This window comes from Streptomyces rugosispiralis, from assembly GCF_024505145.1.
Taxonomy (GTDB): Bacteria; Actinomycetota; Actinomycetes; order Streptomycetales; family Streptomycetaceae; genus Streptomyces; species Streptomyces rugosispiralis.
Genome location: NZ_JANIAA010000007.1, coordinates 1 through 57,671 on the forward strand (window position 1 = coordinate 1; position 57,671 = coordinate 57,671).

43 protein-coding genes and 1 riboswitch (1 of these 44 running past the window's edge) are annotated in these 57,671 nt (G+C 71.6%); of the genes, 14 read left to right on the plus strand and 29 right to left on the minus strand.

Annotated elements, in window-relative coordinates:
- Nucleotides 1-208: 208 nt before the first annotated feature.
- From NP777_RS13890 to NP777_RS13900, 3 genes are all read right to left on the minus strand, one after another.
- Nucleotides 209-1,510, minus strand: coding sequence for a M50 family metallopeptidase (locus NP777_RS13890; protein WP_256650459.1), 1,302 nt, complete (start codon nt 1,508-1,510; stop codon nt 209-211).
- Entirely contained in the window at nt 1,507-2,769 is a 1,263-nt protein-coding gene (gene dxr / locus NP777_RS13895; RefSeq protein ID WP_256650460.1) for a 1-deoxy-D-xylulose-5-phosphate reductoisomerase, read from the minus strand. Before dxr ends, NP777_RS13890 begins: the two co-directional genes overlap by 4 nt.
- Nucleotides 2,770-2,880: 111 nt before the next feature.
- Complete coding sequence (locus tag NP777_RS13900) at nt 2,881-4,815, minus strand: acyl-CoA dehydrogenase family protein (RefSeq protein ID WP_256650461.1); 1,935 nt, start codon at nt 4,813-4,815, stop codon at nt 2,881-2,883.
- Nucleotides 4,816-5,118: 303 nt separating this feature from the next.
- Between NP777_RS13900 and NP777_RS13905 the strand changes: the two genes are divergently transcribed.
- On the plus strand, nt 5,119-6,135 hold the full coding sequence (locus NP777_RS13905) for a LacI family DNA-binding transcriptional regulator (protein WP_256650462.1): 1,017 nt from the start codon (nt 5,119-5,121) through the stop codon (nt 6,133-6,135).
- Nucleotides 6,136-6,198: 63 nt separating this feature from the next.
- Here NP777_RS13905 and NP777_RS13910 read toward each other — a convergent pair whose 3' ends face one another.
- The 5 genes from NP777_RS13910 to NP777_RS13930 are packed head-to-tail and all read right to left on the minus strand — an operon-like array spanning nt 6,199 to nt 12,636.
- On the minus strand, nt 6,199-6,900 hold the full coding sequence (locus tag NP777_RS13910; RefSeq protein WP_256650463.1) for a glycoside hydrolase family 12 protein: 702 nt from the start codon (nt 6,898-6,900) through the stop codon (nt 6,199-6,201).
- A gap of 36 nt (nt 6,901-6,936) precedes the next feature.
- Nucleotides 6,937-8,940 (minus strand): beta-galactosidase, encoded by a 2,004-nt coding sequence (locus NP777_RS13915; RefSeq protein ID WP_256650464.1) that lies wholly within the window; start codon nt 8,938-8,940, stop codon nt 6,937-6,939.
- 44 nt (nt 8,941-8,984) lie between these two features.
- Nucleotides 8,985-9,941 (minus strand): carbohydrate ABC transporter permease, encoded by a 957-nt coding sequence (locus tag NP777_RS13920; protein ID WP_256650465.1) that lies wholly within the window; start codon nt 9,939-9,941, stop codon nt 8,985-8,987.
- Nucleotides 9,938-10,954 (minus strand): ABC transporter permease, encoded by a 1,017-nt coding sequence (locus NP777_RS13925; RefSeq protein ID WP_256650466.1) that lies wholly within the window; start codon nt 10,952-10,954, stop codon nt 9,938-9,940. The genes NP777_RS13920 and NP777_RS13925 overlap by 4 nt, the downstream gene beginning before the upstream one ends.
- Nucleotides 10,954-12,636, minus strand: coding sequence for an extracellular solute-binding protein (locus NP777_RS13930; protein ID WP_256650467.1), 1,683 nt, complete (start codon nt 12,634-12,636; stop codon nt 10,954-10,956). The genes NP777_RS13925 and NP777_RS13930 overlap by 1 nt, the downstream gene beginning before the upstream one ends.
- Nucleotides 12,637-12,894: 258 nt before the next feature.
- On the opposite strand from NP777_RS13930, the gene NP777_RS13935 reads away from it, so the two are divergent.
- Complete coding sequence (locus tag NP777_RS13935) at nt 12,895-16,008, plus strand: glycoside hydrolase family 3 C-terminal domain-containing protein (RefSeq protein WP_391858507.1); 3,114 nt, start codon at nt 12,895-12,897, stop codon at nt 16,006-16,008.
- 91 nt (nt 16,009-16,099) lie between these two features.
- On the opposite strand, the gene NP777_RS13940 is transcribed toward NP777_RS13935, so the two are convergent.
- The 3 genes from NP777_RS13940 to NP777_RS13950 form a co-directional block, all read right to left on the minus strand.
- Nucleotides 16,100-17,560, minus strand: a complete 1,461-nt coding sequence (locus tag NP777_RS13940) for an aldehyde dehydrogenase family protein (RefSeq protein WP_256650468.1) — start codon at nt 17,558-17,560, stop codon at nt 16,100-16,102.
- Between the two features lie 450 nt (nt 17,561-18,010).
- Nucleotides 18,011-19,786 (minus strand): PucR family transcriptional regulator, encoded by a 1,776-nt coding sequence (locus tag NP777_RS13945; RefSeq protein ID WP_256650469.1) that lies wholly within the window; start codon nt 19,784-19,786, stop codon nt 18,011-18,013.
- A gap of 230 nt (nt 19,787-20,016) precedes the next feature.
- A complete protein-coding gene (locus tag NP777_RS13950) occupies nt 20,017-22,176 on the minus strand; it encodes an ATP-binding protein (RefSeq protein WP_256650470.1) in 2,160 nt (719 codons plus the stop codon).
- A gap of 249 nt (nt 22,177-22,425) precedes the next feature.
- Between NP777_RS13950 and gabT the strand changes: the two genes are divergently transcribed.
- Both gabT and NP777_RS13960 read left to right on the plus strand, forming a co-directional pair.
- Nucleotides 22,426-23,775: a 4-aminobutyrate--2-oxoglutarate transaminase gene (gabT, locus tag NP777_RS13955; RefSeq protein WP_256650471.1), complete on the plus strand. Its 1,350-nt coding sequence runs from the start codon at nt 22,426-22,428 to the stop codon at nt 23,773-23,775.
- A gap of 102 nt (nt 23,776-23,877) precedes the next feature.
- Nucleotides 23,878-24,765: a phosphatase PAP2 family protein gene (locus NP777_RS13960; RefSeq protein WP_256650472.1), complete on the plus strand. Its 888-nt coding sequence runs from the start codon at nt 23,878-23,880 to the stop codon at nt 24,763-24,765.
- A 98-nt stretch (nt 24,766-24,863) separates the two neighbouring features.
- Here NP777_RS13960 and NP777_RS13965 read toward each other — a convergent pair whose 3' ends face one another.
- The 7 genes from NP777_RS13965 to NP777_RS13995 all read right to left on the minus strand — a co-directional run bounded on the left by NP777_RS13965 (nt 24,864) and on the right by NP777_RS13995 (nt 32,856).
- Entirely contained in the window at nt 24,864-26,312 is a 1,449-nt protein-coding gene (locus NP777_RS13965) for an NAD(P)/FAD-dependent oxidoreductase (RefSeq protein ID WP_256650473.1), read from the minus strand.
- Between the two features lie 5 nt (nt 26,313-26,317).
- Nucleotides 26,318-27,115, minus strand: coding sequence for an ABC transporter permease (locus tag NP777_RS13970; protein ID WP_256650474.1), 798 nt, complete (start codon nt 27,113-27,115; stop codon nt 26,318-26,320).
- Nucleotides 27,112-28,050: an ABC transporter permease gene (locus tag NP777_RS13975; RefSeq protein ID WP_256650475.1), complete on the minus strand. Its 939-nt coding sequence runs from the start codon at nt 28,048-28,050 to the stop codon at nt 27,112-27,114. Before NP777_RS13975 ends, NP777_RS13970 begins: the two co-directional genes overlap by 4 nt.
- A complete protein-coding gene (locus NP777_RS13980) occupies nt 28,047-29,198 on the minus strand; it encodes an ABC transporter ATP-binding protein (RefSeq protein ID WP_256650476.1) in 1,152 nt (383 codons plus the stop codon). The genes NP777_RS13975 and NP777_RS13980 overlap by 4 nt, the downstream gene beginning before the upstream one ends.
- Before the next feature lie 21 nt (nt 29,199-29,219).
- Nucleotides 29,220-30,467: a polyamine ABC transporter substrate-binding protein gene (locus NP777_RS13985; protein ID WP_256650477.1), complete on the minus strand. Its 1,248-nt coding sequence runs from the start codon at nt 30,465-30,467 to the stop codon at nt 29,220-29,222.
- A gap of 67 nt (nt 30,468-30,534) precedes the next feature.
- Nucleotides 30,535-32,055, minus strand: coding sequence for a gamma-aminobutyraldehyde dehydrogenase (locus NP777_RS13990; protein ID WP_256650478.1), 1,521 nt, complete (start codon nt 32,053-32,055; stop codon nt 30,535-30,537).
- A 363-nt stretch (nt 32,056-32,418) separates the two neighbouring features.
- The gene (locus tag NP777_RS13995) at nt 32,419-32,856 is read right to left on the minus strand and encodes a DUF4190 domain-containing protein (protein WP_256650479.1); all 438 of its coding nucleotides are present in this window, start codon (nt 32,854-32,856) and stop codon (nt 32,419-32,421) included.
- Nucleotides 32,857-32,971: 115 nt separating this feature from the next.
- Here NP777_RS13995 and NP777_RS14000 point away from each other — a divergent pair, with 115 nt between their 5' ends.
- Nucleotides 32,972-33,628 carry an NADAR family protein gene (locus tag NP777_RS14000; RefSeq protein ID WP_256650480.1) on the plus strand — a complete coding sequence of 219 codons (657 nt, stop codon included), beginning with the start codon at nt 32,972-32,974 and terminating at the stop codon, nt 33,626-33,628.
- On the opposite strand, the gene NP777_RS14005 is transcribed toward NP777_RS14000, so the two are convergent.
- Nucleotides 33,568-34,755, minus strand: coding sequence for a DUF4190 domain-containing protein (locus NP777_RS14005; RefSeq protein WP_256650685.1), 1,188 nt, complete (start codon nt 34,753-34,755; stop codon nt 33,568-33,570). The two genes, NP777_RS14000 and NP777_RS14005, sit on opposite strands and share 61 nt — an antisense overlap.
- A 111-nt stretch (nt 34,756-34,866) precedes the next feature.
- Between NP777_RS14005 and NP777_RS14010 the strand changes: the two genes are divergently transcribed.
- Together NP777_RS14010 and NP777_RS14015 are read left to right on the plus strand one after the other, a co-directional pair.
- Nucleotides 34,867-35,889 (plus strand): adenosine deaminase, encoded by a 1,023-nt coding sequence (locus tag NP777_RS14010; protein WP_256650481.1) that lies wholly within the window; start codon nt 34,867-34,869, stop codon nt 35,887-35,889.
- Nucleotides 35,886-36,593 (plus strand): glycerophosphodiester phosphodiesterase, encoded by a 708-nt coding sequence (locus tag NP777_RS14015; RefSeq protein ID WP_256650482.1) that lies wholly within the window; start codon nt 35,886-35,888, stop codon nt 36,591-36,593. The genes NP777_RS14010 and NP777_RS14015 overlap by 4 nt, the downstream gene beginning before the upstream one ends.
- Before the next feature lie 222 nt (nt 36,594-36,815).
- On the opposite strand, the gene NP777_RS14020 is transcribed toward NP777_RS14015, so the two are convergent.
- Entirely contained in the window at nt 36,816-38,267 is a 1,452-nt protein-coding gene (locus tag NP777_RS14020; RefSeq protein WP_256650483.1) for a gamma-aminobutyraldehyde dehydrogenase, read from the minus strand.
- A 178-nt stretch (nt 38,268-38,445) separates the two neighbouring features.
- Here NP777_RS14020 and NP777_RS14025 point away from each other — a divergent pair, with 178 nt between their 5' ends.
- Together NP777_RS14025 and NP777_RS14030 are read left to right on the plus strand one after the other, a co-directional pair.
- Nucleotides 38,446-38,919 (plus strand): Lrp/AsnC family transcriptional regulator, encoded by a 474-nt coding sequence (locus tag NP777_RS14025; RefSeq protein WP_020868121.1) that lies wholly within the window; start codon nt 38,446-38,448, stop codon nt 38,917-38,919.
- A 2-nt stretch (nt 38,920-38,921) separates the two neighbouring features.
- On the plus strand, nt 38,922-40,283 hold the full coding sequence (locus tag NP777_RS14030) for an aspartate aminotransferase family protein (RefSeq protein ID WP_256650484.1): 1,362 nt from the start codon (nt 38,922-38,924) through the stop codon (nt 40,281-40,283).
- Nucleotides 40,284-40,368: 85 nt separating this feature from the next.
- Here NP777_RS14030 and NP777_RS14035 read toward each other — a convergent pair whose 3' ends face one another.
- On the minus strand, nt 40,369-42,396 hold the full coding sequence (locus NP777_RS14035) for a PucR family transcriptional regulator ligand-binding domain-containing protein (RefSeq protein WP_256650485.1): 2,028 nt from the start codon (nt 42,394-42,396) through the stop codon (nt 40,369-40,371).
- Nucleotides 42,397-42,630: 234 nt separating this feature from the next.
- Between NP777_RS14035 and NP777_RS14040 the strand changes: the two genes are divergently transcribed.
- The 5 genes from NP777_RS14040 to NP777_RS14060 all read left to right on the plus strand — a co-directional run bounded on the left by NP777_RS14040 (nt 42,631) and on the right by NP777_RS14060 (nt 49,171).
- Entirely contained in the window at nt 42,631-44,106 is a 1,476-nt protein-coding gene (locus tag NP777_RS14040; RefSeq protein ID WP_256650486.1) for a sodium:solute symporter, read from the plus strand.
- Between the two features lie 53 nt (nt 44,107-44,159).
- Nucleotides 44,160-45,863 (plus strand): thiamine pyrophosphate-binding protein, encoded by a 1,704-nt coding sequence (locus NP777_RS14045; protein ID WP_256650487.1) that lies wholly within the window; start codon nt 44,160-44,162, stop codon nt 45,861-45,863.
- Nucleotides 45,864-46,004: 141 nt separating this feature from the next.
- Entirely contained in the window at nt 46,005-46,730 is a 726-nt protein-coding gene (locus tag NP777_RS14050; protein ID WP_256650488.1) for an ABC transporter ATP-binding protein, read from the plus strand.
- Nucleotides 46,712-47,968, plus strand: a complete 1,257-nt coding sequence (locus NP777_RS14055; protein WP_256650489.1) for a hypothetical protein — start codon at nt 46,712-46,714, stop codon at nt 47,966-47,968. Before NP777_RS14050 ends, NP777_RS14055 begins: the two co-directional genes overlap by 19 nt.
- Before the next feature lie 105 nt (nt 47,969-48,073).
- A complete protein-coding gene (locus NP777_RS14060) occupies nt 48,074-49,171 on the plus strand; it encodes an LOG family protein (RefSeq protein ID WP_256650490.1) in 1,098 nt (365 codons plus the stop codon).
- 89 nt (nt 49,172-49,260) lie between these two features.
- On the opposite strand, the gene NP777_RS14065 is transcribed toward NP777_RS14060, so the two are convergent.
- The 8 genes from NP777_RS14065 to tsf form a co-directional block, all read right to left on the minus strand.
- A complete protein-coding gene (locus NP777_RS14065) occupies nt 49,261-50,298 on the minus strand; it encodes an ABC transporter ATP-binding protein (protein ID WP_256650491.1) in 1,038 nt (345 codons plus the stop codon).
- Nucleotides 50,299-51,912 (minus strand): ABC transporter permease, encoded by a 1,614-nt coding sequence (locus NP777_RS14070; RefSeq protein ID WP_256650672.1) that lies wholly within the window; start codon nt 51,910-51,912, stop codon nt 50,299-50,301.
- 95 nt (nt 51,913-52,007) lie between these two features.
- Nucleotides 52,008-53,081 (minus strand): thiamine ABC transporter substrate-binding protein, encoded by a 1,074-nt coding sequence (locus NP777_RS14075; protein ID WP_256650492.1) that lies wholly within the window; start codon nt 53,079-53,081, stop codon nt 52,008-52,010.
- Nucleotides 53,077-53,181, minus strand: a riboswitch (TPP riboswitch). Its footprint overlaps the gene before it by 5 nt.
- A gap of 73 nt (nt 53,182-53,254) precedes the next feature.
- Nucleotides 53,255-54,361: a 23S rRNA (adenine(2503)-C(2))-methyltransferase RlmN gene (rlmN, locus tag NP777_RS14080; protein WP_256650493.1), complete on the minus strand. Its 1,107-nt coding sequence runs from the start codon at nt 54,359-54,361 to the stop codon at nt 53,255-53,257.
- 72 nt (nt 54,362-54,433) lie between these two features.
- Nucleotides 54,434-55,594, minus strand: a complete 1,161-nt coding sequence (locus NP777_RS14085; protein ID WP_256650494.1) for a phosphatidate cytidylyltransferase — start codon at nt 55,592-55,594, stop codon at nt 54,434-54,436.
- The gene (gene frr / locus NP777_RS14090) at nt 55,594-56,151 is read right to left on the minus strand and encodes a ribosome recycling factor (protein WP_030834259.1); all 558 of its coding nucleotides are present in this window, start codon (nt 56,149-56,151) and stop codon (nt 55,594-55,596) included. The genes NP777_RS14085 and frr overlap by 1 nt, the downstream gene beginning before the upstream one ends.
- Nucleotides 56,152-56,255: 104 nt before the next feature.
- Nucleotides 56,256-57,038 (minus strand): UMP kinase, encoded by a 783-nt coding sequence (pyrH, locus tag NP777_RS14095; protein ID WP_201850831.1) that lies wholly within the window; start codon nt 57,036-57,038, stop codon nt 56,256-56,258.
- Nucleotides 57,039-57,193: 155 nt separating this feature from the next.
- Nucleotides 57,194-57,671, minus strand: the 3' portion of a protein-coding gene (tsf, locus tag NP777_RS14100) for a translation elongation factor Ts (RefSeq protein WP_256650495.1). The gene runs 359 nt beyond the window's last position; only the last 478 of its 837 coding nucleotides appear in the window; its start codon lies off the right edge, out of view; its stop codon occupies nt 57,194-57,196.

Below are 57,671 nucleotides of genomic sequence, written 5' to 3' on the forward strand. Positions count from 1 at the left end.
TCTTCCGGCTGACCCTGCGCTCGGCGAGCTTGGCCGGTACGGACGGCATTCCTAGCGAAATCGCAGTCATCTGGTTCGTAACCCCAAGGTGTGTGCGTGGCCGGAGATCAGCGGACTCCAATCTCCGAGATTACGGCACCGGCCATGGCCTCAGCACACCGCGCTCCTGAAGTCCACCCAAAGGTGAACTTCAGGACATCTCGCGTCATCAGGAGATTTTCACGGGGTTCACGACGTCCGCCACCAGGACGAGCAGCGTGAAGCAGATGAAGACTCCGGCGATCACATAGGCGACCGGCATCATCTTCGCCACGTCGAACGGCCCGGGGTCGGGCCGCCGGACCAGCCGGGCGGTGTGGCGCCGGATGGCCTCCCACACCGCGCCCGCGATGTGGCCGCCGTCCAGCGGCAGCAGCGGCAGCATGTTGAACAGGAACAGCGAGAGGTTGAACCCCGCGACCAGGAAGAGCATGGTCGCGATCCGCTGGGAGGGCGGGATGTCGAGGTTGGCGACCTCGCCGCCGACCCGGGCCGCGCCCACGACGCCCATCGGGGAGTCCGCCTTGCGCTCGCCGTCGCCGAAGGCCGCGTTCCACAGGTCCGGGATCTTGGAGGGCAGGGCGATCATCGAGTCGATGCCGTCCTCGACCATGTTGCCCATGCGGTCCACGGACTGCCCGAAGGACTGCTGGACCACGCCGTTGGCCGGGGTGAAGCCGAGGAAGCCGGCGGTGACGAACTCGCCCTCGACATAGCCGCCGTTCCCGTCCGACTTGGCGACCTGGTTCTCTATGAGGTTGGCGTGCAGGGTCTTGCGGACGCCGTCCCGCTCGACGGTGATGGTGGCGGGTCCTGTGGTCTCGCGGATGTCCTGCTGGAGGGTGCCCCAGTCCGGGGTGCGGTGCCCGTTGAACGCGACGATCTTGTCCCGGGGCTGCAGACCGGCGGCCTTGGCCGGGGAGTCCTTGGCACCCTTGGGGCACTTGTCGGTGGAGGACGAGGCCGCGACCACGCACTGGGAGACCGTGCCCACATTGGTGGTCTGGGTGTTGACGCCGAAGCTCATCATCACCCCGAGGAAGATGGCCACCGCGAGGATCAGGTTCATGAAGGGTCCGGCGAACATGACGATCACGCGCTTCCACGGCTTGCGCGTGTAGAACAGGCGCTTGTCGTCGCCGGGCTGGAGCTCCTCGAAGGCGGCCGACCGGGCGTCCTCGATCATGCCGCGCCACGGTGAGGTGGAGCGGGCGGTGATCTTTCCGTCGTCGCCCGGCGGGAACATCCCGATCATGCGGATGTAGCCGCCGAGCGGGACCGCCTTGATGCCGTACTCGGTCTCGCCCTTCTTCCGGGAGAAGATCGTCGGCCCGAAGCCGACCATGTACTGGGGCACCCGGATGCCGAAGAGCTTGGCCGTGGAGAGGTGGCCCAGCTCATGCCAGGCGATGGAGATCAGCAGGCCGACGGCGAACACCACTATGCCGAGGACCGTCATCAGTGTCGTCATGCGCGAGCCTCCGGGGTCGCCTTCGCCGCTCTGGCGGCCAGTTCCGTTGCGCGGGCGCGGGCCCATGTCTCGGCCTCGAGGACGTCCGCGACCGTGAGCCGGGTTCCCTTGGCGGGGGTGCCGTGTTCGGCCACCACCTCGGCGACCGTATCGACGATTCCGTTGAACGGCAGCTTTCCGTCGAGGAAGGCGTCCACGCACTCCTCGTTCGCCGCGTTGAAGACGGCCGGGGCGGTGCCGCCGAGGTCGCCGACGTGGCGGGCGAGGCCGACCGAGGGGAACGCCTCGGTGTCCAGGGGGAAGAACTCCCAGGTGTGGGCCTTGGTCCAGTCGCAGCCGGGCGCGGCGTCCGGCACCCGCTCGGGCCAGCCGAGGCCGAGCGCGATGGGCATCCGCATATCGGGCGGGCTCGCCTGGGCGAGCGTCGAGCCATCGGTGAATTCAACCATCGAGTGGATATACGACTGAGGGTGGACCACCACCTCAATCCGCTCGAAGGGAATGTCGTAGAGCAGATGCGCCTCGATGACCTCGAGGCCCTTGTTGACGAGGGTCGCGGAGTTGATCGTGACCACCGGGCCCATGTCCCAGGTGGGGTGGGCCAGCGCCTGCTCCGGGGTGACCGAGGCCAGCTCCCGCTTGGTCCGGCCGCGGAACGGACCGCCGGAGGCGGTGACGACCAGCTTGCGGACCTCCTCGCGGGCGCCACCGAGCAGCGCCTGGAAGAGCGCGGAGTGCTCGGAGTCGACGGGGACGATCTGCCCGGGCTTGGCCACGGCCTTGACCAGGGGGCCCCCGACGATGAGCGATTCCTTGTTGGCCAGCGCCAGCACCCGGCCCGCCTCCAGGGCGGCCAGGGTGGGCGCCAGGCCGATGGAGCCGGTGATGCCGTTGAGCACGGTGTGGCACTGGGAGCGGGCGAGCTCGGTGGCCGCGTCGGGCCCCGCCAGGATCTCGGGGAGCGGCTCGCCGGCGCCGTAGTGCGCGCTCAGCGCCTGGCGCACCTCGGCCACCGCCTCGGGCCGGGCGACCGCGACCCTGTCCACCCGCAGCCGGTGGGCCTGCTCGGCGAGGAGCCCGGCCCGTCCCCCGGCGGCGGACAGGCCGGTCACGCGGAAGCGGTCGGGATTGCGCAGCACCACGTCGATGGCCTGGGTGCCGATCGAACCGGTGGAGCCCAGGATCACGATGTCGCGCACGCTCGCCGCGGCGGTGGCCGCCGGAACGCGCAGATGCGGGTCAGCCAGGGAATCCGTCATCCCCCCATTGTGGGGGCAAGGGGTGACGGCTCGGTGACACGCCCCGGGATCCGGTGATCGCGGACCCCGGGGGCCTGTCGGCACGTGCTCCGGCGGCCTTCCGGCGGCTCCTCAGTGGATGGGGCGGTGGACGTTCTGCTTGGCGGTCGGGCCGGGGGTGGCGTCGGCGATCCAGGGACCGTCGCCGCTGGGGTCGATGACGCCGTGCTCGAGCCACTCGTACGCTCCGGAGAGCACCCCGGAGACCACCTTGCGGTCGAGGTCGTCGGTGTTGCTCCACAGCCGCCCGAAGAGCTCCTCGGCGCGGATCCTGGCCTGCCGGCAGAACGCGTCCGCCAACTGGTAGGCCGCGACCCCGTGGTCGCCGCGGGAGCGCAGCATCTCGGCCCGTACGCAGGCCGCGCTCATCGCGAACAGCTCCGCCCCGATGTCGACGATCCGGCTGAGGAAGCCCTGTTTGGTCTCCATCCGGCCCTGCCAGCGGGACATGGCGTAGAACGTGGAGCGGGCCAGCTTGCGCGCCGAGCGCTCCACATAGCGCAGATGCGGGGACAGGTCCGGGTGGCCGTCCGGGTTGAACTCCGGGTAGGCGCGGGGCAGTTGGCCGGGTCCGGTGAGCAGGCCGGGCAGCCAGCGGGCGTAGAAGCCACCGGCCTTGGCGGCCGCCTTGCCCTTGTCCTGGAGGGACTTGTCGGGGTCGATGAGATCGCCCGCCACCGACAGATGGGCGTCCACCGCCTCGCGGGCGATGAGGAGGTGCATGATCTCGGTCGAGCCCTCGAAGATCCGGTTGATCCGCAGATCGCGCAGCATCTGCTCGGCGGGGACGGCCCGCTCCCCGCGGGCGGCCAGCGAGGCCGCGGTCTCATAGCCCCGGCCGCCGCGGATCTGGACCAGTTCGTCGGCCATCAGCCAGGCCATCTCGCTGCCGTAGAGCTTGGCGAGCGCCGCCTCGATGCGGATGTCGTTGCGGTCCTCGTCGGCCATCTGGGAGGCGAGGTCGATGACGGCCTCCAGGGCGAAGGTGGTCGCCGCGATGAAGGAGATCTTGGCGCCGACGGCCTCGTGCTCGGCGATGGGCTTGCCCCACTGCTCACGGGCGGCCGACCATTCGCGGGCGATCTTCAGACACCACTTCCCGGCGCCCGCGCACATCGCGGGCAGCGACAGCCGTCCGGTGTTGAGCGTGGTCAGCGCGATCTTGAGACCGGCGCCCTCGGGGCCGATCCGGTTGGCGGCCGGGACCCGGACCCGGTGGAGGCGGGTGACGCCGTTCTCCAGGCCGCGCAGCCCCATGAAGGCGTTGCGGTTCTCGACGGTGACGCCCTCGGAGGCGGTCTCGACGACGAAGGCGGTGATGCCGCCCTTGTGGCCCTCGGAGCGCGGCACCCTGGCCATCACCACCAGCAGGTCGGCGACCACGCCGTTGGTGGTCCACAGCTTGACGCCGTCGAGCAGGTAGTCGTCGCCGTCGGGCACGGCGGTGGTGGCGAGGCGGGCCGGGTCGGAGCCCACGTCCGGCTCGGTGAGCAGGAAGGCCGAGACGTCGGTGCGGGCGCAGCGCGGCAGGAAGAGGTCCTTCTGCTCCTGGGTGCCGAAGAGCTTCAGCGGCTGCGGTACGCCGATCGACTGGTGGGCGGAGAGCAGGGCGCCGATCGCCGGGCTGACGGAGCCGGCCAGGGCGAGGGCCTTGTTGTAGTAGACCTGGGTGAGGCCGAGGCCCCCGTACTTGGTGTCGATCTTCATGCCGAGCGCGCCGAGCTCCTTGAGCCCCTTGATGGTCTCGTCGGGGATCTGCGCCTCGCGCTCGATACGTGCGGCGTCGACCCGCGTCTCGCAGAACTCCTGGAGCTTGGCGAGGAAGCTCTCGCCGCGGCGGACGTCGTCCGGGGCGGGGGCGGGGTGGGGATGGATCAGATCGAGTCGGAAGCGGCCGAGGAAGAGCTCCTTGGCGAAGCTGGGCTTGTGCCATACCTGTTCGCGTGCGGCCTCGGCGACCTGGCGCGCTTCACGCTCGGACACCGGCCTGACGGAGGATGCGGTCATCGGTGCTCCCTTTGCCGCGACGATCTCGTGACATTACCGGCACGTACCGCTGCCAGTGTGCCTCCGGTCCGACGGGACGGCAAAGCGGGAGGACGCCGGGATCTGGAGGTTCGGGAGGGTTTGCCGGGGCGGTCGGCCCGGCAGGGGTGGCGCGGGGCAGGGCCCTGGCGTTGAAGCGCTTCGACACCCTCTGGACAGCACTTGCGCTGCGGGTTTAGGGTCAATCCGCATGGCGCCGCATAAAGATGTCCGGCCATGCGTCGAAGCGCTTCACTCACAATCCCATCGGATGGAGTCCCCCGCATGGTCACCCTCGCCGAGGTCGCCCGCCACGCCGGAGTCTCCGCCAGCACGGTGAGCTATGTCCTCAGCGGCAAGCGGTCGATCTCCGCTCCCACGCGCGAGCGCGTCGAGCACAGCATCAAGGAGCTCGGCTACCACCCCAACGCCGGAGCCCGCGCCCTGGCCAGCAGCCGCTCCAACATCCTCGCGCTCATGGTGCCACTGCGGACGGACATGTACGTGCCGGTGATGATGGAGATCGCCATCGCGGTCGCCACCACCGCCCGCTCCCACGGCTATGACGTCCTGCTGCTCACCGGCGAGGAGGGCCCGGCGGCGGTGCGCCGGGTGACCGGCAGCGGGCTCGCCGACGCCATGATCGTGATGGATGTGGAGCTGGAGGACGAGCGGCTGCCGCTGCTGCACGCGGCCCGCCAGCCCACCGTACTGATCGGGCTGCCCGCCGACACCGTCGGCCTGACCTGCGTCGATCTGGACTTCACCGCCACCGGCGCGCTGTGCGCCGAGCATCTGGCGGACCTCGGCCACCGGGAGATCGCCGTCGTGGGCGAGGCCCCGGCCGTCTATGAGCGCCACACCGGTTTCGCCGAGCGGACCCTGGAGGGGCTGCGCCGCCGCGCCGCCGACCTGGGGGTGCGGCTGCTGCACCGGCCGTGCGAGGGCAGCTACGAGTCCATGGACGGCACCCTCTCCCGGATCTTCGACGAGCGGCCCGGCACCACCGGCTTCGTGGTGCAGAACGAGGCGGCCATCGAACCGCTGCTCAGCCTGTTGCGCCGGCAGGGCCGCGCGGTGCCCGAGGACGTCTCAGTGGTCGCCATATGCCCCGAGCAGGTGGCCACCCAGGCGTCGGTGCGGCTCACCTCGGTGGCCATCCCCGCGCAGGAGATGGGGCGGCGGGCCGTGGAGCTGGCGGTGGCGAAGCTGGCGGGCGGCGCCCCGGAGGAGCAGGTGACCCTGCTCGCCCCGGAGCTGGCCGTGCGGGCGAGCTCGGGCCCGGCGCCCGGCACGCCCTGACGCGATCTCGCCGGCCGGTGGCGTACCGCCGCCGCATGGCCGGCCGGCGGCGGTACGCGGGGGTCAGCTCGCGCTCACCCCGAAGCTGTTGGTGCGGAAGTCCAGACCGCCGGCCGAGGAGGTGATCTCATAGCCGAACTGGACGTCGCCGATGGTCACATCGCCGAACCAGCCCTTGGTGTTCTTGATCCAGTTCACGATGGACTTGATGTCCACGGAGCCGGAGCTGGAGTTGGAGCCGCGGATGAAGGAGAAGACCTGGTTGGAGCCGTTGCTGCCCTTGTAGACGGTCCAGGTGTGACCGCCGAGGGTGACGGTGCCCTGGGAGGTGCCGAGGGGGCCGACCGGGCCGGTCTTGTTGACCCAGAGCATGATCTCGTACGCGTAGTTGCTGTCCCAGATGTCGTACGAGGTGTTGTAGGCGCCCGAGGACGGGACCGTCACGCTGTAGTTGCTGGTGAGGCTGTTGATGGCGCTGATCTTCTTGCCGACGACCTTCTTGGCGTTGGGGTAGGACTTGATGCCGCCGGTGTTCGGGTGATTGGCCCACACTCCCCAGTCGCTGTAGGAGTTGGCCCAGATGGTCTGCGATCCGGCGCCGGAGCCCCAGATGTTGTTGTAGAGGGTGTAGCCCCCGTTGGACCAGGTGCCCCACTGGTCCGAGGAGGACCAGGTGGCGGCCTGGGCGGGGGCGGCGGCGAAGCCGATCAGCGCGAGTAACGCGATCAGCGGGGTGAGGAAGAGCGTTCGAGCGGCTCGTTGCACGGGACCTTCCCTTTCGGACGAGGGATGCGGGGAGCTTCAGCCGAGGGATTCGGGCGGAGCCAGGACCATGACCGCGAAGCGGTCCAGCCGGACGCCGGTGTGGTGTGCGCGCCCGGTGAGCAGATCCGTCCGCGCGGACGGGAGGGGGACGACCGCCGGGGTGCGGCCGTGGTTGAGCAGAAAGAGATACGGGCCGCGCCGCACGGCCTCGACGCCCTCGGGGAGGCCGGGCAGCACGGGCGCCAGCCCCGCCTCCTCGGCGGCACGGCCGAGCAGGGCGCGCAGGGCGGCGGGTTCGGGGAGGGTGGAGACGTACCAGGCAGTGCCGGTGCCGTAGGCGTTACGGGTGACGGCGGGGCGGCCGTCGAGCTCACCGCCCTTGATCCGGGCGACCGGTTCGGCGGTGGACGGCTCCAGGTCCTCGGACCAGAGGGTGCCGTGGAACGCGCCCAGCCAGGCGCCCTCGGCGGTGAGCGCCTCGCCCTCGTCCAGCGGCCACCACTCGTGGACCGTACGGATGCCGAGGAGCGCACGGAGGCGGCGGTCCACCCCGCCGGGGCGCACCCGGTCGTCCTCGTCGGCGACCCCGGTGAAGAAGCCGCAGACAAGGGTGCCGCCGCCGCGTACGTACGCCGCGAGGTTGTCCAGCGCCTCGTCGGTCAGCAGATACAGCTGGGGGACGGCGACGAGGGCGTAGTCGGTGAGGTCGGCGTGCGGATGGGCGAAGTCGGTGGTGAGGTTCCGCTCCCACAGGGCCTGGTGCCAGGCGCGCAGCAGCCGTTCGCAGGAGACCAGCGAGGAGGGGCGGCCGTCCTGGGCGGTGGCCCACCAGGAGTGCCAGTCGTGCAGGATCGCGGCCCGCGCGGGGACGTCCGTGCCCGCGACCGGGGCCAGTTCGCGCAGCTCGGCGCCGAGTTCGCGCACCCGCGCGAAGGTGCGGCTGTGCTCACCGGCGTGCGGGACCATCCCGGAGTGGAACTTCTCGCTGCCCTGCCGGGACTGCCGCCACTGGAAGAAGCAGACCGCGTCGGCGCCGCGCGCCACGGCCTGGAGGGACCACAGCCGCATCAGCCCGTCCGGCTTGGGGTGGTTGACGCCGCGCCAGTTGACCGGGCCCGCGGCCTGCTCCATGAGGACCCAGGGGCCGCCCGCCTGGGAGCGGGTCAGGTCCTGGACCAGCGCCCCGTAGGCGGCCGCGTGCGGGTCCTTGGGGTCGGGGTAGAGGTCGACGGAGACCACGTCCTCCTCCGCCGCCCAGGCCCAGCCGTCCTGGCCGATGAACAGGGGCATGAAGTTGGTGGTCACGGGGGTGTGCGGGGTGCGGGCGGCCAGCGCGTCGCGTTCGGCGGTGAAGCACTCCAGCAGGGCGTCGCTGGTGAACCGGCGGAAGTCCAGCGCCTGACCGGGGTTGATCAGGTACTGGGCGCGGCGCGGCGGGATGATCTCCTCCCAGGAGTCGTAGCGCTGGCTCCAGAAGGCCGTCCCCCACGCCTCGTTGAGGGCGTCCAAGCCGCCGTACCGGGTGCGCAGCCAGCGGCGGAAGTGCCGGGCGGTCTCGTCGCACCAGCAGTGGGTGCCGTACTCGTTGCCGACGTGCCACATCCGCAGGGCGGGATGGCCGCCGTAGCGGTCCGCCAGGTCCTCGGTGATGCGCAGGGCGTGCTCGCGGTAGACGGGCGACGAGGCGCAGAACTGGTTCCGTGAGCCGTACCAGACGACCGTGCCGCTCTCGTCGCGCGGCAGGGTCTCGGGGTGGCGGGAGCCCATCCAGGGCGGCGGGGAGGCGGTCGGGGTGGCCAGGCACACCTCGATCCCGCCCTCGTGGAGCAGGTCCAGGATCCGGTCCAGCCAGCCGAAGTCCCGGGCGCCGGGGCGGGGTTCGAGCCGGGCCCAGGAGAAGACGCCGACGGTGACGGTGGTGACGCCCGCCCGGCGCATCAGCCGGATGTCGTCGTGCCACACCCTCTCCGGCCACTGCTCGGGGTTGTAGTCGCCGCCGTAGAGGACGCGGCCGCGGGTGGCGTCGTTCAGGTCGGGCATACCGGCTCCCGTCTCGGGTCGGCTGGGTACGGGGGCGACCGGCGTCAGCCCTTGACGGCGCCGGTGAGCATGCCCTTGGTGAAGTGCTTCTGGACGAAGGGGTAGAGCACCGCGACGGGGATCAGCGCGAGCACCATGACAGCCATCTGCACGGCCAGCCCTGGGATCTGCTGGGTGGAGATCATCTGGGACATGCCCTGGGGCGCCTGCTGCTTGATCACCAGCTGGCGCAGGATCATCTGGAGCGGCCATTTGTCCTGGTCGTTGAGGTAGAGCATGGCGTTGAACCACTGGCTCCAGTAGCCGACCGCGTAGAAGAGCGAGACCACCGCGATCACGGCCTTCGACAGCGGCAGCACGATGCGGAACAGGATCCGCCAGTCCCCCGCGCCGTCGATCCGGGCGCTGTCGATCAGCTCGGGCGCGATGTTCTGGAAGAACGCCCGCAGCACCAGGACGTTGAAGACCGAGACGGCCCCGGGCAGGATCATCGACCAGTAGCTGCCCTCCAGGCCGACGCCGGTGACCAGCAGATACGTGGGGATGAGACCGGCGTTGAAGAACATGGTGACCAGCAGCACCAGCAGGATCGGCCGGTGCAGGAAGGACCCCGGGCGGGACAGGCCGTAGGCGCACAGGACCGAGACCACGGTACTGATCACGGTGCCCACGGCGGTGAGCGCGAGGCTGACGAGCGTCGCCCGGGTCACCGTGCCGCCGCTCAGCAGCTCGGTGTAGGCGCGGAAGGTGATCGTCTTGGGGACGATCACCAGTCCCCCGGCGTCGGTGATGGTCCGCTGGTCGGAGAGGCTGGTGACGATCACCACCCACAGCGGGCCGAGGATCGCCAGACACACCCCGGTCAGGGTGGCCCCCTTGAGCCCCTGGCCGACCCTGCCGGGCTCCTCCTCCCACACCGGGCGCCTTTCGTCGCGGCGCCGCCGCGGGGGCGGGGCAGCGGGTCCGGTCGGGGTCGCCGTAGTCCGCTCGGTCACGGTCATTTCCGGTAAACCCCCTGCTCGCCGAGCATATGGGCGACTTTGTTGGCGATCAGCACCAGCACCAGGCTGAAGGCGCCCTTGATCAGACCGCCGGCGGCGGCGATCCCGTAGTCGGTGTTGGCGATGCCGACCCACCACACATAGGTGTCGAAGACCTCCGAGGCGCCGGGCCCGACCGCGTCGCGCTGGAGCAGGATCTGCTCGAAGCCGACGGTCAGCGAGTCGCCGACGCGCAGCACCAGCAGCAGGGCGACCACGGGGCGCAGCGCGGGCAGCGTGACGTGCCACATCCGGCGCCGGCGGTTCGCGCCGTCCACCGCCGCGGCCTCGTACAGGTCCTGGTTGACGGCGGAGAGCGCGGCCAGGAAGACGATCACGCCCCAGCCCGCGTCCTTCCACACCAGCTGGGCGGTGATCAGGAACTTGAAGACGCCCGGGTCGGTCATCAGGTCGAAGCCCTCGTGCCCGTGGGCGCGCAGCTGCTGGGCGAGCAGTCCGGCACCTCCGAGCATCTGCTGGAAGATCGTGATCACCAGCACCCAGGAGAAGAAGTGCGGCAGGTACAGGATCGACTGCACCAGGCCGCGGACCTTGTCGCTGAGCACGCTGTTGAGCAGCAGCGCCAGCGCGATGGGCACCGGGAAGAACAGCACCAGCTGGATGAAGGTGATGGAGAGGGTGTTGGCGAAGGCGTCCCAGAAGCGGCTGTCCTCGAAGAGGAGGGTGAAGTTGTCCAGGCCCACCCAGGGGCTGGACCACAGCCCCTGGGTGAACGGGTCGTAATCCAGATAGGCGACCGTGGTCCAGAGCAGCGGGACGTAAGTGAAGAGCAGGAGGAGACCGACGGCGGGGGCGACCATCAGCAGGAGGGTGCGGTCGCGGCGGAGCCGGTGCCACCGTCCGGTGCGGGCGGTCGGGGTGCCGGGGCCCGGCGGAGTGCCGGGAGCCGGCGGGGCATCGCGCCCCGGCGTGGCGCCACGGTCCGCCAGGGCGCCCCGGGCCGGCTCGGCCATCAGGCGCCGCTGCCGTTCTCGTCGAGGAGCCCCGCGTACCAGTCGCGGAGCCGGTCGCCGCCACCGCTGCGCCAGTCGCCGATGGCCCGCTGGGCGTCCTTGATCGACTTACGGCCGCGGGTGACGTCCTTGGCGAGGTCCTCGAACGGCGTGTAGAGCGAGGCGTACCGATTGGGCTCCTGGATCTGCATTCCGTAGAAGAGCGGTTTTCTGGCGAACTTGCCCATCCGCCGCATCCAGCCGCAGTAGTCCTCGACCATCCGCGGGAAGTCCGGATAGGCGACGCTCGCCTGCGGGGAGGCGATGAAGCGATAGGTGTCCTGGACGTCCCGGACTCCCGTGGCGTTCTTGACCGGTACGCCCTTCTTCATCTCGTGGTGCACGCCTTCGACGCCGTAGTCGATGAGGCGCTGCTCCTTGGTGCCGAAGGGCGCGGCGATGAAGTTCGCGAGGGCGAGGATTTCCTCGATCTGAACCTTGGCGAGGTTCTTGTTGAGGAACGACCAGATCTGGGCGGGCGGGTCGAGATAGATGACCGGGGCGCCGCCGTCGGGGCCGAACCAGTCCATTCCCTGAATCTTGAAGTCCGGGTTGACACCGGCCTGTTCGAAGGTGGCGCCGTACCACTTGGCTTCGCCGTCGTTGTAGAGGAGGGTCTGCCCGGAGGTGAAACGGGTCAGCGCGTCATTGGCCTTGCCCGCGACCGCGTCGGGGTGGACATGGCCCCCGGCGAAGAGCTTGCGGCACCATTCCAGGGCCTCGAGGTAGTTCTCGGTCTCGACCTTGTGGACCAGTTTGCCGTTCTTCTCGATCCAGTAGTACGGCTTCTCCCCCGGGCAGCCGAAGAACCGCTGCGCCGACCACCACATGTCGTCGCAGGCCCACACCTTGCTCTTGGGCCGGGTGATCTCCTTGGCCAGGGCGAGGAATTCCGCCGGGCTCTTGGGGACGTGATAGCCCTCCTTGGTGAAGATGTCCTCGCGGTAGTACGGAATGACGCTGCCGAGCGGACGGGAGGGCATCGGCAGCCCGCGGAGCTTGCCGCCGAAGACGGACATCTGCCAGGCGGCGGTGGGAATGGCCGCGAGGTTCGGATATTTCTTGACCTTGTCACCGGAGAGATACGGGCCCAGATCGGCGAATTTGGCGCTGACCGCGCCATGGATCCGCCCGCCCATCTCCCAGAGCGGGATCATCACGATATCGGCGATGTCGCCGGAGGCGAGGACGGCGCCGAGCTTCTCGCCATAGGTGTTGCCGTCCTGCGGCTGGAACTTGACCGTGGCGCCGAGCGCGTCGTCGACCGCCTTGTAATAGGCGTTGTTCTTGGGCGGCGGGGTGCCCCAGAGCGGTTCGAACATCGTGTAGCTGCCGCCGTGGCCGGGCTTGCCCTTCACGGAGGCGACCAGTTCGGCGGCGGGTGGGGCCTTGGTGTAACCGGGGCTGGAGCCGTTGACGCTGGGGATGTCCGGGTCGGCCACCTTCGAGGCCGCATAGGCCGGTAGCAGGTTCTTCAGTTCCTTGCCGGAGGTGGTGCCGCCCTTTCCGGAGCCCTCCTCGGTGGAGCAGCCGGTGAGCAGCGGAACCCCTCCCGCGACGGCCGCCGCGGCAACCGCCGTGGAGGCCAGGAAGGTTCTCCGGCTGGGAGGGGAAGTGGAGGCCGAAGCCTGGGAGTTCGGCATTGCGTCAACCCTTCGTGGCGTGCCCGCCGTACGACCGATGGTCGAGTTGGCCGAGAATGATCGAAGATTGGTCGAAGCGCTTCGATATCGCGCTGAGATTAAGGCGGTGGGTGGCGTCGCGCAAGAGTGGTGGCGCAAGGTGCCGATGGGTTGCGCTTCCTTGGAGCCTTGACAGAGTGGGCACGGTGCGCCCAGCATCGAAGCGCTTCGAATCGACGTCGATTCGACATCGGGAGCCGAGGAAGAGGGGCCGTATCCGTGAGCGATGACGGTGATCTGATCACGCATCCGCCCTTTCACGATCCGCCCTTTCACGATCTTCCCTTTCGCGATCTGCCCTTTCGGGATCCACGGCTGCCGGTGCGTACGCGCGTCGAGGATCTGCTGGCCCGGCTCACGCTCGATGAGCGGATCGCGATGCTCCACCAGTACGCGCCCGGAGTGGAGCGGCTCGGCCTCGCGCCCTTCCGTACCGGGCAGGAGGCGCTGCACGGCGTCGCCTGGATGGGCCCGGCCACCGTCTTCCCCCAGGCCGTCGGGCTCGGCGCGACCTGGAACCCGGAGCTGGTGCGGCGCGTCGGCGAGGCGGTCGGCCGCGAGGCACAGGCGATGCGCGCACGCGATCCGCGGGTGGGCCTCAATGTGTGGTCGCCGACGGTGAACCTGCTGCGCGATCCGCGCTGGGGCCGCAACGAGGAGGGGTACGCCGAGGATCCGTACCTCACCTCGGCCCTGGCCACGGCCTACACCCGCGGGCTGCGCGGCGACCACCCGGATCGTTGGCGCACCGCACCCGTCCTCAAGCACTGGCTGGCGCACAACAACGAGAGCGACCGGGACACCACCTCCTCCTCGGTGCGGCCGCGGGTCCTGCACGAGTACGATCTGGCGGCCTTCCGCGGGGCGGTGCGGGCGGGCGCGGTGGCCGGGGTGATGCCCGCGTACAACCTGGTCAACGGGCGGCCCAACCATGTCTCGCCCTATCTGCGCGAGCACTTGCGCACCTGGACCGACCAGGAGCTGGTGGTCTGCTCCGACGCGGGCGCGCCGTCCAATCTGGTCGACTCCGAGCACTACTTCGACACCCATGAGGAGGCCGTAGCGGCGGCCCTGCGGGCGGGGGTGGACAGCTTCACCGACCACGACCAGGACGCGTCGAAGACGATCGCGCGGGTGCGGGGCGCGCTGGCGCGCGGGCTGATCGACGCCTCCACGGTGGACACGGCGGTACGGCGGCTGCTGGGGATGCGGTGTGCGCTGGGCGAGTTCGACGAGCCCGGTTGGCAGCCAGCGGAATGTGACGGCGCCTTCGACACCCCCGCCCATCGGGCGCTCGCCCTGGAGGCCGCCGAACAGGCCGTCGTCCTCCTCACCAACGACGGTCTGCTGCCGCTCTCCGAGCGCGCCGTCCGCACCCTCGCGGTCGTCGGTCCGCTCGCCGACGAGTGCAAGCTGGACTGGTACAGCGGCAGCCTGATCCGCCGCAGCTCGCCGCGCGAGGCGCTGGCCGAGCGGCTCGGCGCGGACCGGGTGGTGTTCGCGGACGGCCTGGACACCGTGTGGCTGCGCACCGCGGCCGGTTGGGTGCGGGTGCCGGACGCGGCGGCGGAGGACGAGGGTCCGGCGGGGGCACCGGGCTCGCTCAACCCGGCGCATACGGCGGGCCGTACCGACCTGCCGCCGCTGACCGTCGGCGACACCCCCACCGATCTGTCCCTGGCCGACTGGGGCGGCGGTGTGTTCACCCTCCGGGCGCCCTCCGGCCGCTACCTGACCGTGGCCAAGGACGGCTTCGTCCGCGCGGCGGCCGAGCAGCCCGGGGGCTGGGTGGTCCAGGAGACGTTCACGCTCGAAGCGCACCCCGACGGACACCTCCTCCGGCACCAGGGGACGGGTGGTTACGTCTGTGTCGCCGCGGGCGCGCTGAAGGTTGCCGAACGTGACGGCGGCGAGCGGGGGACCGGGACCGTCTTCCGGCTGGAGGTCGTCGAGCGCGGCGAGGACGCGGTGGCCCGCGCCGCCGCGCGGGCGGACGCCGTGGTCGTCGTGGCGGGCAACGACCCGCATATCGGCGGCCGGGAGACCGAGGACCGCACCACCCTCGCCCTGCCCATCCAGCAGGAGCGGCTGTGGCGCGCGGCCCACGCCGCCAATCCGCGGACCGCGCTGGTGCTGACCTCGAGCTATCCGTACGCGGTCGCGGAGGCGGCCGATGCGCTGCCCGCACTGCTGTGGACGGCGCACGGCGGCCAGGCGGCGGGCACGGCGCTGGCCCGGGTGCTGTTCGGGGACGTCTCACCGGCGGGACGGCTGCCGCAGACCTGGTACGCCTCCGACCACGAGCTGCCCGATCCGCTCGACTACGACATCATCGCCTCGCGCGCCACCTATCTGTACTTCGACGGCGCCCCGCTCTTCCCCTTCGGGCACGGCCTGTCGTACACCGCCTTCACCTACGGCGAGCTGTCGGTGCGGCGGGAGGCGGGGCTGATCGTGGAGTGCGAGGTCGCCAACTCCGGCCCGTGCGACGGCGACGAGGTCGTACAGATCTACGCGAGCGCGCCGGGGTCGCGGGTCCCGCTGCCGCACCGCCGGCTCATCGCCCACCGCAGGGTGCGGCTGCGCCGGGGCGAGAGGGTGCGGCTGTTCTTCACCGTGCCGGTCGAGGACGCGCTGGGCTTCTGGGACGTGGCGCACGGCCGCTGGACCGTCGACCCGGGGACGTACGAGATCCACGCGGGCGCGTCCAGCGCGGACCCGCGCGCCACCGCCACCGTGACCGTCGAGGGCCCGCCGCCCGCGCCGCGCCCGGTGCTGCGGCGCGGTCTGGAGGCCGCGGACTACGACGCGGCGGACGGGATCGTGCTGGTGGACCGCGCCAAGGCCCACGGGGACGCGGTGGCCTGCCGTGACGACGCGGTCGGCCGACTGCTCTTCCGCGCCTGCGACTTCGGCGCGGGGGCGATGTCGATGACGGTCGAGGCGGCGTACGAGGCCGCTGCGGCGGGGGACGACACGAGGGGTGCGGACGGCGGCGCGAGGGTTGTGGGCGACGGCGCGACGGTTACGGACGGCGACGCGAGGGGTGCGGGCGACGGCGCGACGGCTACGGACGGCGACGCGAGGGGTTCGGGGGACGGCGCGAGGGTTGCGGGCGACGGCGCGAGGGGTGCGGGGGACGGCGCGACGGTCGAGGTGCATCTCGCCGACGGCACCACCCTGGCCGCCGTCGCCGTCCCGCCCACCGGCGGCCGCTACGTCTACACCACGGTCCGCACCGCCCTGCCCACGCCGCCGACCGGCGTCCAGAACCTGCACATCACGCTGCGCGGCGGCGGCCTGAGACTGGCCCGTCTCGGCTTCTCCGGTTGAGGGTCCGGAGTGGCCGGGACGGGTCAACCCCCTGCCTTCCCCATACGCCGGGCCCCGCCGCGAAGCGGAGCGGGGCCCGGCGGTGGGTGGATCAGAGGTCGAGGCCGGTGAGGACCATGACCCGCTCGTAGGTGTAGTCCTCCATCGCGTACCGCACGCCCTCGCGGCCGACGCCGGACCTCTTGGCACCGCCGTACGGCATCTGGTCGGCGCGGTACGAGGGCACATCGCCGATGATCACGCCGCCGACCTCCAGCGCGCGGTGGGCGCGGAAGGCGGTCCGCACCTCGCGGGTGAAGACGCCCGCCTGCAGGCCGTACTTGGAGTCGTTGACGGCCGCGAACGCCTCGTCCTCGTCCGCCACCTTGTGCAGGGTGAGCACCGGTCCGAAGATCTCCTCGCAGGAGAGGGTGACATCGGCGGGGACGTCCGCGAGCACGGTCGGGGCGTAGCTCGACCCCTCGCGCTTGCCGCCGGTGAGCAGCTTCGCACCGGCCCGGACGGCCTCGTCGACCCAGGACTCGACGCGCTTGGCGGCGTCCTCGCTGATCAGCGGGCCGACGTCGGTGGCGTCCTCGGTCGGGTCGCCGGTGGCCTGCGCCTCGACGGCCGCGACGATCTTCGGCACCAGCTCCTCGTAGACGGAAGCGTCCGCGATCACCCGCTGCACGGAGATGCAGGACTGTCCGCCCTGGTAGTTGGAGAAGGTGCCGATGCGGGTGGCCGCCCAGTCGAGGTCGGCGTCGGCGGCGTAGTCCGACAGGACGACCGCGGCGCCGTTGCCGCCGAGTTCCAGGGTGCAGTGCTTGAGCGGCACCGATTCCTTGATCGCGTAGCCGACCTTCTCCGAACCGGTGAAGGAGATGACCGGCAGCCGCTCGTCCTGGACCAGCGCGGGCATCCGGTCGTTGGGCACCGTAAGGACGCTCCAGGAGCCCGCGGGGAGCTCGGTCTCGGCCAGCAGCTCGCCGAGGATCAGCGCGGACAGCGGGGTCGCCGGCGCCGGCTTGAGGATGATCGGCGTGCCGACGGCGATCGCGGGGGCGACCTTGTGCGCGCTGAGGTTCAGCGGGAAGTTGAACGGCGCGATGCCGAGGACGGTGCCGCGCGGGAAGCGGCGGGTCAGCGCGAGCCGCCCGGTGCCACCGGCGTCGGTGTCCAGCCGCTGGGCGTCCCCGCTGTTGAACCGGCGGGCCTCCTCGGCCGCGAACCGGAAGACGGATACGGCGCGGCCCACCTCGCCGCGCGCCCACTTGATCGGCTTGCCGTTCTCGTCCGAGATCAGCCGGGCGATCTCCTCGGCGCGCTCGGCGAGCCGGCGCGACACATGGTCCAGCGCGGCGGCCCGGACGTGCGCGGGGGTCGCGGCGAACTCCTCACGCACCGCGTCGGCCGCGGCGACGGCCTCCTCGATCTGCGCATCGGTGGGAACGCTCACCACGCCGACGCGGCGGCCGTCCCAGGGCGAGGTGACCTCGAGCGTGCTCTCGCCCGTCGCCTTACGGCCGGCGAGCCAGAACGCGTGGGTGACAGCTTCGTGTGTGTCTGGCACAGCGGATCCCGACCCTTCTGAAGTGGTGTCTCTCCTCCCACCGTAGGCGCGCCCGGCCTGCTCGGCGTTTGTCCGAGGCGTAGCACTCGGACGCGCGGGCGCTCCGCAATGGCGTGCCGGATTGAGGGGCGGGGTGGTTGGGGTGGTGGCCGGGAGGGGTGGCCGGAGGGGTGGCCGGGGCGGGGCGGCCAGGGAACGCCGGACGCGGCGAGGCGACCCGGGAAGCGGCGGCCGGAAGCGATAGCTGCGGCGATGAGGCGATCGGGAGGCGGCGCCACGACGAGACGGCCGGGAAGCAGCGGCCGCGGAGCAGCAGCCGGGAAGCAGCGGCCGCGGAGCGGCGGCCGGGAGCGGCGATCGCCACCGGCAGCCACGACGTGGCGGCCGGGCAGACGGCCACCACGGGGCGGCCGGGAGGAACCGGCGGCTCCGGGGGCGGAGGTGGGTGCTTCAGGCCGAGGTGCCGGGGGCCGTGGCCTTGAGGGCCAGCCATAGCTCCATGCGGGCGTCCGGGTCGTCCAGGGAGCGGCCCAGGATCTCCTCGACACGGCGCATCCGATAGCGCAGGGTGTGCCGGTGGACGCCGAGGTCGGCGGCGGCCGCGTCCCACTGGCCGTGCCGGGAGAGCCAGGCGCGCAGCGAGGCGACCAGGTCGCCCCGGCCGGTGGCGTCGTGCTCGTGCAGGGCGCGCAGCATGCCGTCGGCGAACGCCCTGACGGCGTCGTCGGCGAGCAGGGGCAGTACGGAACCCGCCGCGACCTGCTCGTGCTCGACCAGCATCCGGCCGCGGCGGCGCGCCACGGACAGCGCCTGCTCCGCCTGGCGGTAGGCGGCCCCGGCGGCGATGGGGCCCGCGGGGGCGGACAGCCCGATGACGAGCTCGTCGCCGCGGGGCGCGGCGACCGCGGCGCGGTCGCGGGGGCGGGCCTTCGTACCCCGGCGGGCCTCGACGGCCTGGGCGTGCTCGGCGCAGGCCGCGACCGCCGCACCGCCGTCGGGGGCCAGCACGATGAGCCGTTCGCCGTCGGGCACGACCAGCACCGACTCACCGATGCGGGCCGCGGCCGCCTCCATGGTGTCGATGAGGATGCCGAGGGGGTCGGCCGCCTCGGCCTCACCCGTGGCCGCTCCCGCTCCCGCTCCCGTGCCCGTGCCCGTGATTTCCGTGGAGGCCTCCGCGGGGGCCTCGTCCGCGGCGGCGGGCGCCACGGTCGCCTGCTGGGCCGCGGCGCCGGACGGCACCTCAGCGACCAGCATCCGGAACGGCGCGTCGAGCAGCCCGCCGTACAGCCGCCCGGCGACCGCCCGCGCGTGGTCGGGCTCGCCCGCGAGCAGCATCCGCAGCACGGCGGCGCCGAGACGCTGCTCGGCCTCCTGGAGGGCGCGGGAACGCTCGGTGGTCAGGGTGAGCAGCGCGACCGCGGAGTGCACCGCGTAGCGCTCGGCGGTGCCCAGCGGCGCGCCCGTGCCGACCGCGAGCACCCCACGCGTACGGCGCCCCGTGCCCAGCGACTGGAGCTCCACCCGGTCGGCGACGGCCGTGTCCTCGGCCGGTTCCGCGCCCGTGGCCCCGGCCGGCCCGCAGCCCCCGCCGACCACGATGCTCGCGGGGCCGGGGCGGGAGCGCAGCCGCTCGACGTCGGCGGTGAGCCGGGCGGCGCGGCGGGCGGCCCAGTCGGGGGCGGCGGCGACCACGGCGCCGGAGACGTCGTAGAGCGCGGCCCAGCCGTCGACGTGGGCGGCGAGCCGGGCCAGCAGCGCGGCGGGCCCCTCGGCGCCGATGGCGGCGCGGGTCAGCTCGCGCTGTGCCTCGAACCCGGCCGTCACGGCCCGGTACTGGTCGGCGGCTATCGCCGCGGAGACGGCCTTGCTGATCGCGATGAAGGGGGTGCGGCGGGGGACGCCGAGCAGCGGCAGCCCCTCCTCCTTGGCCGCCGTGGCGAGCGCGGGCGGCACCTCGGCGTAGTTGACGCCGAGTGCGAAGCCGAGCCCGACCACGCCCGCGCCCACCAGCCGCCGCACATAGCGGCCCATCTCCTCCGGGTCGTCGGCCTCGATCTGCATCGCGGTGATCAGGAGCAGTTCGCCGCCCTCCATATAGGGCACGGGGTCGGCCAGCTCGCTGACATGCGCCCAGCGCACGGGCGTCTCCAGCCGCTCCTCGCCCGCGAGGACGGACAGCTTGAGACCGGGGTGGCGGACGAGTGAGGCGAGCGTGGGAGGCATGGCACCTTCGAAGCGAATGCGACGACTTGCGATGACTTCACCGCCCCGTATGAACGGCTACTGCCGATTCTGCCTCAATGGAGGAAAACGCGGAATTGACGGTCTGATTTCGCCATGGGTCTGGCCGTGACGCTGCGGTTCCGGTTGCCCCGGCCACCCTGAACGGGGCAACCGGGGCATATGCGTCAATGACAGCAATAGGGACTGACCGGAACGGCGGCCGCGGCCGATCAACCGCGCAGATCCACCAGCACCGGCGGCCCGCCCTCGCCCCTTACGGAGGTCACCGACAGCACCGCATGCCCGGGGGGCACCGCATGGGCCAGCTCCGAGGCGGACCAGCGCTCACGCTCCACGGTCCGTACGGTCACCGACTGCGTGGTCACCGCCTTGCCGGTGGCGACCTTACGGATGAAGTGCAGCACCTTGGTGAGCGGTTCCTCGGCGATGATCTGCCGGTCGGTGACGTCCCGGGTCTCGACCCACTCCGTCCCCCACACTTCGGCGAACCGCGCCCCGTCCCAGGTCGTCACCCCGGCACAGGCCATCCGGCAGCCGACCGCGCCGAGCAGCGCGCTGCGCAGCGATTCGGGCACGTCGTCGAGGGTGCGGAGGGTGAGCACGGCGCCCGCGTGGGCGGAGCGAAGCCGCTGGATACCGCGCAGCGCCTCGGGGGTGACGGTGTGCGAGGCGTCGTCGAGGACGAGGCAGGCGAACAGCGAACGGTCCGCGCGGCCCACGGCGCACTCGGTGAACTGCGCCAGGACCAGCCGCGCGAGCATCCGCGACGCCTCCGCGTGGCCGCGCTCGGGCAGGTCGATACGGACCCGGAGGGGGTGTTCGAGTGCGCGGAGGGAGAACGGGCGGCGGTCGCCCGTGGTGTCGAAGAAATCGGCGAACGCGGGCCGGTCCAGCAGCGCGATCCGGTCCGCGAGCAACGCGCCCACGTCCCCGGGCGCACCCGACTGCCGCACCCGCGCCTCCAGCTCACGGGCCTGCGCCCGCTCCCCGGCCTCGTCCAGCGCCTCGCGCAGCGCGTTGACGGCCGTCTTGGAACCGTCCAGCAGCTCCCGCAGATCCGGGACGGACGGGAAGCGGCCGTGGGCGGCGCGGTAGGGGCCCAGCAGCTGGGCCAGCGCGGTGGCGGCGCGCCGGCTGTCCCCGCCGGGCAGCGAGGCCGCCATGTCGCCGATCAGGGCCTCGGCGAGGATGCCCGCGGCCTCGTCGGGGTCGGTGGTGCCGCCGTAGAGGTCGAGGTCGTAACCGGAGTCGGGCCTGCCGATCTTCACGACGACGTCGAACGCCTCATCCGCCCCGAGCCCGGCCCCCGCCGCCCCGACCGCCACGACGGCGACCTGCCCGGCGAGCGCCTGCAGACACAGCGACTCCACGACGGGCCGCACCACCCGCCCCGTCTTCCCCGAACCGGGCGGCCCGACGGCCAGCAGCGAGGTGCCGAGCACCTCGGGATCGAGCGCGAGCCCGACGCCGCGGTGCTGGTAAGGGTTGCGGGAATCCTCGACGGCGGTGCCGAGGCGGACCTGATGGGCGAGGAGATCATGCCGCGCCGTCCGCACGGGCAGATCCCGCGCCCCGGACGGATGGCCGTACGAGGCCGCGCCGTGGCGCAGCACGGTGTCGGTGAACGAGGCGAGCGAGTTCCGCCCCGCCCGCACGGACTGCCAGGCGCGCTCGATCCGGGCGTGGTCGACGTCGCTCATCGCCCCCGCCCGCGCGTCCGCCGCCAACCGATCAGCCGCACTGTGCGCCCCCGCAGCCCGCAAATGCGGCCACTCCGCCGGATCCCCCTCCGGCCGCCCCGCGGCTGCCACCTCGGGCGCGGGCTCATCCCAGGCCCGCCGGAAGAGGGGCGCGACGTACCGGCGCCAGACCTCGGGCCAGTGGCCGACGCGACCGAAGATCACGGCGATGGCACAAAGAAAGATGCCGTAGTAGGTGTACGTCGCCACGACATAGGCGAAGTCTCCGTCCTGGGACCAGGAGTCCGGAGTAAGCAGGTCCAGCGGCCAGAGCCAATAGCCACCCAGGTACCCGTTCCAGAGCAGTGACCAGACCAGCCACCCGCACAAGGCCGAGATCAGAGCCCCGCTGAGCAGCCGCCGCCCTGGAATCCGATCCGGCTCCTCCGGCGCCTTCGGCTTGTGCTCGTACGTCCACACCCCCGGCGCCGCCTCGGACCGCGGAGCGCGCAGCCAGGCCACGAAGGACGGGCGGGCCGCGGCGGCGGGGACCGGAGGCGCACCGGGGGCCGCCGGGGGCGCGGTCGGCGGCATCGGCGGCGGGGCGGCGGGAAAGGAAGGCGGGGATTGCGGGGGTGGGGGCGGGTTGTGGCGTGTGCTGGGTGAGTCGAACGTGCCCTCGGTGTCCATGTGCTGCCCCTTGCCCCCTGACCGGGTATCCCTCGGCTTTCGCGCCATCGCTCAATCTAGTGTTCCCGCGCGGGGAGTTCAGCGACCCGGGCGGGCCCGTCTCACTCAGGCGATCCGTAAGGCCGCCATCGGGCTATGGCCGTCGCGGACAAGGAAACACGCACAGTGCTCCCGAACGGAACATGCCTCATCCCTCGCCACGCCCATAGCCTGCGACTAAAACCCCTGTCCTTTCCCCTGGAGCCCGTCATGACCGAACTGTCCGGAGGCCCGGCCCTCCCCCAGGAGCGTCGCGTCGTCACCGCCATTCCCGGCCCGAAGTCGCAGGAGCTGCTCGCCCGTAAGAACGCGGTGGTCGCCGGTGGGGTGGGGAGTGTGCTGCCGGTCTTCACCGTGCGCGCGGGCGGCGGTGTGATCGAGGACGTGGACGGCAACTCGCTGATCGACTTCGGTTCCGGTATCGCCGTGACCTCCGTCGGCTCCTCCGCCGAGGCCGTCGTGCGCCGGGCGTCCGCGCAGCTCGCGGACTTCACGCACACCTGTTTCATGGTCACGCCGTACGAGGGCTATGTGGAGGTCTGCGAGGAGCTGGCCCGGCTCACGCCCGGCGACCACGCCAAGAAGTCGGCGCTGTTCAACTCGGGCGCCGAGGCGGTGGAGAACGCGGTGAAGATCGCACGTTCGTACACCAAGCGCCAGGCGGTCGTCGTCTTCGACCACGGCTACCACGGCCGGACCAACCTCACCATGGCGCTCACCGCCAAGAACATGCCGTACAAGCACGGCTTCGGCCCCTTCGCGCCGGAGGTCTACCGCGTTCCGCTCGCCTACCCCTACCGATGGCTGACCGGTCCGGAGAACTGCGCCGAGGAGGCCGCGGCCCAGGCCATCGACATGATCAGCAAGCAGATCGGGGCCGAGAACGTGGCCGCGATCATCATCGAGCCGGTCCTCGGCGAGGGCGGTTTCATCGAGCCCGCCAAGGGCTTCCTGCCCAGGATCGCGGAGTTCGCCAAGTCCAACGGCATCGTCTTCGTCGCGGACGAGATCCAGTCCGGCTTCTGCCGCACCGGCCAGTGGTTCGCCTGTGAGGACGAGGGCATCGTCCCGGACCTGATCACCACCGCCAAGGGCATCGCGGGCGGTCTGCCGCTGGCCGCCGTCACCGGCCGCGCCGAGATCATGGACGCGGCGCACTCCGGCGGCCTGGGCGGCACCTACGGCGGAAACCCGGTGGCGTGCGCGGCGGCGCTCGGCGCGATCGAGACGATGCGCGAGCTGGACCTCAACGCCAAGGCCAAGCGCATCGAGGAGGTCATGAAGGGCCGCCTCGCCGCGATGCGGGAGAAGTACGACATCATCGGCGACCTCCGCGGCCGCGGCGCCATGATCGCCATCGAACTCGTGAAGTCCGGCACCAAGGACCCCAACCCCGAGGCCACGGCCGCCGTCGCCAAGGCCTGCCACTCGGCCGGCCTGCTGGTACTGACCTGCGGAACCTACGGCAATGTGCTGCGTTTCCTGCCGCCGCTGGTGATCGGCGAGGACCTTCTGAACGAGGGTCTCGACCTCCTCGAGAACGCCTTCGCCGAGCTGTGACTGTGAGTGCTCGATGGGCGGAGTGAAGAAGATGTGCGGGGCCGATGACAGGTGGGTGATCGGCCTGTCCGACAGGGCTTCGCTGCCGTACGGTCATTGCAGATGAGAGAAACACCCCGCTCGCAGGGGACTGCGGGCGATGCCGAGCCGGTGCTTCCCCAGCCCCGACCCGGCTGTGCCCTCGCGCACACCACTGGAGCCTCCGGCTCCGGATCTCCTCACCGATCGGACGGCCGCCCGCCCCAAACCCCCCGGGGCGCGCGGCACACCGATCGCCACGGCGGCCCCGGAACCACCCCCCCTGTTCCGGGGCCGCCGACTGTTCACTCCCCTTCCGCGCCACGGGCGCCCTTTTCCGCGCCCCTCGCGCCCGTCGCACTGATCACGCCCCTCGCACTGATCGCGCTGCTCGCGCTGTGCACCTGGCAAGTCGCCGCCCACGGCCCGCTGCGCACCTACGACGAACGGCTCGGCCGCGCGATCGCCGGCTCGGCGCTCCCCTCCCCCGTCGCCGGGTTCCTCGCCGACCTCGGCAATACGGCGGTGGCGGTCCCCGTCCTCGCCGTCGCCCTCGGCTGGGCGGCCTGGTGCGCCCGGCGCGCGGAAGAGCCGCGCTGGTGGCTGCCGCCGCTGGCCGCCGCGGTGGCGATGGCGGCGGTTCCGGCGCTGGTGGTTCCGTACAAGGCGCTGATCGACCGCCCCGGCCCGCCGGGACCGCTCGCGGGCGAGACCGGATTCTTTCCCTCCGGCCATGCCGCGACGGCCGCCGTCGCCTACGGCGCGGCGGCGCTGCTCCTCCACCCTCTTCTGCGCCCGCGGCTGCGGCGGCCCCTCCTGGCGGCCGTCGCCGTGCTGAACCTCGCCGTGGCCGCCGGGCTGGTCCGGCGCGGCTACCACTGGCCGCTGGACACCGTCGCGAGCTGGTGTCTGTCCGGCCTCCTGCTGTGGACGGTGCTCAGGGTCAGCCGTTCGAGCCACAACGGCCCGTAGAACCCCAGCTCCTGCAAGTAGCACCCCAGCCCCCACAAGCCGTGGTCACCCGGGCCGCGCCGGGCGAACCGGGGTGACCACGGCACGGGGCTCCGCCCTCAGCTGTCGAACCCCAGCCCCACCTTGTCCATGGCCTTCAGCCACAGATTGCGGCGCCCACCGTTCTCATCGGCCCGGGTCATCGCCCACTGCGTGATCCCGATCCCCGCCCACCGCACCGGCTCCGGCGGGAAGGGCAGCGGCTTGCTGCGGACCATCTCCAGGCGGGTGCGCTCGGTGCGCTCACCGGCGAGCAGGTCGAGCATCACCTCGGCGCCGAACCGGGTCGCCCCGACGCCCAGGCCCGTATAGCCGAGCGCGTACGCCACCCTCCCCCCGTGCGCGCTGCCGAAGAACGCGGAGAAGCGTGAGCAGGTGTCGATGGCGCCGCCCCACGCATGGCTGAAACGCACGCCCTCCAGCCGCGGGAAGCAGCGGAAGAAGTGCTGGGCGAGAGTGCGGTAGGTGGCGGGGTTGTGGTCGTATTCGGCGCGCACCCGCCCCCCGTAGCGGTAGATGGCGTCGTAGCCGCCCCACAGGACGCGCTGGTCGGCGGTGAGCCGGAAGTAGTGGAAGTGGTTGGCGGTGTCGCTGAGTCCCTGCCTGCCCCGCCAGCCGATCGCGTCGATCTGCTCCTCGGTGAGCGGTTCGGTCATCAGCGCGTGGTCGTAGACGGGGGCGATGTACGGGCGGATGCGGCGCACCAGCGCGGGGAAGGCGTTGGTGGCGAGCGCCACCTGGCGGGCGCGCACCCGGCCGTACGGGGTGCTGACGGCCATCCCCGCCCCGGCGCTCGCCAGCCGCTCGGCCGGGGTGTGTTCGTAGATCCGTACGCCCAGCTCGGCGCAGGCCCGCGCCAGCCCCCAGGCGAGCTTCGCGGGGTGCAGCATGGCCACACCGCGGCGGTCCCACAGTCCGGCCAGGAAGGTGGGCGAGTCGACTTCGGCGCGCATCGCGTCGCGGTCCAGGAACTCCTGCTCGCCGACGCCGAGTTCGGCCGCCATCCGGGCGGCCTCGCGCAACTCGTCCACCTGGTACGGCTCGGTGGCCACATCGATCTCGCCGGTGCGCTCGAAGTCGCAGTCGATGCCGTAGCGCTCGACGGCGGACTCGATGGCGTCGAGGTTGCGCAGGCCGAGCCGCTCGAGTTCGGCCAGCTCATCGGGCCAGCGGGCGGCGCCGTTGCCGAGGCCGTGGGTGAGGGAGGCGGCGCAGAAGCCGCCGTTGCGCCCGGAGGCGGCCCAGCCGATCTCCTTGCCCTCGACCAGCACCACCTCGCGGTCGGGGTCGCGCTCCTTGGCGATCAGGGCGGTCCACAGTCCGCTGTAGCCGCCGCCGACGACGAGCAGATCGCACCGCTCCTCCCCGACGAGGGCCGGGCGGGGGCCGGGCCTGCCGGGGTCGTCCAGCCAGTACGGCCGGTACGCGGCCCCGGCCAGGGCCTTCCAAGCGGACGGGGCGGGGGCGTCGTCGCCCCCGGACGAGCGGGTCATGGCGTCCGTAGCCATGGTTTTCAGCTCCTCTTGCGGCGGGCGCCGGCCAGTTGGCCGACGAGAACACACAGCACCGCGACGGCGAACATCGCTGTTCCGATCACATTGATCTGCACGGGTGTGCCGCGCTGTGCGGATCCCCAGACGAACATGGGGAAGGTCACGGTCGAGCCTGCGTTGAAGTTGGTGATGATGAAGTCGTCGAAGGAGAGCGCGAAGGACAGCAGCGCCCCCGCGGCGATACCCGGCGCGGCGATCGGCAGGGTGACGCGCAGGAAGGTCTGCGCCGGGGAGGCGTAGAGGTCCTGGGCGGCCTGCTCCAGCCGGGGGTCCATGGACATCACCCGCGCCTTGACGGCCGTCACCACGAAGCTCAGGCAGAACATGATGTGGGCGATGAGGATCGTCCAGAAGCCGAAGTCCACGCCCATATTGAGGAAGAGGGTGGCCAGCGAGGCGGCCATGACGACCTCGGGCATGGCCATCGGCAGGAAGATCAGGCTGTTGACCGCCGGGCGGGCCCGGAAGCGGTAGCGGGCCAGCGCGAAGGCGATCATCGTGCCGAGGACGGTCGCGCCGATCGTCGCCCATACCGCGATCTTCAGGCTGAGCGAGAGCGAGCCGCACAGGTCGGAGACGCCGCACGGATCGGTCCAGGCGTCGGTGGAGAACCGCTGCCATTCGTAGTTGAACCGGCCGTTGGGCTTGTTGAAGGAGAAGATCAGGACGACGACGTTGGGCAGGATCAGATACGCGAGGGTGCCGAGCCCCGCGATGACCACCAGGTTCCGCCGTATCCAGCGCGTCAGGGCCGTCACACCAGGTCCTCCGTCCCGGACTTGCGGATGTAGACGGTGACCATCGTGAGGATGGCCGCCATGAGGATGAAGGACAGCGCCGCCGCCGTCGGATAGTCCAGCACCCGCAGGAACTGCGACTGGATGACGTTGCCGATCATCTTCTGGTCGGTGGAGCCGAGCAGTTCGGCGTTGATGTAGTCGCCCGCGGCGGGGATGAAGGTGAGCAGCGTGCCCGCGACGACGCCCGGCATGGAGAGCGGGAAGGTCACCCTCCGGAAGGTGGTGATGGGACGGGCGTAGAGATCTCCGGCGGCCTCGTGCAGCCGGGGGTCGATGCGCTCCAGGGAGGTGTAGAGCGGAAGGATCATGAAGGGCAGGAAGTTGTACGTCAGCCCGCAGACCACCGCGAGCGGGGTGGCCAGCACCCGCTGCCCCTCGGTGATCCCCAGATAACTGGTGACGTCCAGGAGGTGCAGCGAGTTGAGCGCGCCCACCACCGGGCCGCTGTCGGCCAGGATCGTCTTCCAGGCGAGGGTGCGGATCAGGAAGCTGGTGAAGAACGGCGCGATGACCAGGATCATCACCAGATTGCGCCAGCGGCCCGCCCGGAAGGCGATGAGGTACGCGAGCGGATAGCCGAGCAGCAGGCACAGCACGGTGGCGGTGGCGGCGTAGAGCACCGAGCGCAGGAAGTGCGGGTAGTACTCGGTGAGCGCGTCCCAGTAGGTCTGGAAGTGCCAGGTGACCTTGAAGCCCTCTTCGAGGGAGCCGGTCTGGACGGAGGTCGACGCCTGGTAGATCAGCGGCGCGGCGAAGAAGATCAGCAGCCAGAGGATGCCGGGGAGCAGCAGCCAGTAGGGCACCAGCCGCTTGCGGACGGCGGGCTTGCGGAGGGGTGGCTTCCGTACGGGCTCGGCCGCCGGAGGCGCGTCGGGAGTCGCCGTGGCCGTCATGGCGCCTCCTCGTCCAGCTCCGTACCGGCGTCGATGTCCTGTGCCGCGTCGAGACCGAAGGTGTGGGCGGGGTTCCAGTGCAGGACGACCTCGGCGCCGGGGACGAGCCGGGCGTCGCGCTCGATGTTCTGCTCGTAGACGGTGATCTCGGGGCAGTCCGGGGTGGTGATGAGGTACTGGGTGGAGACGCCGATGAAGCTGGAGTCGACGATCCGGCCGGTGATCCGGTTGCGCCCCTCGGGTACGGTCCCGGCGTCCTCGGCATGGGCCAGGGTGATCTTCTCGGGACGCACCCCCACCAGCAGTTTCCCGCCCGTGCGCACGGGCGCGCTACATCGCTCGGCGGGCAGGGCGAGCTTGCCGCCGGCGGCGGTGAGCACGAGGTCGCCGCCGCTCTTGTCGGTGATCTCGGCCTCGATGAGGTTGGAGGTGCCGAGGAAGTTGGCGACGAAGGTGGTGCCGGGGTTCTCGTAGAGCTCGGCGGGGGCGCCGCGCTGCTCGACCCGGCCGCCGTTCATCACCGCGACCGTGTCGGCCATGGTCATGGCCTCCTCCTGGTCGTGGGTGACATGGATGAAGGTGATGCCGACCTCGGTCTGGATGCGCTTGAGCTCCAGCTGCATCTGGCGGCGCAGCTTGAGATCCAGCGCGCCCAGCGGCTCGTCGAGCAGCAGCACCCGGGGGTGGTTGATCAGCGCGCGGGCGACGGCGACGCGCTGCTGCTGGCCGCCGGAGAGCTGCTGCGGTTTACGGCGCGCGAAGTCACCGAGCTGGACCAGCTCCAGCATCTCCTCGACCTGCTTCTTCACCGACTTGACGCCGCGTCGGCGCAGCCCGAAGGCGACGTTCTCGAAGATGTCCAGGTGCGGGAAGAGGGCGTAGCTCTGGAAGACCGTGTTGACGGGCCGCTTGTGGGGCGGGAGGGCGGTGATGTCCTCACCGGCCAGCTGGACGGTCCCGGTGGTGGGGTCCTCCAGGCCCGCGATCATGCGCAGGGTGGTGGTCTTGCCGCAGCCGGAGGCGCCGAGCAGGGCGAAGAAGGAGCCGGCGGGTATGTGCAGATCGAGCGGGTGGACGGCGGCGAAGGACCCGTAGGTCTTGCTGATCCGGTCGAGCCGGACGTCGCCGCCGGAGGTGGGCTGGGTCATGGCGGTGCGCTTCCTCGCTTGTCAGGCGCCGGTGAGCTTGGCGAACTTGTCCTCGAATGCCGCCTCTTCCGTGCTGGAGAGCGAGCGGAAGGAGTGGGACTTGGCGGCCATCTCCTCGTCCGGGAGGATCAGCGGATTGTCCGCCAGCGCCTTGTCGATCTTCGCGAGCTCGTCGCGCACCCCGTCGACCGGGCAGACGTAGTTGATGTAGGCGGCGATCTTCGCGGCGACCTTGGGCTCGTAGAAGTAGTCGATGAGCCGTTCGGCGTTCTTTTTGTGGCGCGCCTTGTTGGGGACAAGAAGGTTGTCCGTGGCCGTCATATAGCCGGCGTCGGGGATGGCGAACTCGATCTCGGGGTTGTCCGCCTGGAGCTGGATCAGGTCCCCGGCCCAGGCCATACAGGCGGCGATGTCGCCCTTGGTGAGGTCGCCGGTGTAGTCGTTGCCGGTGAAGCGGCGGACCTGGCCCCGGTCGGACGCCTTCTGGAGGCGGGCGATCGCGGCGTCGTAGTCGTCCGCGGTGACCTTCTCGGGGTTCTTGCCCATGTCCAGGAGGGTCAGCCCGACGGTGTCGCGCATCTCGGTCAGCAGCCCGACCCGGCCCTTGAGCTTGGGGTCGTCCAGCAGCTGGGAGACCGAGGTGACCTTACGGCCGCCGGTGGCCTTCTTGTTGTACGCGATGACGGCGGGGATACCGGTCCACGGATAGGAGTGGGCGCGGCCCGGGTCCCAGTCCGGGGTGCGAAAAGGTTTCGCCAGATTGGTGTAGGCATGGGGCAGTTGGCCGGGGTCCAGCGGCTGCATCCAGCCGAGCCGGATCATCCGGGCGGCCAGCCAGTCGGTGACGCAGATGAGGTCGCGGCCGGTGTCCTGGCCCGCCGCGAGCTGCGGCTTGATCTTGCCGAAGAACTCGACGTTGTCGTTGATGTCCTCGGTGTACTTGACCTTGATGCCGGTACGCCGCTGGAACGCGTCCAGGGTCGGATGGCGGCCGCCCTTGCCGACGTCCATGTACTCGGTCCAGTTGGAGAAGGCGAGCCGCTTCTCCTCGGCGGAGTGGTCGTCGGAGGCGTTGTTCGCCTCGGTGCGCCCCGCGGGCGGGATACCGCAGCCGCCGAGCGCCCCGAGCCCGCCGACGGCGATCGCCCCGGCGCCTCCCGCACGCAGCAGGGAGCGGCGGGTGAGCGCCATACGGCCGCTGGTCATGGAGCGCCGCATCGCGGCGATCTGCGGTGGGGACAGGCTGTCCGGCTCGTGCCGTGCTTCCATAAGCTGTGCCTTTCGAGGGTGTCGGCCGGTGGCGGCCGGCCGAGGCCACGCGGAGGTGGCCGCACATTCAGGTCCGTCGGTCCCCGAAGACCGTGCGGTGCCAGTCCTTGCGGACCACCGCGGTGTTGTCGAACATCACATGCTTGACCTGCGTGTACTCCTCGAAGGAGTACGCCGACATGTCCTTGCCGAAGCCGGACGCCCGCACCCCGCCGTGCGGCATCTCGCTGATGATCGGGATGTGGTCGTTGATCCAGACGCAACCGGCCCGGATCTCGCGGGAGGCGCGGCCCGTACGGTAGACATCGCGGCTCCAGGCGGAGGCGGCGAGACCGTAAGGGGTGTCGTTGGCGAGCGCGATGCCCTCGTCGTCGCTGTCGAAGGGGAGGACGACCAGGACCGGGCCGAAGATCTCGGACTGGACGACCTCGCTGTCCTGGGGCGCGCCGGTGATGAGCGTGGGCCGGTAGTAGGCGCCCTTGGCGAGGTCGCCGCCCGGGGCCTCGCCGCCGGTGACGACGGTGGCGTAGCCGCGGGCCCGATCCACGAAGCCGGCCACGCGGTCGCGCTGGGCGTGGGAGATGAGCGGGCCGAGGTCGGTGTGCGGATCGAAGGGATCGCCCAGCCTTACGGTCGCCATGAGTTCGGCGACGGCGGCGACGAACGCGTCGTACAGCGGGCGTTGCACATACGCCCGGGTGGCCGCGGTGCAGTCCTGGCCGGTGTTGATCAGCGCGCCCGCGACGGCGCCGTGCGCGGCGGCCTCCAGGTCCGCGTCGTCGAAGACGACGAAGGGCGCCTTACCGCCGAGTTCGAGATGGATCCGCTTGACGGTGGCGGTGGCGAGTTCCGCGACCCGCTTGCCGACCGCCGTGGAGCCGGTGAAGGAGGTCATCGCCACGCCGGGGTGGGAGACCAGGCGCTCGCCCGCCTCACGGCCGGTGCCGCTCACCACGTTGACGACGCCGTCCGGGAGGCCCGCCTCGGTGGCCGCCTGGGCGAACATCAGCGAGGTCAGGGGCGTCAGTTCGGCGGGCTTCAGCACGATGGTGTTGCCCGCGGCGATGGCCGGGAGGACCTTCCAGGCCGCCATCTGGAGGGGGTAGTTCCAGGGGGCGATGGAGCCGATGACGCCAATGGGCTCACGGCGGATGTACGAGGTGTGGTCGCCGCTGTACTCGCCGGCGGCCTTGCCCTCCAGATGGCGGGCGGCGCCCGCGAAGAAGGCGGTGTTGTCGATGGAGCCGGGCACATCGAACTCGGTGCTGAGCTTGATGGGCTTGCCGCACTGCAGCGACTCGGCGTGGGCGAGGTCGTCCGCCCGTTCGGTGAGCGCCGCGGCGAAGCGGTGCATCGCGTCGGACCGCTCGCCGGGGGTGGCACCCGCCCACTCGGGGAAGGCGGCCTCGGCGGCGGCCACGGCGGCGTCGACATCGGCCGCACCGGCGAGCCGGTAGCCGAACACCTGCTCACCGGTGGCCGGGTCGACGACCGCGTGCCTGCCCTCGGAGCCGCCCTCGCGCAGACGGCCCGCGATGTACTGGGCACCGTCGGCGAATCGCTCCGTCACGTCGAACCGCTGATCCATCGCGCCCTCCTCCGCCGATCCGCCCATAGGGGCACGGCGTAGCTTCAACCGGAATTGATGGCCGATCCTGACAGAGGACCAGCGCTTCAACAAGGGATTCCGTTGTTGCTTTTTGGTTTCGCGACGGATTCAGTGATCAGAGTGGCTTCGGTATCACCGTTTCCGAGCCAGACGCCGGTCCGGACGACGGTTTGAGCAGCCGGTCCGGACGGCCGGTCCGGAGGCTGGTCCGAAGGCTGGTCGGGAGGCTGGTCCGGAGGCTGGTGGGGGTGCCGCTGGGGACGCCGGTCCGGGGTCCGGCGGGGACCCCGGACCGGACGCCGTCTGGAAGGCCGCCTGGAAGGGTGCCTGGAAGGGCGTCCCTCAGAAGACGGAGTCGACGGCGGCGTCCAGCGCGGCGAGGTAGATCGCCGGGAGCACCATGCCGATGATGCCGCAGACCAGACCGGCGGTGGCCGAGCCCCCGTTGTTCGCCTCGCCGCGAGCGACCTTCCCCTTGCCGATGGCGCCGAAGATGATCGCGAGGATGCCGAGGATGACCGCGAAGACCCACAGGAAGTAGGTGATCCCGCAGACCAGACCGACGATGCCGCAGACCAGGGCGGCCGTGCCCATGCCGTTGCTCAGCTGCATCGGCATCCCGGCCACCCCCGGGTAGACGGGCGGCGCGGCGGGGTAACCGGCCCCGGGGTACTGCGGCGGCTGGACCGGGGGCTGCCCCGGCGGCGGCGGGGGCGCGGCGTAGGGATTGGCCTGTGGGTCGTACGGTCCCTGCTGTGGACCGGGTGTGTTGCTGGACATCGTCGGTCTCCCCTCCTGATTAACGTCCGGCAATGTTATGGGCAGGACTCATGCCTGGACAGCTCGATTGCCCAGGTCGGCGGGGCTGTCAGTGGCGGGTGCGAGAATCCTGGGCATGAAGACGAACGGGGTGGGGGATTCGGTTTCGGCGGAAGGGAGTCCCCCGGTTTCGGCCGGCGGGGGTCCCCGGTCGGTCGAGGAGCTGGTCGAGCGGGCGGCGCGCGGTGAGCGCCTGAAGTACGTGTGGTTCTGGGGGCATCGGCCCAGGCCGGACGGAAGCGTGGGTTCGGGGTGCTTCAGCCAGTGGTGGCCGTCGCCGTTCACCGTGGACGGGGTCACCTACGCGACGGCCGAGCACTGGATGATGGCGGGCAAGGCTCGGCTGTTCGACGACGCGGAGGCGGAGCGCCGGGCGCTGGAAGCCGCCCACCCCAAGCAGGCCAAGGACGCGGGCCGCGCGGTGCGCGGCTTCGACGAGGAGACCTGGCGGCGCCATCGCTTCGGGCTCGTGGTCGAGGGCAGTGTGCACAAGTTCGGCCACCACCCCGAGCTGCGCGGCTATCTGCTGGGCACCGGGTCGCGGGTGCTGGTGGAGGCCAGCCCGGTGGACCGGGTGTGGGGCATCGGGCTGGCGGCGGACGACGAGCGGGCGGCGGACCCGGCCCGCTGGCGCGGGCTCAATCTGCTGGGGTTCGCGCTGATGGAGGCGCGTCAGCGGCTGATATCGGCGAGCGGGGGCGGGGGCACCGCGGGGGCCGAGACCCTGGCATAGCCGGGATCGTCATCGCTGCCCGAGTCGTCTTCCTCGGCGGCTATGTAGACGAAGATCATGACGACGCTCGCCACCACGGCGATGGCTCCGAGGATCACCCCGGCGAGCGCCGAGCCGCCGTTCGTCGCCTCGCCGCTCGCCGCCCTGGAGCGGCCGAGCACCCCGAAGATGATCGCGAGTACACCGAGGACGATGCCGAGCACGATGCTCGCGAAGAGCACCAGGCCGATGATGCCGAGCACCAGGGCGGCCGTGCCATGGCCGTTGTTCGGCACATACGTCCCGCCCGGCCAGCCCTGGCCGTACACCCCACCGGGATAGGTGGCACCGGGGTAGCCGGAGCCGGGGTAGCCCGTGTCGGGGTGGGCGGCGCCGGGATAGACGGTGCCGGGGTGGGCGGTGCCCGGATAGCTGCCCGGGTAGCCGTAGCCGGGGTGGTCCTGGCCCGGCGCCCCGCCGTACGGGGACTGCTCGTACGGCGCCCGCTGCCCGTACCCGGGCTGGGCGTAACCGCTCTGGGCGTATCCGCTCGGCTGGCCGTATCCGCTTGGCTGGCTGTATCCGCTTGGCTGGCCGTACCCGCTTGGCTGGCCGTACCCGTTCTGCTGGGCGTACCCGTTCTGCTGGCCGTATCCGTTCGGCGCGTAGCCCGCGGGGGCGTACGGTCCGGCCGGGTAGGCGCTGGGCGTGCCCGGGCCGGTCGGGGCGGGCGGCGGCGGGGGCACCGCGCCCGGCGGGGCCACCGGGCCCCGTGACCGCGCGGCGCTCGGTGGGGGCGGCGGAGGGGGCGGGGGCGGCGGGCCCGGCATGGCGGGATGGGAGGTGAGGGTCGGCTGCTCGGCCACCCTGGGCCGGGGAGCGGGGACCACCGGGGGCCGGGCACCGGGTATGTCCTGCCCGCCCACGCCCACCGCTCGGTCCGCCGTCTTGTCCGCCACGCCCGCGTCAGCCGCGCCCGCATCCGCCGCGCCGCCGCCCGCCGCGCCTGTCTCCCCAGCCGCCTTGTCCAACGCGACCCGCTGCGCCGGTGGAGCCCAGGGATCGCGATCGAGCGGCTCGGACTGCCTCCGCGGTCCGGATCGCCGCTGCTCATCCTGCGGCTCGGACGGGTCGTGCTGGTCGGCCATGGAGCTCCCCACAAAGACGTCCGCCCATGCTACGGCCTGTGGCGAACCCGTCGGCGCCACACAATACGATGACCGGAACCCGCCGTCGGCGGGCGTCTCCCGGAGGTTTTGTTGACCGATCTGACCACCTTCATCGCCGGGCTGCCCAAGGCGGAGCTCCATGTGCACCACGTGGGATCCGCCTCGCCGCGCATCGTGGCCGAACTGGCCGCCCGCCACCCCGACTCCAAGGTGCCCACCGATCCCGAGGCCCTCGCCGAGTACTTCGTCTTCCGGGACTTCGCGCACTTCATCGAGATCTACCTCTCCGTGGTGGACCTGATCCGCGACGCCGAGGACGTCCGGCTGCTCACCTACGAGATCGCCCGCGACATGGCCCGGCAGAACATCCGCTACGCCGAGCTGACCGTCACGCCCTACAGCTCGACCCGGCGCGGCATCCCGGACACCGCCTTCGTCGAGGCGATCGAGGACGCCCGTAAGGCCGCCGAGTCGGATTTCGGCACGGTGCTGCGCTGGTGCTTCGACATCCCCGGCGAGGCCGGTCTCGAGGCCGCCGAGGAGACCACCCGGATCGCCTGTGAGCTGAACCCCGAGGGGCTGGTCGGCTTCGGTCTCGGCGGTCCGGAGATAGGCGTGCCGCGCCCCCAGTTCAAGCCGTACTTCGACCGGGCCATCGCCGCCGGGCTGCGCAGTGTGCCGCACGCGGGCGAGACCACCGGGCCGCAGACGATCTGGGACGCCCTCGTCGAGCTGCGGGCGGAGCGCATCGGCCATGGCACCAGCGCCGTCCAGGACCCGAAGCTGCTCGCCCATCTCGCGGAGCACCGCATTCCGTTGGAGGTCTGCCCGACCTCCAACATCGCCACGCGCGCGGTCGCCACGCTCGGTGAGCACCCCCTGAAGCAGATGGTCGAGGCCGGGGTGTTCGTCACGATCAACAGCGACGACCCGCCGATGTTCGGCACCGACCTCAACACCGAGTACCAGGTCGCGGCCCAGCTGCTGGATCTGGACGCGGCGGGCGTCGCGGCCCTCGCCAAGAACGCGGTCGAGGCGTCCTTCCTGGACGCCGAGGGCAAGGCGCGGCTCTCGGCGGAGATCGACGCCTACACGGTGGTCGCGGGCCGATGAGACCGGCGGGGGCGGGCTGCGTCCCGGTCGGCCACCGCGGCGACCCATATGTGTGCCGTGAGAACACCCTGCCCTCGATCCGCTCCGCGGTGCGCGCGGGGGCGGGCGCGGTCGAGATCGACGTACGGCTGACCCGGGACGGTGTGCCGGTACTGCTTCACGACGCCACCTTGAAGCGACTGTGGGGCCAGGACCGGCCGCTGTCCGGGCTGACCGCCGACGAGGTGCGGCAGCTGACCGGCGGGCGCGTGCCGACCCTGCGCGAGGCCCTCGCGTGCGCCGGCTCCACCCGGCTGCTGATCGATCTGCCGGACGCGTCGGCCGCGCCCGCCGCCGTCGCCCAGGTGCGGGAGAGCGGGGCGGGCGACCGGGTGTACTACTGCGGCGCCCTGGCGGCCCTGCACGCCGTGCGCCGCGCCGACCCGGACGCCGAGATCGCGCTGACCTGGACCACGCTGGCCCCGCCACGTCCGGCGCTGCTGGCCGCGCTGCGCCCGCGGTGGCTCAACTACCGCTTCGGGCTGGTCTCCCGCGAGCTGGTCGCCCGCCATCATGCCGACGGGCTGCTGGTCTCCGCCTGGACCGCCGACACCCGGCGGTCGATGTCCCGGCTGCTGCGGGCGGGCGTGGACGCGATCACCACCAACCGCGTCGCCGCCCTGACGGCCCTGGTCCGGATGTCCCCCCTTGGTCATGACAGGTGACCCCGCCATGACCAAGTGACGAGCCCGGGGCCGCAATCGGCCCCGCCCCGCGCGAACACCGGCCCGGCCCGGCGCGGGGATCGGCCCCGCCCCGCGCGGACATCGGCCCGGCCCGGCGCGAGCATCGGCCCCGCCCGGCGCGGGGATCAGCGCCGCCCCGCGCAGGATCAGCGCCGCCCCGCGCGGACACCGGCGCCGCCCCGCGCGGGGATCAGCGCCGCATCAGCCCAGCGACGTCATCACGTGCTTGATGCGGGTGTAGTCCTCGAAGCCGTACGCGGACAGATCCTTGCCGTAGCCGGACTTCTTGAAGCCGCCGTGCGGCATCTCGGCGACCAGCGGGATGTGGGTGTTGATCCAGACGCAGCCGAAGTCCAGCGCCTTGGACATCCGCATCGCGCGGGCGTGGTCCTTGGTCCACACCGACGAGGCCAGCGCGTACTCCACGCCGTTCGCGTAGGAGATGGCCTGCGCCTCGTCCGAGAAGGTCTGTACGGTGATGACCGGCCCGAAGACCTCGTTCTGGATGATCTCGTCGTCCTGCTTGAGGCCGGAGACCACGGTGGGCGCGTAGAAGAAGCCCTTGTCGCCGACCCGGTGGCCGCCCGCCTCGACCTTGGCGTGCGCCGGGAGCCGGTCGATGAAGCCGGTGACCTGGGCCAGCTGGTTGGCGTTGTTCAACGGCCCGTACAGCACGTCCTCGTCGTCGGGCGCGCCGGTCTTGGTCTCGGCGGCGGCCTTGGCGAGCGCGCTCACGAACTCGTCGTGGATCGACTCGTGGACCAGCACCCGGGTGGCGGCCGTACAGTCCTGGCCCGCGTTGAAGAAGCCCGCGACCGAGATGTCCTCGACCGCCTTGGGGATGTCGGTGTCCTCGAAGACCACGACCGGGGCCTTGCCGCCGAGCTCCAGGTGCACCCGCTTGATGTCCTTCGAGGCGCTCTCGGCGACCTGCTTGCCGGCCCGCACCGAGCCGGTGATGGACGCCATGGCGGGCACGGAGTGCTCGACCATCAGCCGGCCGGTCTCGCGGTCGCCGCAGATCACGTTGAAGACGCCCTGCGGATGGCCCAGCTCCGCCAGCACCCCGCCGATGATCTCGGCGAAGAGCACGGTGGAGGCGGGCGTGGTGTCCGAGGGCTTGATGACGACCGTGTTGCCCGCCGCCAGCGCCGGGGCGAACTTCCATACGGCCATCATCATCGGGTAGTTCCACGGTGCGACCTGGGCGCACACCCCGACCGGCTCCCGCCGGATGATCGAGGTGAGCCCCTCCATGTACTCACCGGCCGAGCGGCCCTCCAGCATCCGGGCCGCGCCCGCGAAGAAGCGGATCTGGTCGATCATCGGCGGGATCTCCTCGTCCCGCGTGAGACCGATCGGCTTGCCGGTGTTCTCGGACTCGGTGGCGATCAGCTCCTCCGCCCGCGCCTCGAAGGCGTCGGCGATCTTGAGCAGGGCCTTCTGCCGCTCGCCGGGCACCAGGTCGCGCCAGGCCGGGAAGGCGGCCTCGGCGGCGGCCATCGCCGCGTCCACGTCCGCGGCGCCCGACAGCGGCGCGGTGGCGTAGGGCTCGCCCGTGGCCGGGTTGACCACCTCCGTGGTCCGCCCGTCCGTGGCGTCCCGGAACTCTCCGTCGATGTAGTTGCGCAGACGACGCAGTTCGGTGGTCACGTGCCACCCCTCCTGTCAGCTGTCCGATGGGTGAGACACCCACAGTAGTCGCCGGTGCTGCGTTTTCAACATACCCGCCACACCAGAACAACGGAATCAGTGTTTTTGAGGTCCGTACACGACGAATTTCATCGCAGAAGGGTTGCGACACGGGCGAGGCTCGTGCACAGTGAGGGTCGTGGCCACACCTGACAAGAACGGCACGCCGACCCTCGACTCCGTGTCCCTGGCGATCATCGAGCAGCTCCAGGAGGACGGTCGTCGGCCGTACGCCGCCATCGGAAAGGCCGTCGGGCTCTCCGAGGCCGCCGTACGGCAGCGTGTGCAGAAGCTGCTCGACCAGGGCGTGATGCAAATCGTCGCCGTCACCGATCCTCTCACCGTGGGGTTCCGGCGTCAGGCGATGGTCGGCATCAACGTCGAGGGCGATCTCGACCCGGTCGCGGACGCGCTGACCGCCATGGACGAGGTCGAGTACGTGGTCGTCACCGCGGGCTCCTTCGATCTCCTGATCGAAATCGTCTGCGAGGACGACGATCACCTCCTCGAAATGATCAACAAGCGGATCCGCACGCTGCCCGGTGTGCGCTCCACCGAGAGCTTCGTCTACCTCAAGCTCCGGAAGCAGACCTATACCTGGGGAACGAGATAGCAATGAGCGCCGACCTCTCCAAGACGGCGTACGACCACCTGTGGATGCACTTCACCCGCATGTCGTCGTACGAGAACTCCCCCGTGCCGACGATCGTGCGCGGTGAGGGCACGTACATCTACGACGACAAGGGCAAGCGGTACATCGACGGCCTGGCCGGCCTGTTCGTGGTCAACGCGGGCCACGGCCGGGTCGAACTGGCGGAGACGGCCTACAAGCAGGCCCAGGAACTCGCCTTCTTCCCGGTGTGGAGCTACGCCCACCCCAAGGCCGTCGAGCTCGCCGAGCGGCTCGCGGGCTACGCGCCCGGCGACCTGAACAAGGTCTTCTTCACCACCGGCGGCGGCGAGGCCGTCGAGACCGCGTGGAAGCTGGCCAAGCAGTACTTCAAGCTCGTCGGCAAGCCCACCAAGCACAAGGTCATATCCCGGGCGGTGGCCTACCACGGCACCCCGCAGGGCGCCCTGTCGATCACCGGCCTGCCGGGGCTCAAGGCCCCCTTCGAACCGCTGGTCCCCGGCGCCCACAAGGTTCCCAACACCAACATCTACCGCGCCCCGATCTTCGGTGACGACCCCGAGGCGTTCGGCCGCTGGGCCGCCGACCAGATCGAACAGCAGATCCTCTTCGAGGGCGCGGACACCGTGGCCGCGGTCTTCCTCGAGCCGGTGCAGAACGCGGGCGGCTGCTTCCCGCCGCCGCCCGGGTACTTCCAGCGGGTCCGCGAGATCTGCGACCGCCATGATGTGCTGCTCGTCTCGGACGAGGTCATCTGCGCCTTCGGGCGGCTGGGCACGATGTTCGCCTGCGACAAGTTCGGCTACGTCCCGGACATGATCACCTGCGCCAAGGGGATGACCTCCGGCTACTCCCCGATCGGCGCGTGCATCGTCTCCGACCGGCTCGCCGAGCCCTTCTACGAGGGCGACAACACCTTCCTCCACGGCTACACCTTCGGCGGTCACCCGGTCTCGTCCGCCGTGGCCCTGGCCAACTTCGACATCTTCGAACGCGAGGGACTCAACCAGCATGTGCTGGACAACGAGACCGCGTTCCGCTCCACGCTGGAGCGGCTGCACGATCTGCCGATCGTCGGCGATGTCCGGGGGAATGGTTTCTTCTACGGCATCGAGCTGGTGAAGGACAAGGCCACCAAGGAGTCCTTCGACGAGGAGGAGACCGAGCGGATCCTCTACGGCTTCCTCTCCAAGGCGCTGTTCGAGAACGGGCTGTACTGCCGCGCCGACGACCGCGGCGACCCGGTCGTCCAGCTGGCCCCGCCGCTGATCGCCGACCAGACGGTGTTCGACGAGATCGAGCAGGTGCTGCGGACGGTGCTGACGGAGGCGTGGACCAAGCTCTGAGGCTGACGCCCGCGGCTCAGCGGATGTCTGCGGCTCAGCCGACATCCGCAGCTCAGCCGACATCCGCAGCTCAAGCCCTCGCGTTTCACGCCCACTTGAGGGCGAACCACAACTCCATACGGACGTCCGCGTCGCCCAGGTCCACATCCAGCAGGGCCCCGGCGCGGGCGATCCGCTGACGGACCGTATTGCGGTGGACCTCCAGTGCCACCGCGGTACGGTCCCAGCTGCCGTGCAGCGACAGCCAGACGCGCAGCGTCTCCAGCAGCGCCGGCGCGCCCTCGAGCGGCGCGAGCAGGGCCCGGCCGTGCGCCCCCGCCTCGGCCGGGTCCACCAGCGAGCCGACCCCGCCGCCGCCGGCCGGGCCGCCCCGCACCAGCGGCACCCGCTCGGCGACGGCCCGCCGCAGCGCACGGGCGGCGTCGGCGCCACCGCGCGTCAGGTCCGCGGCCGGTACCGGCGCCCCGACGCCCAGGGTCCAGCCGGGCTGCGCCCGTACCTCCCCCTCGCCGGGGACGAGGGCGCTCAGCGCGTCCCCGTCGAGGTCGACCAGCGGTGTCCCGAGCCCGGCCGCGAGCGCCGCCGTGGCCAGCAGCCCGTCGTCCCGCCCGCGGCCGCGCCGCCGCCCGCGCACCACGGTCCACAACCCGCCATCCTCCGTCGGCTCGGGGGACGCCCCCGGGTGTCCGGGCTGCCCTGGCACCCCCGGCTGCCCCGACTGGCCTGACGTCCCCGGGTGTCCTGGCGCCCCGGGCTGTCCCGGCTGACCCGGCTGCCTCGGGTGTCCCGGGTGTCCCGGGTGTCCTGGCGCCCCCGACTGGCCCGGGTGTCCCGACTGGCCGGACGTCCCCGACTGTCGCGACCGGCCCGCCTGGCCTGGCGTTCCTGGCGTCCCCGGCTGGCCCGTCTGTCCGGGCTGCCCCGGCGTCCCCGGGTACCCCAGCTGCTCCGGCGCCCCTGACTGTCCCGACTGTCCCGACTGCCCCCGCGTCCCCGACTGCCCCCGCGTCCCCGACTGGCCCAACTGCCCCGGTGTCCCCGGGTGTCCGGACTGCCCCCTCGTCCCCGACTGCCCCGGCGTCACCGGCTGTCCGAACCCCCGCGCCCCCGACCGGCCTGACTGCCCTGGCGTCACCGGCTGCCCCGACTGCCCCGGCGAGGGGCTCAGCAGCCCCGCCACCCGCGCCGGTTCGGCGCCGAGCATCAGCCGCACCAGGGCCGATGTGCGCTCGGCCTCGGCCCCGACCACCCGCCGGGCCGTCAGCAGTGACAGCAGCACCACGGCCACCCCCACGATCGCCCCGTCCGCCCCGTCCCGCCGGGGCGCGCAGACGCCGAGCGCGAGCCGGTCCTCCGGCCCCGCCGGGCCGCCCAGTCCATACGCGGTCAGCAGCAGCTCCTCCCCGGCCGCGCCGGTCGCCCTGCCCGCCGCCGAGGACGGGCCCGAGCGCAGCCGCGCCGCGAGCGCGCCGAGCGCCCTACGGGCCTCGCGCGGCGGCCGCGTCCCGGCGGCCGCCAGCTCCGCACCGTCCGGGGCGTCGTCCGGGCCGGTCGGGCCGGTCGGGCCGTAGAGCACCGTCCAGGCCCCGAGGTGCTGGCTGAGCTGCCGCAGCACGGCCGGTACGGGGTGCGGGCGCGCCGCGGCGGTCGCCAGCGACTGCTGTGCCTCGGTAAGGCTCCGCAGCTCATGGTGGCGGCGCTCGGCCATCGCGTCCCATACGGCGCTCGCCACGGCCGTGAAGGTCGTCCGCCGGGGCACCTCCACCAGCGGCAGCCCGTGCCGGTCGCACGCCTCGGCCAGCGCGCGGGGCACCGTGTCGTGCACCGGCGCGATGCCGAAGCCGAGCGCCGACGCGCCCGCCTGGACCGTACGGGCCACATAGCGGTCCCAGTAGGTGCCGGCGCCCGCCGCCTCCGGACAGTGCACCCCCGCGCTGAGCAGCAGCTCTCCGCCCAGCAAATACGGGACGGGGTCCTCCATCTCGCTGGTGTGGACGAAGTACACGGGCGTGTCCGTCGAGCGCCCGCCCGCGACCTGCCGCAATCCCAGGGCGGGGTGGCGAAGGAGGGTGGAGAGCGGGACGGGGGCCGTCGGGGGGACGCGGTCGTTCATCACGGCGGGCCTCGCGAGGGGATGGTTCGTACATCCCGGGGATCGGGAGTGGAGGAAACGTACACTTCCCGGACGCTTCGGCGGCACCTAGGGTCTCCGTCACTCCCCACATTCCCCCTCCCACCGGGGCTCGATCCCCGCGGATCGCCGGACCTCCCCGATCCCGTGCGTCCCCGCCCGACGTCCCGACCTCCCGACCGCCAGCCGACCCCCGCCGGACCGAGGAGCACCGCCATGACCGCTGTCGACTACACCGTGATCGTCGTCTATCTCGCGGGCATGCTCGCGCTCGGCTGGTGGGGGATGCGCCGCACCAGCTCCACCAGCGACTTCCTGGTCGCGGGGCGGCGGCTGGGGCCGCTGATGTATTCCGGGACGATGGCCGCGATCGTGCTCGGCGGCGCGTCCACCATCGGTGGCGTCGGGCTCGGCTATCAGTACGGGCTCTCCGGCGCCTGGATGGTCATCACCATCGGCCTCGGGCTGCTGGCGCTGTCGGTCTTCTTCTCGGCGCGCATCGCCCGGCTCAAGGTCTACACCGTCAGCCAGATGCTGGACCTGCGCTACGGCGGCTCCTCCGGGCTGATATCCGGCATCGTGATGTGGGCCTACACCCTGATGCTCGCGGTCACCTCGACCATCGCCTACGCCACCATCTTCGACGTGATCTTCGGGCTGGACCGAGTCGTCGCCATCGTGCTCGGCGGGGCGATCGTGGTCTGTTACTCGACGCTCGGCGGCATGTGGTCGATCACCCTCACCGACATGGTGCAGTTCGTGGTCAAGACGGTGGGCGTGCTGCTCCTGCTGCTGCCGATCGCGGTGGTGAAGGCGGGCGGCTTCGACGCGATGAAGTCCGAACTCCCCCACGGCTACTTCTCCCCCATGGGCATCGGCGGCCAGACCGTCTTCACCTACGTGCTCATCTACTCCTTCGGCATGCTGATCGGCCAGGACATCTGGCAGCGGGTCTTCACCGCCCGCGACGACCGGGTCGCCCGCCGCGGCGGCACCGCGGCCGGTACCTACTGCCTGGCCTACGCGGTCGCGGGCGCGATCATCGGCACGGCGGCCAGGGTGCTGTACCCCAAGCTGGGCGCCCCGGACGACGCGTTCGCCACCATCGTCAAGGACGCCCTCCCGGTGGGTGTGAAGGGGCTGGTGCTGGCCGCCGCGCTGTCCGCGGTGATGTCCACCTCCTCGGGTGCGCTGATCGCCTGCGCGACGGTGGCCAACAACGACATCTGGGCCCGGCTGCGCGGCCGTCCGCTCCGTACGGCCGGCGCCTCCCATGACGAGGTCGGCGGCAACCGCGTCTTCATCCTCGTCATGGGCGTCGCCGTGATCGGCATCGCCGTGGTGCTCAACGATGTCGTCGAGGCGCTGACCGTCGCCTACAACATGCTGGTCGGCGGGTTGCTGATGCCGATCCTGGGCGGGCTGCTGTGGAAGCGCGGCACGGGCGCGGGCGCATTGGCCTCGGTCGGTGTCGGCGGCCTCACGGTCATCGCGCTGATGGGGTGGAAGGGCATCCTCGCCAACGAGCCCATCTACTTCGGGCTGCTGGCCTCGCTGGTGGCGTACGTGGCGGTCAGCCTCGCCACCAAGCCGACCGACGCGGCGATCCTGGACGCCTGGCGGCGACGGCTGGCCGGTGAGCCCGCCGCCACCGCCTCCGAGACCACCAGTCCGGCCACCGCAAGCGCCTGACACCACATCACGCTCGCTCTCTTCGATACACATCGTCAGAAAGGCACCAATCCATGCCCACCGCACAGCGTGCGCGTCACGGCGGCGATCTCGTCGTGGAGTCCCTCACCGCGCTCGGGGCGAGCACCGTGTTCGGGCTTCCCGGGCAGCACGCTCTCGGGGCGTTCGACGCGCTGCGGCGGTCCGGGCTCAGCTACGTGGGGCTGCGGGTGGAGAACAACGCCGGGTTCGCCGCCGACGCCTTCGCGCGTGTCACCGGCACGGTGGCGCCACTGCTGGTCTCCACCGGGCCGGGGGCGCTGATGACGCTCGCCGCGCTGCAGGAGTCGGCGGCGGCATCCGCACCCGTCCTGGCCATCGGCAGCCAGGTGCCGACGGCGGGGCTGGGCGGCGGGCGCAAGGGCTATCTCCATGAACTCGTCGACCAGAAGGCGTCGTTCCGCGACGTCGTGAAGTCCGTCCACACGGTCCGTACGGCCTCCCAGATCCCCTCCGCGGTCGCCGCCGCCTGGGCGTCCGCGCTGGAGGCGCCCGCCGGGCCGGTGTGGCTGGAGATCCCGCAGGACGTGCTGCTCGCACCGGTCTCCGTACCGCCGGTGACCTCCCTGCGGGCCGAGCCCCGGCCGCTGCCGCCCCGGTCCGAGCTGACGGCGGAGGCCGCCAGGCTGCTCAACGCCGCCGAGCGTCCGGTGATCCTGGCCGGGGGCGGAGTGGTGCGCGCCGGGGCGGGGCAGGAGCTGCGGGCGCTGGCCGAGGCGCTGGACGCGCCCGTGGCGACGACCTTCGGCGGCAAGGGCGCGTTTCCGTGGGATCATCCGCTCTCGCTCCAGTCCTGGCTGGAGGACGCGCACACCACCGAGTTCCTGGAGGACGCCGATGTCCTGCTGGTCGTCGGCTCCGGACTCGGTGAACTCTCCTCCAACTACCACACGTTCCGCCCGCGCGGCCGCCTCGTCCAGATCGAGGCCGACCTCGGCAAGCTGGAGTCCAACCACCCGGCGCTCGGCATCCACGCCGACGCACGTGAGGCGCTGACCGCGCTCGCCGAGGCCGTCACGCCCCGCCCGCCGGGCACGGCGGCCAAGGCCGCGGCCGGGCTGCTCACCCAGGTGCGGGAGCGGATCGACGCACAGGGCCTGGAGCTGGAGCGGCGGGTGCTGGCCGCGGTGCGGAACGCGCTGCCCGACGACTCCCCCAGCTTCTGGGACATGACGATCCTCGCCTACTGGGCCTGGTCCGCCTTCGATCCGCGTGCGGGCGCCCTGCACTCGGCGCAGGGCGCGGGCGGCCTCGGCTACGGCTTCCCGGCCGCCCTCGGGGCCGCCGCCGCGGACCGCGGCCGGCCGGTGCTGGCCGTGTCGGGCGACGGCGGCGCCATGTACTCGATCGCCGAACTCGCGACCGCTCATCAGTACCAACTCCCTGTCACCTGGCTGATCGTGGACGACGGCGGCTACGGCATCCTGCGCGAGTACATGACGGACACGTTCGGCGAGGCGACCGCCACCGAACTGTCCCGCCCGGACTTCGCCGCGCTGGCCGAGTCCTTCGGCGTACCGGCGGTCCGTACCACACCCGAGCGGCTGCACGCGGACCTCGCCGACGCCCTAGCGGCCCCCGGGCCGTCGGTCGTGGTACTGCCCGCGCTGCTGCGGATGTTCGCGCCCACCCATCTCGACCGGCTCGCCGACGGCGGCCCCGATGACGGCCCCGGTCCCGATCGGCCGTGCTCGCAGCCCGGCCCCGATCAGGGCTGATCGGAGGAAATGGGGGCCACCCGCGCCGAGCCTGGGCGCGGGCCCCCACCCGAGTCCTTACCGTGCCAGTGACCCATTGGCTCCGTGCTCGTTCACCCAACCCGGGAATGAGACGATCGCAGGTAAGGCGAGGTGCTCGGGATGGTGGCTCCGCCGGACGACGACATGCTCGCGGCACGCACCGTGTCGTACGCCTACGGCGGCTCGCCCGCCCTCATCGGGGTCTCCCTCAACGCCCGGAAGGGTGAGATCGTCGGGGTCACCGGTCCACGCGGCTGTGGCAAGACCACCCTCCTCGCCTGTCTGGCGGGCCAACTCGTCCCGGACAGCGGGGAGGTCTGGTTCAAGGGCGTCCCCGTGCACTCACTCCCCCCGCTCGGCCTCGAACGGCTACGGCGCGAACACTTCGGCTGGATCGGCACCGAACCCCAGCTCGTCCCCGAACTCACCGCCTGGGAGAACGCCGCGCTCGCCCTGATGCTGCGCGGCACCGGGCGGCGCGCCGCGAAGAGCGCCGCGTGCGAGTGGCTGGACCGGCTCGACATCGGCGAGTGCGCCCGGGCGCGGCCCGCCGCGCTGCTGCAGTCACAGCGCCAGCGGGTCGCGCTCGCCCGCGCGCTGGCCGCCGGGCCCAGCGTGCTCTTCGCCGACGAGCCCACCGCCCCGCTGCACCAGACCGACCGCGGCCAGGTGCTGCGCACCCTCACCTCGGCGGCCCGCTCCCACGGCATCACCGTGGTCCTCGCGACGCACGACCAGGAGGTGGCCACCCTCGCCGACCACACCGTCGCCCTGCTCGACGGGCGCCGGGTGGGCTCGGACCTCTCCGAGGCGGAAGGCAGGGCCGCGTGCTCAGCCTCCGCCTAGCCCGCGGCGCCGGCCCGTCGGTGCTGCTGCGGCGGGCGCTGGTCACCGTCGCGGCGGCGGGCGCGAGCTTTCTGCTGCTGAGCGCCCTCGGGTTCGCCTCGGGCCATCCGGACGGCTCGCAGGACGCGGTGGGGCGGCTGCTGTGGTGTCTCGTACCGCTGGCCGCGACCGTCCAGCTGGCCGTCGCCGTGGGCCGCGCCGACCCCAGCACCGGCCCTGGCCCCGGTTTCGCCGCGGCCGGGGTCGGCCCGGCCCGTGCGGCGCTGCTCGCGGCGGTCTCGATGTCGGCCGCCTGTGCGCTCGGCGGGGTACTGGCGCTGCTGGTCTTCCTGCATCTGCGCGGCGATCTCGGCGGCTCCTGGCTGGACTGGGCCGGAAGCGGATCGGCCGGCCGACAACTCGGCGGCGGCCGGTCGCTGCCCCTGGCCGGTACGGTCACGCTGCTCGCCGTCGTCCCCGTGGTGGTGGGCGCGGCGTGTGCGGCCGCGCTGTGGCCCCGGCAGCCGCGGGCGGTCCACCAGCCGGTCCGCGGACCACGGGGCGCCCGGCGCCCGGCGGCCCCGGCCCGGCCCACCGTGGTGACGGGGCCGGTCGCGCCCCGGCCCCACCAGGCCACCTCCGGACTCCCCTGGGGCATCGCCCTGACCGCGGCGGGACTCGCCCTGCAGGCGTACGCGAGCGGTAACGCGCCCCCGCTCCCCGACGCCCTGCTCGCCGTGCCCGGCCGGCACGGCGGCAACCCGCCCGGTGTGGTGGGCGGCTGGGCACTGGCGGCGCTCGGGCTGGTGCTGGCCGGGCCCGGCCTCACCCATCTCTGCGGCAGGCTGCTGGCCGTCGGGCGGCCGGGCGTGCTGCGGCTGCTGGCCGGACGGATGCTCCAGCAGGAGGCCGGGCTGATCGGACGCCCGGTCGGCGCGCTGTGCGCCCTGGCCGCCGCCGGATTCACCGTCCTCGAGCTGTACGGACGGGCCTCCGGACCGTCCGGCGCCCATGCCTTCGGCCCGCTCACCGGTCTGGGCGCGGCCCTGGTCACGCTGTGCGCCGCGGCCACGGCCCTGACCGCGGTCGTGGAAGCGAGGATCGCGCGCGAGCGCACGACGGCCGCCCTGGTCCGCCTCGGCGCCCCGGCCCGGCTGCTGCGCGGGGCGGCCGCGCTGCGCACGACGGCGCTGCTGGCGCTCCTGGTGCCGCTGGTGTGGGTGGTGGCGCATCTCACGGCGATGCCGTTCCACCGCTGAAATTCCCGGGTGTCGGTGTTCATGCCTGGATTGTGCGGCGAAGCGGCCCAGTCACGATCGCCCTAATCCACAGCCCCCCACCTCCGGTGTGATTAGCATATCGGCGTGCAGGAACCAGACCGGGAAATAGAGTCCATCGAGGAGTTCGACCAGGTCGTCGCCCGCGGCACCCTGGCCGGGTTCCGGGTCCAGTCAGTGGACCTGACAGGCCGTACGGCCGCGCTCCTCTCCACCGACACCAGCGAGTCCGTCTTCCTCGGCTGCCCGATGGAGACCGAGGCGGCGGCGAAGGTCCGGGCCGGGGGCGCGCTGGTGTTCCCGCCGGTGCCGGATCTGCCGTTCGATCCGTACCGCGGCACCCTCTACTCCCCCGCGGAGCTCTTCGAGGGCCTCACCGAACACGGTTACGCGCGGACGCCGGACGCGCTCGGCTACGCCTGGTTCCAGCGGACCAAGAACGACGGCGACATCTTCGCCTCGATGCTGCGCTCCATCCACGACGACGCGGTCTCCGACGCGCTCGACGAATTCCTCGTCGGGACGCGGGTGGTGGGCGTCATGGGCGGCCACGCGCTGGAGCGCGGCTCCGAGGGATTCGCGGGCGCCGCACGCCTCGGCCGGGCCCTGGCGCGGACCGGTCTCACGGTCGCGACGGGCGGCGGACCGGGCGCGATGGAGGCCGCGAACCTCGGCGCCTACGCGGCCCCGCACGAGGACGCGGTGCTGGACGAGGCGCTCCAACTGCTCGGCGCGACGCCCTCCTTCCGGCCGTCCATCGGGGCCTGGGCCGAAGCCGCCTTCGCGGTGCGCGAGCGCTGGCCGGACGGCGGGGCGTCGGTCGGCATCCCCACCTGGTTCTACGGGCATGAGCCGCCGAACGCGTTCGCCTCGCACATCGCCAAGTACTTCGCCAACGCCACCCGTGAGGACGGGCTGCTGGCGCGCTCGACCGCGGGCGTGGTCTTCCTGCCGGGTGCCGCCGGGACCGTCCAGGAGATCTTCGACAACGCGACGCCGAACTACTACGAGTCGCGCGGTGAGCCGACCCCGATGGTGCTGGTGGACCGGGACCACTGGACCCGGCGGCTGCCGACCTGGCCGCTGCTCGAAGCGCTCGCGGAGGGCCGGTCCATGAAGGCCCGTATCGCTCTGGTGGACACGGTGGACGAAGCGCCCGAGGCGCTGCTGTCGATGCTGGGCTGAGCCGGCCTCAAGGAGGCGCCGAGTACCAGCCGAGTACCAGCCGAGTACCAAAGGGAGCGCTGAGCACCAGGGCGGGCGAGGCCCCGGCGTCAGGGCTCGGGGTCCAGGAGCACCACGTCGGCCGGGTCGATGGCCGCCCCGACCCTGGCCCCCGTCTCCGGGGCGTCCCGCAGGGCGCAGGACGCCTCCAGATGCGGTGCGGCCGGGTCCGACAGCCGCAGGATGAGCGCCACATGGTCGCCGCGGAAGGTGCGCGCCGCCACGGTGCACGCCAGACCCTCCTCGGGGTCCGTCAGCCGCACCCCGGCCGGGCGGACCAGCAGCCTGCCGGGGCCCGGCCGGGAGCCGGGCGGCACGGGCAGCTTGCCCCATACGGTCTCGGCGACCTCGCCGTGCACGATCGCCTCGACCACATTGTCGAAGCCGAGGAAGCGGGCGACGAACTCGGTGGCGGGCCGCTGCCACACCTCCAGCGGGGTGCCGGTCTGGGCGATCCGGCCGTTCTCCATCACCACCACCCGGTCCGCGAGCGCGAACGCCTCCCCCTGGTCGTGGGTGACCGCGAGGACGGTGGTGCCCAGCCGTTCGAAAAGCTCGCGCAGCTCCACCACCAGCCGCTCGCGCAGCCCCCGGTCGAGCTGGCCCAGCGGCTCGTCCAGCATCAGCAACTTGGGCCGCGGGGCCAGCGCGCGGGCGAGCGCCACCCGCTGCTGCTCGCCGCCGGAGAGCGCGTCGACGGGGCGGCGCTGAGCGCCCGGCAGCCCCACCAGCTCCAGCAGTTCGGCGACCCGGCGGTCCGCCTCCGCGCGGCCCACCTTGCGCATCCGTAGCCCGAAGGCGACGTTGCCGCCCACGTCCCGCTGCGGGAACAACTGGTGGTCCTGGAACATCAGCCCCACGCCGCGCCGGTGCGTGGGCACTCCGCTCTGGTCTCGTCCGGCGAGCCACACCCGGCCCGCGTCGGGGCGCTGCAGCCCGGCCACCACCCGCAGCATGGTGGACTTGCCGCTTCCGCTCGGCCCCAGCACACAGACCGTCTCGTGCTCGGAGACCTCCAGGTCCACGGTCTCCAGCGCGTCGCGCCGGCCGAACCTTACGGTCACCTCGTCCAGTCGCAGCAGCGTCATTCAGAACTCTCCGGAACGGTCGGTGCGGATGCGCTCGAGCGCCAGCAGCGATCCGGCGCAGACCAGCATCAGGATGGTGCTCAGGGCCATCGCCTGCCCGTAGGTGAGCTGTCCGGCCCGGCCCAGGAAGCGGGCGATGGCCACCGGGAGGGTCGGATGGTCGGGGCGCGCGATGAAGACGGTCGCCCCGAACTCGCCCAGGGAGACGGCGAACGCGAAGCCCGCCGCGACCGCCACGGCCCGTCCGACCAGCGGCAGGTCCACCTCACGCCAGACCCGCCACGGTGACGCCCCGAGCACGGCCGCCGCCTCCCGGAGCCGGTGGTCCACCGCCCGCAGCACCGGCAGCATGGTCCGTACGACGAAGGGCACGCCCACCAGGGCCTGGGCGAGCGGCACCAGGACCCAGGAGGCGCGCAGATCCAGCGGGGGCTCGTCCAGGGCGATCAGGAACCCGAATCCCACGGTGACGGCCGAGGTGCCGAGCGGCAGCATCAGCAGCGCGTCGAAGCCCCGCACCAGCCTGCCCGCCTCACGGGTGAGCGCCGCGGCGGCGAGACCGCCGACGACGAGGGCGAAGACGGTGGCGACCGCCGCGTACCACAGCGAGTTCCCGACGGCCTCCATGGGAGCCACGAAGAAGGTGCCCCCGCTGTCGGCGGCCGACCGCAGGGCCTCGTAGTAGGTGAGGCCGTAGCCGTCCGGTCCGTGCAGCGAGCGCTCCACCAGCACCGCGAGCGGGGTCACGATCAGCAGCGCGACGACCGCCAGCACGCCCCACAGCAGCGCCCACTGGGCCGGGCCCTTCGGGCGGCGCGCGGTGCGGCCGGGGTCGACGAGCCGCAGCGCGCTCTCGCGGCGTCTTACGGTCCGCGCGTGCAGGGCCAACACGCCCGCGACCGCGGCGAACTGGACCAGGGTCAGCACCGCGGCCGTGGGAAGGTCGAGCAGCTGCGCGGTCTCCCGGTAGATCGCCACCTCCAGGGTGGCGAAGCGGGGGCCGCCGAGGATCTGGATCACGCCGAAGGAGGTGAAGGTGAACAGGAACACCATCAGCGCGGCGGCGGCCACGGCGGGGGCCAGCGCGGGCAGCGTCACCCGGCGCCAGGCCGACAGCCGGCTCGCGCCGAGCACCCTCGCGGCCTCCTCCTGACGCGGGTCGAGCTGGGCCCACAGCCCGCCCACGGTCCGGACGACGACCGCGTAGTTGAAGAAGACATGGGCCAGGAGGATCGCCCAGACGGAGGTGTCCAGCCGCACCCCCCAGAGCTCGTCCAGCAGCCCGCCCCGGCCGAGCAGGGCCAGGAAGGCCGATCCGGCGACGACGGTCGGCAGGACGAACGGCACGGTCACCACGGCCCGCAGCAGCCCCTTGCCGGGGAAGTCGAAGCGGGCGAAGACATAGGCGCAGGGCAGCGCCACCACGAGCGTGAGGGCGGTCGACGCGACCGCCTGCCAGCAGGTGAACCACAGCACGTCCAGCGTCGCCGGGTCGGTCACCACCTCGGCGATACGGCCGAACCGCCACCGCCCGTCGACACGCAGCCCCCGGGTGACGATGGCGGCCACGGGATAGGCGAAGAAGACCGCGAAGAAGGCGAGCGGCACCGCCATCAGGGCGAGCCGGAGGGCGGTCGCGCGACGGCCGCCGCGGTCCGCCTTGTCGGCCTTACGGTGGTCGTCGGCCTTCTTACGGTTCTCGCGGGGCTCTACAGGACCAGTGAGGACCATGTCTTGACCCACGGCTCACGGTTCTTGGCGATCTTCTGCGGTGCCAGGGTGGCCGAGTCGGCGATCCTGACCCCGTACCGGGTGAACAGCTCCGGCAGCTTGGCGTCCTCGCGCGCCGGGTTGACGTACATGTTCAGCGGGACGTCCTCCTGGAACCGCTTGCTCAGCAGGAAGTCCAGCAGCGCCTTGCCGCCCTTGGTGTTGCCCGCGCCGTTCAGCAGCCCGGCGAACTCCACCTGCCGGAAGCAGGTGCCCGCAGCGACCCCGGTGGGGGCCTTCGCGGGCTTGCTCTTGGCGTCGGCCACCTCGGCCGGCGGGCTGGACGCGTAGGAGACGACGAGCGGCCGGTCGCCCTTGCCGCCGCCGGCCGAGCCGGAGAACCGGTCGTAATACGCCTGCTCCCAGCCGTCGACGACCTCGACGCCGTTGGCCCGCAGCTTCTTCCAGTAGCCCTTCCAGCCGTCGTCGCCGTACTTCGCGGCCGTGGCGAGGAGGAAGCCGAGACCGGGGGACGAGGTGGCCGCGTTCTCGGTGACCAGGAGGTTCTTATAGGCGGGCTTGGTCAGATCGTCCAGCGTCCGGGGCGGCGTCAGCTTCTTGTCGGCGAAGTACTTCCGGTCGTAGTTGACGCAGATATCGCCGAAGTCGACGGGGGTGACGCGGTGCTCGGCCCGGTCGAGCTGAAGGGCCGCCGGGACCTTGTCGAGCCCCTTCGCCGTGTAGGGAGTGAACAGGTCGTTGTCGAGGGCGCGGGAGAGCAGGGTGTTGTCGACACCGAAGAACACATCGCCCTGGGGGTGCCCCTTGGACAGGATCGCCTGGTTGACGGCGGCTCCGGCGTCGCCCCCGGCCTGCACCCGCACCTTGTAGCCGGTCTCCTTGGTGAACTCCTTGAGGACCGCCTTGGAGGCCGCGAACGAGTCATGCGTGACCAGGGTGACCGTCTTGGAGTCCGAGCCGCTCTTGGTGTCCTCGCCGCACCCGACGAGCGCGCTCAAGGCCAGTGAGCCGAGGAGGGCGGCCGAGATGGCACGCCGAAGCTGGCTGTTCATGGTGATGTTGACTCCCTACGCCGGTATGACCCGGATCAGGTCCGAGGGTCTGCGGCCGTGCCGCACTCTCAGCGCTCTGAGCGCTCCCCTGTCGGAATGTTCACTTGTACGGATGTTCGCTTCTATGACGATCGCATGATGCAACGATGCCCAGGCACCGTATCAGCCGGTGCTCAGCGCTCCGAAGCCGCCAGCTGCCCGCAGGCCCCGTCGATCTCCTGACCCCGGGTGTCCCGGACGGTCACCGGCACCCCATGGGCCTCCAGGGCCGCCACGAACGCCTTCTCGTCCTCGGGCCTGGACGCCGTCCACTTGGAGCCGGGCGTCGGGTTGAGCGGGATGAGGTTCACATGCACCCGGTGGTTCTTGAGCAGCCGGCCGAGCAGATCGGCGCGCCACGCCTGGTCGTTGATGTCCTTGATCAGCGCGTACTCGATGGAGATCCGGCGGCCGGACTTCTCCGCGTACTCCCACGCGGCGTCCAGGACCTCGCGCACCTTCCAGCGGGTGTTGACCGGCACGAGGGTGTCGCGCAGCTCGTCGTCGGGCGCGTGCAGCGACACCGCGAGCCGGCACTTGAACCCCTCGTCGGCGAAGCGCAGCATCGCCGGGACGAGGCCGACGGTGGAGACGGTGATACCGCGCTGCGACAGGCCGAGGCCGTCGGGCTCGGGGTCGGTGAGCCGGCGGATGGCGCCGACGACCCGGTTGTAGTTGGCCAGCGGCTCGCCCATGCCCATGAAGACGATGTTGGACAGCCGGGCCGGGCCACCGGGAATCTCCCCGTCCCGGAGGGCCCGCATCCCGTCGACGATCTGGTGCACGATCTCGGCGGTGGACAGATTGCGGTCCAGCCCCGCCTGCCCGGTGGCGCAGAACGGGCAGTTCATCCCGCAGCCCGCCTGTGAGCTGATGCACATGGTGACCCGGTCCGGGTAGCGCATCAGAACGGACTCCACGAGCGTGCCGTCGAACAGCCGCCACAGCGTCTTGCGCGTGGTGTCGTCGTCACAGCTGATGTGCCGCACCACGCTCATCAGATCCGGCAGCAGCCCGGCGGCCAGCTTCTCCCGCGCGGCGGCCGGGATGTCGCTCCACTGAGCGGGGTCGTCGACATAGCGCGCGAAGTAGTGACGCGACACCTGACCTGCCCGGAAGGGCTTCTCCCCGAGGGCGGCGACGGCCTCCCGGCGCTCGGCGGGCGTGAGGTCGGCGAGATGCCGCGGGGGCTTCTTGGCCCCACGCGGCGTGACGAAGGTGAGTTCTCCGGGCTTAGGCATGGTTTTCCCAGTGTCGCAGACGTACGAAGGGCCCCGCGCCGGGAGTGGCGCGGGGCCCGTGGGCGGGGGTGGTCAGCCGCCGCCCACGAAGATCACCAACAGCAGCCACACCACCGGCGCGGTGGGCAGCAGTGAGTCGAGCCGGTCCATGATCCCGCCATGGCCGGGCAGCAGCTTGCCCATGTCCTTGATGCCGAGGTCGCGCTTGATCATGGACTCGCCGAGGTCGCCCAGGGTCGCGCTGACCGCGGCGGCGAGGCCGAGCAGCAGGCCCTGCCACCAGACGCCGTCGTCGATGAGGTACTGCATGCACAGCGCGCCCGCGACCATCGCGAAGGCCACCGCGCCCAGCAGCCCCTCGCGGGTCTTGCCGGGGCTGATGCGCGGGGCCAGCGGATGCTTGCCGAAGCGCCAGCCCACCGCGTACGCCCCCGTGTCGCTGACCACGGTCAGCAGCAGGAAGGTGAGGACCCGCCACGGGCCGTCGCCGGTGTCGAGCATGAGCGCCACGAAAGTGGCCAGAAACGGCACGTAGAAAGCGGCGAAGACGCCCGCCGTGACATCTCTGAGGTAGTTGTCGGGCGGCTCGGTCATCCGCCAGACCAGCACCGCGAGCGCCGTAAGGGCGACCGCCACCACCGCGCCCTGGGCACCGCGCACATAGCCCGCGACGACCATGGCGACGCCGCCGACGGCGAGCGGCACCAGGGGGACCCGGATGTCCTTGCGCTCGGTCAGCCGCGAGGTCAGCTCCCAGAGCCCGACCACCACCGCCACCGCCACCACGCCCACGAACACGGGCTTGTAGATGAAGAGCGACGCCAAGATGATCACACCGAGGCCGACGCCCACCCCTATCGCGGCGCGCAGATTCCGGCCCGCGCTCTTCTTGCCCTGCCCGGCGCCGTCGGCGGAGGCCGGGTCGGGCGCGGGGTCGGGGGGCGTCGGCCGGCGCCCGGCGGGCTGCCGGGGTCCGGGCTGAGGCTCCCGCTCGTCGCGGAAGAGGGGGCCGCTCAGCCGAGCGGCCCCCCGGTCACGGTCGGCGGCCTCGCCGGAGTCGCCGCCTGCGTGGGGCACGGTGGGCATGGGGCGAGTCTGCGCCGCCTCACCCACCTCGTGCGCGGGACCCGCCGAAGAAGTGGGCACCTCCCAGCCATAGCCGGGGGAGGTGCCCTGACCGCCAGGTCCCCGGAGTCCGGCGCTTGGTGGGGCCCCCCAGGAAGAGTCGTTCATCAGACCTCGAGCAGCTCGGCTTCCTTGTGCTTGAGCAGCTCATCCACCTGCGCGACATACTTCGCCGTGGTGTCGTCGAGCTCCTTCTCGGCGCGGCGCCCCTCGTCCTCGCCGACCTCGCCGTCCTTGATCAGCTTGTCGATGGACTCCTTGGCCTTGCGGCGGACGCTGCGGATCGAGATCTTCGCGTCCTCGCCCTTGCCCTTGGCGACCTTGATGAACTCCTTACGGCGCTGCTCGGTGAGCTCGGGGAACACCACACGGATGATGTTGCCGTCGTTGCTCGGGTTGACGCCCAGGTCGGAGTCCCGGATCGCCTGCTCGATGTTGCGGAGCGCGGTCTTGTCGAACGGCGTGACCACGGCCATCCGCGGCTCCGGCACCGAGAACGACGCCAGCTGATTGATCGGCGTCAGCGCACCGTAGTAGTCCGCCACGATCTTGTTGAACATCGCCGGGTGCGCACGCCCGGTGCGGATCGCGGCGAAGTCCTCCTTGGCGACCACAACGGCTTTCTCCATCTTCTCCTCGGCCTCGAGGAGGATCTCTTCGATCACCACTTGCTCCTGGTGTTATCAGTAAGCAGAGCCTCGCCCCTGCGTGCGTCTTCTCCTGCACGGTGTCCGACCGGCAGGCCGTTGTCCATCCCCCGTTCGAGCCGTCAGGCCCGGGAGCCCTGGTCGCTCACCAGCGTGCCGATCTTCTCACCCTTCACCGCACGCGCGATATTTCCTTCGGCCAGGAGCTCGAAGACGAGGATGGGCAGCTTGTTGTCCCGGCAGAGAGTGATCGCGGTGGCATCGGCGACCTTGAGGTCCCGGGTGATCACCTCGCCGTACTCCAGGGCGTCGAACTTCACCGCGTCGGGGTTGCGGGCCGGGTCGGAGTCATAGACCCCGTCCACGCCGTTCTTGCCCATGAGCAGGGCCTGCGCATCGATCTCCAGCGCTCGCTGGGCCGCGGTGGTGTCCGTGGAGAAGTACGGCATACCCATACCCGCGCCGAAGATGACCACACGCCCCTTCTCGAGATGGCGCACCGCACGCAGCGGAATGTACGGCTCCGCGACCTGGCCCATGGTGATGGCGGTCTGGACGCGGGAGTCGATGCCCTCCTTTTCCAGGAAGTCCTGGAGGGCGAGACAGTTCATGACGGTTCCGAGCATGCCCATGTAGTCCGAGCGGGCCCGGTCCATACCGCGTTGCTGCAGCTCCGCACCGCGGAAGAAGTTACCGCCGCCGATGACGATGGCGATTTCGGCGCCGTCCCTGACCACGGCGGCGACCTCGCGGGCGATGGCGTGCACGACATCGGGGTCGACACCGAGTCCCCCGCCTCCGGCGAACGCCTCGCCGGACAGCTTCAGCATGAAGCGACCGTGTGGGGCCGCGCCGTGCGCCTTCTTGTCATCGGCGGCCTGTTTGGCGTCCGCGCCGTGATTCATTGGAGATCTCCTCGTGCACATACGAAGAAGGCCACTGCCGGACGGGTCCTGTTACGACCTCTGCGGCAATGGCCTCCTCGTCACATCTGCGGCCGACCGGTCGACGGTTGGCTGCCTACGACCCTATAGGGGTCGCCGGTCATTCGCTGCTCGGCTCAGACACCGACGCGGAAACGGGCGAAGCGCTTGAGCGAGACACCGGCCTCGTCCAGGATCTTCTGGACGGACTTCTTGTTGTCCTTGGCGAACGGCTGGTCCACCAGCACGTTCTCCTTGAAGAAGCCGGTGACGCGCCCCTCGACGATCTTCGGCAGGGCGCCCTCGGGCTTGCCCTCCTCGCGGGCGGTGGCCTCGGCGACCCGGCGCTCGTTCTCGACCGTCTCGGCCGGGATCTCGTCGCGGCTGAGGAACTTCGGGGCGAAGGCGGCGATGTGCTGCGCGACGTCCTTGGCGACCGTGGCGTCTTCCTTGTCCAGCTCGACCAAGACGCCGACCTGCGGCGGCAGGTCCGGGCTGGTGCGGTGCATGTACGCCGCGACAAAGCCGCCGGAGAACTGCGCGAAGCGGTCCAGGACGATCTTCTCGCCGAGGGTCGCGTTGGCCTCGTCGACGAACGCCTGAACGGTCTTGCCC

Coding starts and splice junctions, on each gene's coding strand:
- NP777_RS13890 (WP_256650459.1), bottom strand. CDS start 1,510: ATGACGACACTGATGACGGTCCTCGGCATAGTGGTGTTCGCCGTCGGC.
- dxr (WP_256650460.1), bottom strand. CDS start 2,769: ATGACGGATTCCCTGGCTGACCCGCATCTGCGCGTTCCGGCGGCCACC.
- NP777_RS13900 (WP_256650461.1), bottom strand. CDS start 4,815: ATGACCGCATCCTCCGTCAGGCCGGTGTCCGAGCGTGAAGCGCGCCAG.
- NP777_RS13905 (WP_256650462.1), top strand. CDS start 5,119: ATGGTCACCCTCGCCGAGGTCGCCCGCCACGCCGGAGTCTCCGCCAGC.
- NP777_RS13915 (WP_256650464.1), bottom strand. CDS start 8,940: ATGCCCGACCTGAACGACGCCACCCGCGGCCGCGTCCTCTACGGCGGC.
- NP777_RS13920 (WP_256650465.1), bottom strand. CDS start 9,941: ATGACCGTGACCGAGCGGACTACGGCGACCCCGACCGGACCCGCTGCC.
- NP777_RS13925 (WP_256650466.1), bottom strand. CDS start 10,954: ATGGCCGAGCCGGCCCGGGGCGCCCTGGCGGACCGTGGCGCCACGCCG.
- NP777_RS13930 (WP_256650467.1), bottom strand. CDS start 12,636: ATGCCGAACTCCCAGGCTTCGGCCTCCACTTCCCCTCCCAGCCGGAGA.
- NP777_RS13945 (WP_256650469.1), bottom strand. CDS start 19,786: ATGCCTCCCACGCTCGCCTCACTCGTCCGCCACCCCGGTCTCAAGCTG.
- NP777_RS13950 (WP_256650470.1), bottom strand. CDS start 22,176: ATGGACACCGAGGGCACGTTCGACTCACCCAGCACACGCCACAACCCG.
- gabT (WP_256650471.1), top strand. CDS start 22,426: ATGACCGAACTGTCCGGAGGCCCGGCCCTCCCCCAGGAGCGTCGCGTC.
- NP777_RS13960 (WP_256650472.1), top strand. CDS start 23,878: ATGAGAGAAACACCCCGCTCGCAGGGGACTGCGGGCGATGCCGAGCCG.
- NP777_RS13965 (WP_256650473.1), bottom strand. CDS start 26,312: ATGGCTACGGACGCCATGACCCGCTCGTCCGGGGGCGACGACGCCCCC.
- NP777_RS13975 (WP_256650475.1), bottom strand. CDS start 28,050: ATGACGGCCACGGCGACTCCCGACGCGCCTCCGGCGGCCGAGCCCGTA.
- NP777_RS13980 (WP_256650476.1), bottom strand. CDS start 29,198: ATGACCCAGCCCACCTCCGGCGGCGACGTCCGGCTCGACCGGATCAGC.
- NP777_RS13985 (WP_256650477.1), bottom strand. CDS start 30,467: ATGGAAGCACGGCACGAGCCGGACAGCCTGTCCCCACCGCAGATCGCC.
- NP777_RS13990 (WP_256650478.1), bottom strand. CDS start 32,055: ATGGATCAGCGGTTCGACGTGACGGAGCGATTCGCCGACGGTGCCCAG.
- NP777_RS13995 (WP_256650479.1), bottom strand. CDS start 32,856: ATGTCCAGCAACACACCCGGTCCACAGCAGGGACCGTACGACCCACAG.
- NP777_RS14000 (WP_256650480.1), top strand. CDS start 32,972: ATGAAGACGAACGGGGTGGGGGATTCGGTTTCGGCGGAAGGGAGTCCC.
- NP777_RS14005 (WP_256650685.1), bottom strand. CDS start 34,755: ATGGCCGACCAGCACGACCCGTCCGAGCCGCAGGATGAGCAGCGGCGA.
- NP777_RS14015 (WP_256650482.1), top strand. CDS start 35,886: ATGAGACCGGCGGGGGCGGGCTGCGTCCCGGTCGGCCACCGCGGCGAC.
- NP777_RS14030 (WP_256650484.1), top strand. CDS start 38,922: ATGAGCGCCGACCTCTCCAAGACGGCGTACGACCACCTGTGGATGCAC.
- NP777_RS14035 (WP_256650485.1), bottom strand. CDS start 42,396: ATGAACGACCGCGTCCCCCCGACGGCCCCCGTCCCGCTCTCCACCCTC.
- NP777_RS14040 (WP_256650486.1), top strand. CDS start 42,631: ATGACCGCTGTCGACTACACCGTGATCGTCGTCTATCTCGCGGGCATG.
- NP777_RS14045 (WP_256650487.1), top strand. CDS start 44,160: ATGCCCACCGCACAGCGTGCGCGTCACGGCGGCGATCTCGTCGTGGAG.
- NP777_RS14050 (WP_256650488.1), top strand. CDS start 46,005: ATGGTGGCTCCGCCGGACGACGACATGCTCGCGGCACGCACCGTGTCG.
- NP777_RS14065 (WP_256650491.1), bottom strand. CDS start 50,298: ATGACGCTGCTGCGACTGGACGAGGTGACCGTAAGGTTCGGCCGGCGC.
- NP777_RS14070 (WP_256650672.1), bottom strand. CDS start 51,912: ATGGCGGTGCCGCTCGCCTTCTTCGCGGTCTTCTTCGCCTATCCCGTG.
- NP777_RS14075 (WP_256650492.1), bottom strand. CDS start 53,081: ATGAACAGCCAGCTTCGGCGTGCCATCTCGGCCGCCCTCCTCGGCTCA.
- rlmN (WP_256650493.1), bottom strand. CDS start 54,361: ATGCCTAAGCCCGGAGAACTCACCTTCGTCACGCCGCGTGGGGCCAAG.
- NP777_RS14085 (WP_256650494.1), bottom strand. CDS start 55,594: ATGAACGACTCTTCCTGGGGGGCCCCACCAAGCGCCGGACTCCGGGGA.
- pyrH (WP_201850831.1), bottom strand. CDS start 57,038: ATGAATCACGGCGCGGACGCCAAACAGGCCGCCGATGACAAGAAGGCG.